58 protein-coding genes (1 of these 58 running past the window's edge) are annotated in these 57,671 nt (G+C 49.5%); 48 read left to right on the plus strand and 10 right to left on the minus strand.

The annotated features are described in order from the left end of the window. Positions 1-149: 149 nt before the first annotated feature. The 7 genes from JET16_RS22530 (at position 150) to JET16_RS22560 (ending at position 7,683) form a co-directional block, all read left to right on the plus strand. Positions 150-422, plus strand: coding sequence for a hypothetical protein (locus JET16_RS22530; RefSeq protein ID WP_199620687.1), 273 nt, complete (start codon positions 150-152; stop codon positions 420-422). A gap of 142 nt (positions 423-564) precedes the next feature. Beyond that, positions 565-4,506, plus strand: coding sequence for a pectate lyase (gene pelA, locus JET16_RS22535; RefSeq protein ID WP_199620690.1), 3,942 nt, complete (start codon positions 565-567; stop codon positions 4,504-4,506). A 64-nt stretch (positions 4,507-4,570) separates the two neighbouring features. Beyond that, positions 4,571-5,575, plus strand: a complete 1,005-nt coding sequence (locus tag JET16_RS22540; RefSeq protein ID WP_199620693.1) for a pectinesterase family protein — start codon at positions 4,571-4,573, stop codon at positions 5,573-5,575. 34 nt (positions 5,576-5,609) lie between these two features. Further along, positions 5,610-6,425: an alpha/beta hydrolase gene (locus JET16_RS22545; protein ID WP_199620695.1), complete on the plus strand. Its 816-nt coding sequence runs from the start codon at positions 5,610-5,612 to the stop codon at positions 6,423-6,425. A gap of 169 nt (positions 6,426-6,594) precedes the next feature. Then, the gene (locus tag JET16_RS22550) at positions 6,595-7,158 is read left to right on the plus strand and encodes a 5' nucleotidase, NT5C type (RefSeq protein ID WP_199620697.1); all 564 of its coding nucleotides are present in this window, start codon (positions 6,595-6,597) and stop codon (positions 7,156-7,158) included. A gap of 13 nt (positions 7,159-7,171) precedes the next feature. Next, positions 7,172-7,408: a hypothetical protein gene (locus tag JET16_RS22555; protein ID WP_199620698.1), complete on the plus strand. Its 237-nt coding sequence runs from the start codon at positions 7,172-7,174 to the stop codon at positions 7,406-7,408. A gap of 17 nt (positions 7,409-7,425) precedes the next feature. Next, complete coding sequence (locus JET16_RS22560; RefSeq protein ID WP_199620700.1) at positions 7,426-7,683, plus strand: AIR synthase-related protein; 258 nt, start codon at positions 7,426-7,428, stop codon at positions 7,681-7,683. A gap of 28 nt (positions 7,684-7,711) precedes the next feature. Here the strand turns inward: JET16_RS22560 and JET16_RS22565 are convergent, their stop codons facing one another. Beyond that, a complete protein-coding gene (locus JET16_RS22565; protein ID WP_199620702.1) occupies positions 7,712-8,314 on the minus strand; it encodes a histidine phosphatase family protein in 603 nt (200 codons plus the stop codon). Positions 8,315-9,057: 743 nt separating this feature from the next. Between JET16_RS22565 and thrS the strand changes: the two genes are divergently transcribed. Both thrS and JET16_RS22575 read left to right on the plus strand, forming a co-directional pair. Further along, positions 9,058-10,974: a threonine--tRNA ligase gene (gene thrS, locus JET16_RS22570; RefSeq protein WP_199620704.1), complete on the plus strand. Its 1,917-nt coding sequence runs from the start codon at positions 9,058-9,060 to the stop codon at positions 10,972-10,974. A gap of 110 nt (positions 10,975-11,084) precedes the next feature. Continuing rightward, positions 11,085-11,846, plus strand: coding sequence for a sulfotransferase domain-containing protein (locus JET16_RS22575; protein ID WP_199620706.1), 762 nt, complete (start codon positions 11,085-11,087; stop codon positions 11,844-11,846). Between the two features lie 54 nt (positions 11,847-11,900). Here the strand turns inward: JET16_RS22575 and JET16_RS22580 are convergent, their stop codons facing one another. From JET16_RS22580 to JET16_RS30940, 5 genes are all read right to left on the minus strand, one after another. Further along, positions 11,901-13,352, minus strand: a complete 1,452-nt coding sequence (locus JET16_RS22580; protein WP_199620709.1) for a glycosyltransferase family 4 protein — start codon at positions 13,350-13,352, stop codon at positions 11,901-11,903. Positions 13,353-13,585: 233 nt separating this feature from the next. Next, positions 13,586-14,953, minus strand: a complete 1,368-nt coding sequence (locus JET16_RS22585) for an MATE family efflux transporter (protein WP_199620712.1) — start codon at positions 14,951-14,953, stop codon at positions 13,586-13,588. Between the two features lie 12 nt (positions 14,954-14,965). Beyond that, positions 14,966-15,220, minus strand: coding sequence for a hypothetical protein (locus JET16_RS22590; protein WP_199620714.1), 255 nt, complete (start codon positions 15,218-15,220; stop codon positions 14,966-14,968). Further along, on the minus strand, positions 15,221-15,835 hold the full coding sequence (locus JET16_RS22595; protein ID WP_199620716.1) for a TetR/AcrR family transcriptional regulator: 615 nt from the start codon (positions 15,833-15,835) through the stop codon (positions 15,221-15,223). It lies immediately after the preceding gene. A 106-nt stretch (positions 15,836-15,941) separates the two neighbouring features. Then, complete coding sequence (locus JET16_RS30940) at positions 15,942-16,739, minus strand: helix-turn-helix domain-containing protein (RefSeq protein ID WP_199620718.1); 798 nt, start codon at positions 16,737-16,739, stop codon at positions 15,942-15,944. A gap of 137 nt (positions 16,740-16,876) precedes the next feature. Between JET16_RS30940 and JET16_RS22605 the strand changes: the two genes are divergently transcribed. From JET16_RS22605 to JET16_RS22630, 6 genes are all read left to right on the plus strand, one after another. Continuing rightward, the gene (locus JET16_RS22605) at positions 16,877-19,126 is read left to right on the plus strand and encodes an FAD-dependent oxidoreductase (RefSeq protein WP_199620719.1); all 2,250 of its coding nucleotides are present in this window, start codon (positions 16,877-16,879) and stop codon (positions 19,124-19,126) included. Between the two features lie 102 nt (positions 19,127-19,228). Continuing rightward, the gene (locus JET16_RS22610; protein WP_199620720.1) at positions 19,229-19,501 is read left to right on the plus strand and encodes a type II toxin-antitoxin system Phd/YefM family antitoxin; all 273 of its coding nucleotides are present in this window, start codon (positions 19,229-19,231) and stop codon (positions 19,499-19,501) included. Next, on the plus strand, positions 19,488-19,790 hold the full coding sequence (locus tag JET16_RS22615) for a type II toxin-antitoxin system RelE/ParE family toxin (RefSeq protein WP_199620721.1): 303 nt from the start codon (positions 19,488-19,490) through the stop codon (positions 19,788-19,790). The genes JET16_RS22610 and JET16_RS22615 overlap by 14 nt, the downstream gene beginning before the upstream one ends. Before the next feature lie 132 nt (positions 19,791-19,922). Continuing rightward, a complete protein-coding gene (locus tag JET16_RS22620) occupies positions 19,923-20,474 on the plus strand; it encodes a sigma-70 family RNA polymerase sigma factor (RefSeq protein ID WP_199620722.1) in 552 nt (183 codons plus the stop codon). Then, entirely contained in the window at positions 20,471-21,262 is a 792-nt protein-coding gene (locus tag JET16_RS22625) for a DUF4367 domain-containing protein (protein ID WP_199620724.1), read from the plus strand. The genes JET16_RS22620 and JET16_RS22625 overlap by 4 nt, the downstream gene beginning before the upstream one ends. Then, positions 21,262-22,065 (plus strand): hypothetical protein, encoded by an 804-nt coding sequence (locus JET16_RS22630; RefSeq protein ID WP_199620726.1) that lies wholly within the window; start codon positions 21,262-21,264, stop codon positions 22,063-22,065. The genes JET16_RS22625 and JET16_RS22630 overlap by 1 nt, the downstream gene beginning before the upstream one ends. Positions 22,066-22,150: 85 nt before the next feature. Here the strand turns inward: JET16_RS22630 and JET16_RS22635 are convergent, their stop codons facing one another. Then, positions 22,151-23,266: a hypothetical protein gene (locus tag JET16_RS22635; RefSeq protein ID WP_199620729.1), complete on the minus strand. Its 1,116-nt coding sequence runs from the start codon at positions 23,264-23,266 to the stop codon at positions 22,151-22,153. Positions 23,267-23,524: 258 nt separating this feature from the next. Here JET16_RS22635 and JET16_RS22640 point away from each other — a divergent pair, with 258 nt between their 5' ends. The 9 genes from JET16_RS22640 (at position 23,525) to JET16_RS22680 (ending at position 36,688) form a co-directional block, all read left to right on the plus strand. Further along, positions 23,525-25,402 carry a rhamnogalacturonan lyase gene (locus JET16_RS22640; protein ID WP_233532096.1) on the plus strand — a complete coding sequence of 626 codons (1,878 nt, stop codon included), beginning with the start codon at positions 23,525-23,527 and terminating at the stop codon, positions 25,400-25,402. A 237-nt stretch (positions 25,403-25,639) separates the two neighbouring features. Further along, on the plus strand, positions 25,640-27,868 hold the full coding sequence (locus tag JET16_RS22645) for a helix-turn-helix domain-containing protein (RefSeq protein WP_199620735.1): 2,229 nt from the start codon (positions 25,640-25,642) through the stop codon (positions 27,866-27,868). A gap of 209 nt (positions 27,869-28,077) precedes the next feature. Further along, positions 28,078-28,968: an ABC transporter permease gene (locus tag JET16_RS22650; RefSeq protein WP_407673181.1), complete on the plus strand. Its 891-nt coding sequence runs from the start codon at positions 28,078-28,080 to the stop codon at positions 28,966-28,968. Between the two features lie 19 nt (positions 28,969-28,987). Beyond that, entirely contained in the window at positions 28,988-29,872 is an 885-nt protein-coding gene (locus tag JET16_RS22655) for a carbohydrate ABC transporter permease (RefSeq protein WP_199620741.1), read from the plus strand. A gap of 62 nt (positions 29,873-29,934) precedes the next feature. Continuing rightward, on the plus strand, positions 29,935-31,512 hold the full coding sequence (locus tag JET16_RS22660; RefSeq protein ID WP_199620743.1) for an extracellular solute-binding protein: 1,578 nt from the start codon (positions 29,935-29,937) through the stop codon (positions 31,510-31,512). A 190-nt stretch (positions 31,513-31,702) separates the two neighbouring features. Beyond that, positions 31,703-32,905, plus strand: a complete 1,203-nt coding sequence (locus JET16_RS22665; protein ID WP_233532100.1) for a hypothetical protein — start codon at positions 31,703-31,705, stop codon at positions 32,903-32,905. Continuing rightward, the gene (locus tag JET16_RS22670) at positions 32,902-33,606 is read left to right on the plus strand and encodes a DUF1961 family protein (RefSeq protein ID WP_199620745.1); all 705 of its coding nucleotides are present in this window, start codon (positions 32,902-32,904) and stop codon (positions 33,604-33,606) included. Before JET16_RS22665 ends, JET16_RS22670 begins: the two co-directional genes overlap by 4 nt. A 6-nt stretch (positions 33,607-33,612) precedes the next feature. Continuing rightward, a complete protein-coding gene (locus JET16_RS22675) occupies positions 33,613-36,225 on the plus strand; it encodes an exo-rhamnogalacturonan lyase family protein (protein ID WP_199620747.1) in 2,613 nt (870 codons plus the stop codon). A 91-nt stretch (positions 36,226-36,316) separates the two neighbouring features. Then, positions 36,317-36,688 (plus strand): sensory rhodopsin transducer, encoded by a 372-nt coding sequence (locus JET16_RS22680; RefSeq protein WP_199620750.1) that lies wholly within the window; start codon positions 36,317-36,319, stop codon positions 36,686-36,688. A gap of 66 nt (positions 36,689-36,754) precedes the next feature. Here the strand turns inward: JET16_RS22680 and JET16_RS22685 are convergent, their stop codons facing one another. Beyond that, a complete protein-coding gene (locus JET16_RS22685; RefSeq protein WP_199620753.1) occupies positions 36,755-37,333 on the minus strand; it encodes an NAD(P)H oxidoreductase in 579 nt (192 codons plus the stop codon). Positions 37,334-37,454: 121 nt separating this feature from the next. Between JET16_RS22685 and JET16_RS22690 the strand changes: the two genes are divergently transcribed. The 11 genes from JET16_RS22690 (at position 37,455) to JET16_RS22740 (ending at position 42,867) form a co-directional block, all read left to right on the plus strand. After that, complete coding sequence (locus tag JET16_RS22690; RefSeq protein WP_199620756.1) at positions 37,455-38,324, plus strand: LysR family transcriptional regulator; 870 nt, start codon at positions 37,455-37,457, stop codon at positions 38,322-38,324. A gap of 14 nt (positions 38,325-38,338) precedes the next feature. Beyond that, positions 38,339-38,737, plus strand: a complete 399-nt coding sequence (locus JET16_RS22695) for a VOC family protein (RefSeq protein WP_199620758.1) — start codon at positions 38,339-38,341, stop codon at positions 38,735-38,737. 36 nt (positions 38,738-38,773) lie between these two features. Beyond that, on the plus strand, positions 38,774-39,136 hold the full coding sequence (locus JET16_RS22700; protein ID WP_199620760.1) for an MmcQ/YjbR family DNA-binding protein: 363 nt from the start codon (positions 38,774-38,776) through the stop codon (positions 39,134-39,136). Beyond that, positions 39,126-39,560: a GNAT family N-acetyltransferase gene (locus JET16_RS22705; RefSeq protein ID WP_199620762.1), complete on the plus strand. Its 435-nt coding sequence runs from the start codon at positions 39,126-39,128 to the stop codon at positions 39,558-39,560. Before JET16_RS22700 ends, JET16_RS22705 begins: the two co-directional genes overlap by 11 nt. 238 nt (positions 39,561-39,798) lie before the next feature. Further along, positions 39,799-40,254 (plus strand): GyrI-like domain-containing protein, encoded by a 456-nt coding sequence (locus JET16_RS22710; protein ID WP_199620765.1) that lies wholly within the window; start codon positions 39,799-39,801, stop codon positions 40,252-40,254. A gap of 19 nt (positions 40,255-40,273) precedes the next feature. Further along, positions 40,274-40,420 (plus strand): hypothetical protein, encoded by a 147-nt coding sequence (locus JET16_RS22715; RefSeq protein ID WP_199620768.1) that lies wholly within the window; start codon positions 40,274-40,276, stop codon positions 40,418-40,420. 35 nt (positions 40,421-40,455) lie between these two features. Further along, positions 40,456-40,749, plus strand: coding sequence for a MazG nucleotide pyrophosphohydrolase domain-containing protein (locus tag JET16_RS22720; protein ID WP_199620771.1), 294 nt, complete (start codon positions 40,456-40,458; stop codon positions 40,747-40,749). Between the two features lie 43 nt (positions 40,750-40,792). Next, positions 40,793-41,137, plus strand: coding sequence for an MmcQ/YjbR family DNA-binding protein (locus JET16_RS22725; protein ID WP_199620774.1), 345 nt, complete (start codon positions 40,793-40,795; stop codon positions 41,135-41,137). 26 nt (positions 41,138-41,163) lie between these two features. Continuing rightward, positions 41,164-41,652, plus strand: coding sequence for a tetratricopeptide repeat protein (locus JET16_RS22730; protein ID WP_407673178.1), 489 nt, complete (start codon positions 41,164-41,166; stop codon positions 41,650-41,652). Positions 41,653-41,674: 22 nt separating this feature from the next. Continuing rightward, positions 41,675-42,175 (plus strand): DUF1572 family protein, encoded by a 501-nt coding sequence (locus JET16_RS22735; protein ID WP_199620777.1) that lies wholly within the window; start codon positions 41,675-41,677, stop codon positions 42,173-42,175. Further along, the gene (locus JET16_RS22740) at positions 42,172-42,867 is read left to right on the plus strand and encodes a GNAT family N-acetyltransferase (RefSeq protein ID WP_199620779.1); all 696 of its coding nucleotides are present in this window, start codon (positions 42,172-42,174) and stop codon (positions 42,865-42,867) included. The genes JET16_RS22735 and JET16_RS22740 overlap by 4 nt, the downstream gene beginning before the upstream one ends. A gap of 250 nt (positions 42,868-43,117) precedes the next feature. Here the strand turns inward: JET16_RS22740 and JET16_RS22745 are convergent, their stop codons facing one another. Both JET16_RS22745 and JET16_RS22750 read right to left on the minus strand, forming a co-directional pair. Then, on the minus strand, positions 43,118-43,636 hold the full coding sequence (locus tag JET16_RS22745; protein ID WP_199620780.1) for an AAA family ATPase: 519 nt from the start codon (positions 43,634-43,636) through the stop codon (positions 43,118-43,120). Between the two features lie 76 nt (positions 43,637-43,712). Further along, positions 43,713-44,759, minus strand: a complete 1,047-nt coding sequence (locus JET16_RS22750; protein ID WP_199620781.1) for an IS1595 family transposase — start codon at positions 44,757-44,759, stop codon at positions 43,713-43,715. A gap of 264 nt (positions 44,760-45,023) precedes the next feature. Here JET16_RS22750 and JET16_RS22755 point away from each other — a divergent pair, with 264 nt between their 5' ends. The 13 genes from JET16_RS22755 to JET16_RS22815 form a co-directional block, all read left to right on the plus strand. Then, complete coding sequence (locus tag JET16_RS22755; RefSeq protein WP_199620783.1) at positions 45,024-45,290, plus strand: hypothetical protein; 267 nt, start codon at positions 45,024-45,026, stop codon at positions 45,288-45,290. A gap of 33 nt (positions 45,291-45,323) precedes the next feature. After that, the gene (locus JET16_RS22760; protein WP_199620785.1) at positions 45,324-45,761 is read left to right on the plus strand and encodes an AAA family ATPase; all 438 of its coding nucleotides are present in this window, start codon (positions 45,324-45,326) and stop codon (positions 45,759-45,761) included. Between the two features lie 66 nt (positions 45,762-45,827). Continuing rightward, complete coding sequence (locus tag JET16_RS22765) at positions 45,828-47,543, plus strand: cache domain-containing sensor histidine kinase (protein WP_199620787.1); 1,716 nt, start codon at positions 45,828-45,830, stop codon at positions 47,541-47,543. Next, positions 47,518-48,915 carry a response regulator transcription factor gene (locus JET16_RS22770; protein ID WP_199620788.1) on the plus strand — a complete coding sequence of 466 codons (1,398 nt, stop codon included), beginning with the start codon at positions 47,518-47,520 and terminating at the stop codon, positions 48,913-48,915. Before JET16_RS22765 ends, JET16_RS22770 begins: the two co-directional genes overlap by 26 nt. A 161-nt stretch (positions 48,916-49,076) precedes the next feature. Next, complete coding sequence (locus JET16_RS22775) at positions 49,077-50,747, plus strand: extracellular solute-binding protein (RefSeq protein ID WP_199620790.1); 1,671 nt, start codon at positions 49,077-49,079, stop codon at positions 50,745-50,747. A 96-nt stretch (positions 50,748-50,843) separates the two neighbouring features. Beyond that, positions 50,844-51,734, plus strand: coding sequence for an ABC transporter permease (locus tag JET16_RS22780; RefSeq protein WP_199620792.1), 891 nt, complete (start codon positions 50,844-50,846; stop codon positions 51,732-51,734). Positions 51,735-51,770: 36 nt separating this feature from the next. Continuing rightward, positions 51,771-52,640 (plus strand): carbohydrate ABC transporter permease, encoded by an 870-nt coding sequence (locus JET16_RS22785; protein WP_199620794.1) that lies wholly within the window; start codon positions 51,771-51,773, stop codon positions 52,638-52,640. After that, positions 52,625-52,825: a hypothetical protein gene (locus tag JET16_RS31180; RefSeq protein WP_199620896.1), complete on the plus strand. Its 201-nt coding sequence runs from the start codon at positions 52,625-52,627 to the stop codon at positions 52,823-52,825. The genes JET16_RS22785 and JET16_RS31180 overlap by 16 nt, the downstream gene beginning before the upstream one ends. A gap of 74 nt (positions 52,826-52,899) precedes the next feature. Beyond that, complete coding sequence (locus JET16_RS22795) at positions 52,900-54,069, plus strand: serine hydrolase domain-containing protein (RefSeq protein WP_199620796.1); 1,170 nt, start codon at positions 52,900-52,902, stop codon at positions 54,067-54,069. Between the two features lie 18 nt (positions 54,070-54,087). Next, the gene (locus JET16_RS22800) at positions 54,088-55,287 is read left to right on the plus strand and encodes a serine hydrolase domain-containing protein (RefSeq protein ID WP_199620798.1); all 1,200 of its coding nucleotides are present in this window, start codon (positions 54,088-54,090) and stop codon (positions 55,285-55,287) included. Further along, a complete protein-coding gene (locus JET16_RS22805; protein ID WP_199620800.1) occupies positions 55,284-56,099 on the plus strand; it encodes an ABC transporter permease in 816 nt (271 codons plus the stop codon). Before JET16_RS22800 ends, JET16_RS22805 begins: the two co-directional genes overlap by 4 nt. Further along, a complete protein-coding gene (locus JET16_RS22810; protein ID WP_199620802.1) occupies positions 56,096-56,878 on the plus strand; it encodes an ABC transporter permease in 783 nt (260 codons plus the stop codon). Before JET16_RS22805 ends, JET16_RS22810 begins: the two co-directional genes overlap by 4 nt. Before the next feature lie 4 nt (positions 56,879-56,882). Further along, positions 56,883-57,671 carry the 5' portion of an ABC transporter ATP-binding protein gene (locus tag JET16_RS22815; protein WP_199620804.1) on the plus strand. The gene runs 189 nt beyond the window's last position, so the window shows 789 of its 978 coding nt (coding positions 1-789); it begins with the start codon at positions 56,883-56,885; its stop codon lies beyond the right edge, outside the window.

The raw sequence follows: 57,671 nt of genomic DNA on the forward strand, positions 1-57,671 counted from the left end.
TGTGATAGATGGTAACAGTCTATCAGCCTAGATAGCTATACGCTCTGATCTAGGATGAGCTAATGAGCTAGCTCTTAACTTAGCAGTTGCACAAAACAGAAATGGCCTGCGTGCGTTAACTAGCTAAGAATCCCACGGCTTTAGCCGTGTTGGAGGCTCAATATAAACTTAGCGGGCAGCTACCGCTCAAAGAACATTTCCGTGTGGAAGCGGTTGTGCTGCGTGAAGTATTCACGAATGCGGGAAGGGCGGCCGGCGTCATCGCGCTGATGGTGACGAGCCTCTTCGTTAAGGGCGACGCTTTGACATGGGTGATCACGACGATTGCGTTGCTGCAGCTAATGATCGGCCGGCTGGCGTCTGAAGATTTCCCAAAGAGGCGTTCGGCCGTTAGAGGGAGGTCAAAATCGGGCTTCGGATAAAGCGATAATCATTAGATTAGGTGTTGTCGCGAAGCTCCCGTATTCATGCCCCGGCATAAAAATTGATTGTTTACGTAATGATAGCGCTTCCATACAATCAGGTTGTCTCACGACGCCACATTACGATGGAAGGGGAAAGGAAATGAAGATTAAGAAGCATGCAAGAAAGTTTCTCGGGCTGGCTTTGGCGGCGGCATTGACTGTAACGCCTTTGCTTTCGGTACTGCCGAACGAGGCTCGTGCCGAGGAGACAAGCTCCGGCGAACCGGCCGTAACCGAAACGTTCGACAGTCAGGCAACAGGAGATGTGCCCGCCGGTTTTTCGGTTTCGGAAGCCGGCGGAACGGTGCGGATCGCGGCGGTTCCGGACGAATCGAACAAGAGCGTCCATTTGAACGACACAAGTGAAACTACGAATGTAATGTTGAGCAAATCGTTCGAACCGCTTGCGGGTCTGGTTACGATGCAGTTGAAGTTTATGCAGCAGACTTACACAAGCGCCACGAAGATCGTTCGGATAAAGGGAGACGGTAAAATAGCCGTAGTCCTTGAAACGAACGGGGGAAGCATCAATTACCGCAATGCCGACAACACGTTCCAGCCGCTTTCGGAGGCCGTGGCGGGCACTTGGTACGACATCAAGATTGAAGCGGACGTTTCGGCTAAAACCGCTGACGTATATATCGGCGGGGAACTGAAGTTGGATGACGCCCCGTTCAATCAACCGGCGGACCGGATCGATTACTTCGAAACGTTCACGCCAAACAGCAAAACCATAGGACATTATGTAGACGACATTATAGTGGCAGGCGACCCTTACGTTGAAGAACCGCCTGCTCAAGAGCCCGGCGACGGCGGCGGCGACCCGACTCAAGAACCGGGGTCTTCCTTCGATAAAATCTATGAAGCCGAGGATGCAACGCTCTCAGCGGCGTTTGTTGACAACAAGCATCCCGGTTATACCGGTACCGGCTTTGTGGACTATAATCCGAACGCCCCGGGCGGTTGGATCGAGTGGACCGCGGATGTCCCCGCCGCAGGCGAGTATACACTGCAGTTCCGTTACGCGCTGGGTGCGATGGAGGACCGGCCGGCGGAAATCAAAGTGAACGGCAATGTGGTCAATCCTTCACTCAGTTTTCCTTCGACCGGCGACTTTATAATCTGGGGGACGACTTCCACGAAAGCGGCATTGAATGCCGGAACCAACGTCATCCGTGCAACCGGTATAGGACCGAGCGGCGGAGCGAATATCGACCATCTTCGCATCCACAATAAACCGGAAACCGACGGGCCTCCGGAGGTTGTTCTTGAAGAGGTCGAAGTGTCAGATATAATCGGCGGCCTGTTGATGAAGAAGCTGAAGACGTTGGGCATCATCGCTTCCGAACAGCCGGCGGACCGGCCGATTCCGCGCATTGAATTTATGTCGCTTTTGAACGACACTCTTGGGTATTTCGACGAGGATACGTTCAAAAACTTGGAGCCGGAAACGAGCGTATGGGAAAAATCGCTTGAAGAATGGGACGCTTACGTGCTTGAAGCCGCAGAACATGCAGGCTATGTCCAGGCCGGCTCAGACGGCTTGATCCGAGCCGAGGATCCGCTTACGCGCGTCGATGCGGCGAAGATGATCGCGAACGCATTGGATTTGGTTCCGAATCCGGATGACAGTAACGCCGCCATCGGCGCTGTCGTCCGTGCAGGATACATGTCGGCGAAAGACGGCAAAAGCTTCGGCGAGGAAGATCTCCTGTCCGCCTCCGAAGCGGCGGCCATCGCGGAGCGGATTGCATCTAAAAATCAAGGCGCAGAGCATGTTCGCGTCGCAGGCGTGCATGTCGTCGCGAGCAACATTGCAGCCGTATCATTGAACGGTAAGCTTGAAGACGTTGAGTATAAAGATCTCGTACTTAGCACACCCGGCGGCACATGGAAATCGCTTACTCCCGCGTTCAAAAATTTGCAGCTGAAAAAAGCCGCAACGGCAGCGAACCGTTTCGGAAACACGGTAATCTTCTTTGAGACGGTGGAGACGTTCGGCGAGGACGCAACGATTGTGAACGACAAGCAGTCCGGCGGATTTGCCGGAGATCTTAATGAAGCCATTGCGAAGGCAAACAATCTAGTCTCGTGGCAAATGGATCATGGTGGATGGACGAAGAGCATGCCATACGACCGGCCATGGGACGGAGTGGAGAAGAAATCTTCCCAGTTCAGTCCTGACGGCATAGAGCTTGGAACAATTGACAACAACGCGACGATCAACGAGCTTCGGTTCATCTCCCAAGTGTACCGCGAAACAGGCGATGAGACGTTCAAGGAAAGTGTGCGCAAAGGCATCGGCTTCCTGTTGGAAATGCAGTACGAGACGGGCGGATGGCCGCAAGTGTATCCGCAGCGCGGAAATCCGGGCGACGGCGTCTACTACTCCAATTACGTCACATTTAACGACAATGCCATGATCAACGTGCTGGACATCATCGACGACATCGTGAACAAGAAATATCCGTTCGACACGGACCTCATCGACGATGCGACGGTTGAGAGCTTGAAGCAGGCAAGGGACAAAGGAATCGAGTACATCCTTAATTCACAAATCGAGGTGAACGGAGTGTTGACCGCGTGGTGCGCGCAGCACGATCCGATCACATACGAGCCGAAAGGCGCGCGAGCTTACGAGCATCCGTCCATATCCGGTTCCGAATCGGTCGGCATCGTCCGCTACCTGATGTCCCGTCCGAACCAGACCGACGAAATCAAGCGTGCCGTTGCAGGCGCGTTGCAATGGTTCGACGATGTGAAGCTGGAAGGCATCCGTTATGTGAGCAGAGACCCGAACGGAGTCTACTTCGTGGAGGATCCGAATTCCGTCACATGGTACCGGTTCTATGAAATCGGTACGAACCGCGGAATCTTCTCGGGCCGTGACGGTATTATCAAGTACAGCATTCAAGAAATCGAACAAGAACGCAGAGACGGTTATTCTTGGGGCGGCAGCTACGCAAAGCGTCTGTTGGAAGTCGCCAAGTCCACCGGCTACTATGAAAACCGCGTATATGCAAGTGTGGTCGATACGAAGTCGATTGACGCAAGCGGAAGAACGCTCATGTCCGGCGATCTCAAGCAGGTGAAAGATTTGAGAGAACAATTGAGCGCGCTGCCGAGCCGCCTCGTCGTCGCGAAAGACGGCTCCGGCGACTATACGGCGGTCCAGGCGGCCGTGGATGCGGTGCAAGCGAACAACACGGAGCGTGTAGAAATATACATTAAAAACGGCGTGTACAAAGAAGTCGTAACCGTGCCGGCCAATAAACCGTTCATTACGATGATCGGAGAAAGCGCGGAAGGAGCGGTCATCACCTACGACAACTATGCGAGCCGCGATCGTCCGACCGGAGGAACATACGGGACGAGCGGAAGCGCCAGCATGTTCGTTAACGGCACTGATTTTACCGCGAAAAACCTGACGATTGAAAATTCGTTCGACGAATCTGCCGGGGGCAGTCAAGCGGTCGCTCTGAACGTACGCGGCGAACGGCACAAGTTCATCAATGTCCGCTTTATCGGTAACCAAGATACGCTGTTGACCAACGGCGGGACGCAGTATTTCTATCAATGCTACATCGAGGGCGATGTGGACTTCATCTTCGGCGGTTCGCGGGCGGTATTCGAGGAATGCGTCATCCACTCGCTGGACCGCGGCTCCTCCACGAATAACGGCTACATAACGGCTGCCAGCACGATGATCACGGAACCGTACGGCTATCTGATTTTAAACAGCAAGCTGACAAGCGATGCGGCGCCCGGCACCGTCTGGTTGGGTCGCCCGTGGCACCCGGGCGGAAATCCGGACGCAATCGCAAGCGTAGTATATATGAACACCGAGATGGGAGCGCACATCAACCCGATCGGTTGGACGGATATGTCCGGGTTCTCGGCAGCGGATGCCCGTTTCTACGAGTATAAAAATTACGGTCCCGGCGCGGTTATCACTGACACCCGCCGTCAACTGACGGATGAGCAGGCTGCAATGTGGACGATTGAGAACGTGCTGAAAGGCTGGAACCCGAAAGCGGAATAGTTACACGCGATCACTCTCGCTTGTAGTGGGAGTGATCGACTTTTTTCAAAAGAGGCGGTTTGCTATGATCGTTGCGGCGGATGGAAGCGGACATTTTACAAGTATTCAAGAAGCTGTCGACCATATTCCGGACGACGGTTCCGGCGATGCGGTCATTTTTATTAAAAACGGTGTCTACAAGGAGAAGCTGCATGTCGAAAAGCGTTCGTTGCGCTTGGTCGGCGAATGTTCAGAACATACAATAATTACCTGCGACGATTATGCCAGAAAGAAGTTTCCGGATGGCAGCGAGTATGAAACGTTCAACTCTTATTCCGTATTTATTGGGGCGGACGATATTACGGTAGAAAACATTACTATGGAGAACAGTGCAGGAAGGGGCGAAGCCGTCGGGCAAGCCGTGGCGGCGTATGTCGACGGGGATCGGGTACATTTTAGAAATTGCAGGTTTTTGGGGCACCAGGATACGTTGTTTACCGGACCTTTGCCGGAAAAGCCTCTGAAGAGGGACAGCTTCGGAGGTCCGAGAGACGGGGCGCCACGGCGGCACGGTCGGCAGTTCTATGAAAATTGTTTCATTCAAGGCGATGTGGACTTTATTTTCGGATCGGCGACCGCGGTTTTTCAGCATTGCGAGATATTTACGAAAAATCGATTAAAAGACGGCGGCTGCACGGGAATCAACGGGTGGATTACGGCGGCTTCGACTCCGGAAAATGTTCGTTTCGGATATGTGTTTATCGATTGCAAGCTCACAAGCGACGCGCCGCCGCAAAGCGTGTATCTGGGCAGACCGTGGAGAAATCATGCGAAGACGGCTTTCATCGGCTGCTGGATGGACGGACATATCCAGCCGGAAGGATGGGATAATTGGAGCAAGCCCGAAAGCGAGCGAACGGTAAATTATTGCGAATTCAACAGCAGGGGACCGGGAGCCGTAACGGATCAACGGGTAAAGTGGGCAAAAACGTTGACGATGGAGGAAGCGGAGGCTTTCACATTGAATAATATACTATCCGGCAGCGACGGATGGAATCCGGCGGACCGGGCCGAAAGAACAATTGATTGAAAAAATCGTTACATTCGGGAAGGATGGACTGTACATGAAATTATGGGAAAGCGATGTTCCCGGTTACCGTTCGGAATATCCGGGCGAGCCTCCGACAATTACCCCTTATTTGCTTGAGCAGAGCGAACCCCATAGCGCCGTGATCGTATTGCCGGGCGGAGGCTACGGCGGCAGGGCGCAGCATGAGGGCGAACCGGTCGCGCGTTGGCTCAATCGAATCGGCTGCTCCGCCTTTGTGGCGAACTACCGGGTTGCCCCGTACAAGCATCCGTACCCTTTAACGGATGCCCAACGCGCCATCAGGCTTGTCCGATATCACGCGAAAGAATGGAACATCGATCCGGATAAGATCGGCATACTCGGATTTTCCGCTGGAGGACATCTGGCATCTACCGCAAGCACTCATTTCGATTACGGAAATGCAGCCGCGGCAGATCCGATCGATAGAATGAGTTCGCGGCCCGACGCTGCGATTCTATGTTATCCGGTCATTTCGTTCGGCGAGCACCGTCATCACGGATCGATGGTAAACCTGATCGGAGAAAATCCGCCGGACGAGCTGAGGAACGGCTTGTCTAACGAGCTGCAGATCACGCCGGGAACGCCGCCGACCTTCTTGTGGCATACGGCCGACGATGGGGCGGTGCCGGTGGAAAACAGCCTTATGTATGCGAGTTCGTTAAGAAGAAACGGCGTTCCGTTCGAGCTGCATATATTCCCTAAGGGCAGGCACGGACTGGGATTGGCCGAGGGAGACCCGCACGTATCCCAGTGGACGGAGCTTTGCGAGATGTGGCTGAAAGATATCGAATTTATTGGAAGCCTCAGCGTTCCCTCGAGATCGAAATAGGCTGACTCCTTAAGGAGTGCGAGAGTATTACCGCTCGAATCGGTATGAAAGAATGGCGCCGATTTGAGCGTTTTTTTTCGTAATTTTCTATATGCTTAAGAGTAAAACAATGTTACGATTTAAGAAGGTCTGTGCAATTATTATTGTATACATAATAGGGGTGTTATCATTGCATATAGGTATCGATTTGGACAACACCGTGCTTGATGCCACAACCGCATATTTGCACTATTACAATAAAGCGTCGGGATTATCGATGACACATGACGATGTGAATGAATTTCACCTGTACCGTTTGTACGGATGGGATGAAGAACAGCATAGAGATGTTTACAACCGGTACGGTCACGATATTCACTGGAACTCGGAGCCATATCCGATGGCAGTCGACGTAATCCGGCAGCTGTTTCAACAACATCAAATATCGATTATTACCGCCAGACCCGTGATGTTTCGGGATGTTTCGATCGAATGGTTGAAGCGCCACGACGTTCCTTATCATAATATTGTTTTGACCGAAAATAAGCTTGAAGAATGTATCCGGTCAAAAGCAGACGTGTTGATCGACGACGGTCCGCATTACGCTAAGCAATTCGCAGAGCAACGAAAACCGATTATTTTGATTGGACAACCGTATAATACGGATGTAAACAATGAGTATGTGTTCCGAGTTACAGATTGGGTACAAGTCGCAAAGCACATTGATTTAATGACGTTTAACAAAACTTTATAATCAGGGGGCATTTATGAACGAAGAAAAAATAACATATGCACAAGCGGGCATTAACATTGACGATACCGATGCGGTCAAGAAGGAAATGGCAAAAAGCCTAGAGTTGAACGAAAGCCGGGTTCTGAATTCTCTCGGCGCATTCGCCGCTTTGTACGACATTAAGTTCACGGAGTATGAACATCCGGTATTAGTAATGAAAACAGAGGAACCCGTTCGAAGCAAAAGTTGGCATTCCAGTATAATCGAGTAAAATCGATTTGTTACGACATGATCAATCATTTGATCAATGACATTAACCTGTTCAAGCTGATTTACAAGATTGGGAATGTGGACGAGGCGGATATGCTGAGAACGTTCAACATGGGGGTCGGAATGATTCTCGTGATCGAAGGCGGTATACTTGAGAATGTTCAATCACATTTACAGCAGTTTGACTTGCGCGGCTACGAGATCGGTACGATCGTAAGCGGAGAGAAGAAGGTTGTTTTTCGAAATCGGTTGAATTGGGAGGAACTGCCTGCCTAGCAGCAGTTCCTCTAATGACGTTTGAAGTTTACTCATGTATGTGCTCGACCGATGCAAAGCAATCTAATGCATAGCTTTTCCCGTCGTGCGATACCCGTGTTATTGAGCATTCCGAAACCAAGCTGCTTTGTTCCGCTACAAAAGAAGGGTGCCACTTATTCAGCACTTCTTCAGAAAATACATTCACCAAATAATCGGTTATTAATCCCCCGTGCGTAACAATTACATTGTTAGTTTTCGGATGTTTCCCTGCTATTTCTAATATAAATGATGACAGGCGGTCACCTGCCTGCCGCGCGGAATCACCCACGTGAGGCAAGTAGTCACGCTCGCGTGTGCAGCGCTCCCACATCGCAACAAACTCATCGAAGGTTTGCTCCGGCAATTCTCCCCAATTGGCGCGTTCGCGCAAACGGGTATCCTCTGTGAAACGTATTTTTGCCTCTGACGCTATGTACGACGCTGTTTCTTTTGCCCGTCTTAGCGGACTTGAGAATACGGCGTGTATCGGAATACCGCGAAAATAGTGCGCCGTTGCTTGAGCTTGTAATATACCTTTCGGCGATATCGGGACGTCACCGATCCCCTTCTCCTTTATCGCATGCCTCACCAGATAGAAGGTCGTATTCATATAGATGTCCCCCAATGGAAATAAAGATGATAAACATTGTATCGCCATAATACCGCAAAATGCAGCAAAAATAATACGGTAGTACATAATTGGGAAATTACCCTTGATTTATTACGGAACCGTCGCTATAATTTACAAAAATAACAAACCTTCGGCGATGACCAAAGACACGATTTCCTTCAAGGACTGCACAGAGAGAGGAGCCTCGGCTGCAAGCTCTTCCTGATACCGGTCGGAAATTACCCCTTTGCAGCTGTGACATTGAACCCGTAGGCATACAAGCCGCGTCAGTAGGTGCTGCCGGTTCATCCCCGTTAACGGATGCTAATAAGGACTTGCATCATTTTGCAGGTTGAATTAGGGTGGAACCACGAGCAGAACGCACTCGTCCCTTGGGATGAGGTGCGTTTTTTGTTTTATAACACAAATAATGATACAGGCGATAACCAAAGACATGATTTCCCGCCAGGACTGCACAGAGAGAAGAGCGGTCGCTGCAAGCTCTTCCTGACACCGGCCGGAAATTACCCCTTTGCAGCCGTAAAATTGAACCCGGCGGCTTACAAGCCGCGGCAGTAAGTGGAACCGGTTCATCCCCGTTACCGGATGCTAATAAGGACTTGCATCGCGATCATGCAAGTTGAATTAGGGTGGAACCGCGAGCACAGCGAATGAAACGCACTCGTCCCTTGGGATGAGATGCGTTTTTTTCTTTATCTCTTAATGAAATGGAGCGATGTACGATGGCAGCGATTAAAGTTACACTTCCCGACGGGGCGGAAAGACAGTTCGACAGAGGTACTACGATTGAGCAGATTGCCGAATCAATCAGCCTCAAACTGAAGAAGCAAGCGATAGCAGGCAAAATGAACGGCAAACCCGTCGACCTCGGAACACCGATTGAACAAGACAGCAATATAGAAATTGTTACGCTCGATAGCCAAGACGGCCTTGAGATATACCGGCACAGTACGGCGCATCTCATGGCTCAAGCCATTCAGCGAATATTCGGGCGAAAAGCCGTCAAACTCGGAATCGGGCCCGTAACGGAAGATGGTTTCTACTATGACATAGATATCGGGAAGCCGCTCTCCATTGACGATCTTGCCGCAATCGAGAAAGAGATGGAGAACATCGCGCAAGAGAATTTACCGATACGGCGCCGCGCCGTCAGCCGTGAAGAGGCGGTGCGCATATTCCATGAACTTGAAGATCCGCTCAAGCTCGAACTCATCCGGGATCTCCCCGATGACGCCGTAATCTCGATCTACGAGCAGGGCGAATTTGTAGATCTTTGCAGAGGACCGCATTTGCCGTCCACGGCCCATATCAAATCTTTCAAGCTGTTGAACGTTGCCGGAGCTTACTGGCGCGGCGATTCCAACAATAAGATGCTTCAGCGCATATACGGAACGGCTTTTCCAAAGAAAACCCAACTGGATGAGCAACTGCATTTGCTCGAAGAAGCGAAAAAACGCGACCACCGCAAGCTCGGCAAAGAGCTCGGTTTATTCATGTTCTCCGATGAAGCGCCGGGCATGCCTTTTTATTTGCCGAAGGGCATGATCATTCGCACGGAGCTCGAAAATTTCTCGCGGCAATTGCAGCAGCAGCGCGGTTACGACGAGGTGCGCACTCCGCTCATGCTGAAGAACAGGCTGTGGGAGCAATCCGGCCACTGGGATCACTATAAAGAAAACATGTACTTCACGGACGCGGATGACACGAAATATGCGCTAAAACCGATGAACTGTCCGGGACACATGCTCATCTACAGGAACAGTCTTCATTCCTATAGGGATCTGCCTTTGCGTATTGCGGAATTCGGCCAGGTGCACAGGCACGAATATTCCGGTGCGTTGAGCGGAATGATGCGGGTTCGGACATTTTGCCAAGATGATGCGCACATCTTCGTCCGGCCTGATCAGATCGAAGACGAAATCGGCACGGTTATTGAGTTGATTGATCTGATATATAAAGTGTTCGGCTTTGAATACACAATGGAATTGTCGACGCGGCCTGACGATTCGATGGGTTCCGAAGAGCTGTGGAATCAGGCGGAGACTTCATTGCGAAACGTGCTGTCATCCCGCGATGCCGATTATCGTCTCAATGAGGGAGACGGCGCCTTCTACGGACCGAAGATCGATTTCCATATCCGTGACGCTCTTAATCGGAGCTGGCAGTGTGCAACGGTGCAGCTCGATTTCCAAATGCCCGAGAAGTTCGATTTATCGTATATAGGAGAGGATAACCTGAAGCACCGGCCGGTTGTGATTCACCGCGCGGTTTACGGTTCGATTGACCGCTTCATTGGGATCTTGACGGAGCATTACGGCGGGGCTTTCCCGCTGTGGCTTGCCCCTGTACAGGCAAAGGTGTTGCCCGTATCCGAGAACTATCTTGAATATGCGCTTAAAGTGAGTGCTTATTTGCGAAGTGCAGGAATTCGAGCGGAGGTTGATGCAAGCAATGAGAAGCTGGGTTATAAAATCCGTGAAGCTCAACTGGAAAAGGTCCCCTATATGCTGATTGTCGGCGAAAATGAGCGACAATCGGCGACGGTATCCGTTCGAAAACGGGGCGAGGGCGATTTAGGTTCGATAAGTCTCGAAAGCATTGCGCAGCAAACCATTGAGGAAATTAATTCAAAAAAATAGTCCGAAGTCTCAATCTATCAAATTATTGGAAAATAGATAGACATGCAGTCAAACAAGCGATATGCAACATATAAATATATTCATAGATTAAGAGAGGAGATGAGCGTGAGATGACGAGTGTTTTGCCGAAAGTGTTGGCAATCGGGATCCCTTGCAGCGGTATAAATCTTCTCAGTCAAATCGTAGTTGGAAATCCCTTATTGACTGAAGGGTTATGGGTCAATCAATGGTATGAAGATTCTGAAGACATGTACAAAGATTTGAAAGAAACGAAACCGGGCGAGGTTAGATTCGGCCATCTCTACTATACGTCACAATTAAAAATATATTTGAACGAGAATGACTTTCGCAGATTCTTCATCTACAGAGACCCGAGAGATTCGATCGTCTCGTATCTCTTTCATGTAACCGCCTTGGAAAAGACACATGCGCATCATAAATATTTCGTCAATGCGTTGAAGGACGACGAAGATAGGCTTATGAAATTGATTACGGGATTTGCCGAAAGCAAGGACATCGCAGCGCAATACGGACTGGAAGAGTTGGGCTACGGCAATGTCACTCACCATTTCTTGCCGTACTTGAGGTGGCTTGAGGATCCGGGCACCTGTGCCGTGCGGTACGAAGACTTGGTGAACGGCGGCGAAACCCGAAGAAAGCAGATCATTAGAATGATTGATTATTTATGGGATCGTATTGGCGGCGCCGGATTGGATAAAGAAATCCTGGCTTCAGCGATGGAGAAAAATTTGTATCCCGGTATGTCCGGTCAATGGAAACAGTATTTTAACGAGGAGCACAAGTATGTATTCAAAGAACTGGCCGGCGATTTGCTGATCTACCTCGGTTATGAGGACGATACGGATTGGTAATATTTTAAAATAATAAGGAGAATTTCCTTAAATATGGAAATTCTCCTTATTATTTCATTGCGGCTTGGCTAACACTTTGATAAACGCCGTATCCGGAATGGAGTAGGAATCGGGAAGGCAACGGATGACGGTTCTCCATTCTTTGGTGTAGAAGACGGAATCCGTTTCAAACTTTAGTATGCCGGACGCCGCATTCGACGCTGCCCGTTTGTCCCGGATTAAGCCGTATTTTCCGTCCAGCTCCGGTTGCTCCATAGGTATACGACCCCGGATGTCCGCCGATGTAATGACCCGTTCGTAAACGTCCAGCGTACGCTCGCATAGCAGCTTGGAGGACCACTGCTTTGCTCCAAAGATCTTAGCGTTATTCCCCAATTGACGGCGAAGCTCCGAGTCGCTAAACAACAGGTTTAAATGATGAGCCAATTGCGTCGCGCTTGATTTTTCAAAGATCAATCCGGTTTTTCCATGCTCTATCATTTCCGGAATTCCTCCGCCATTCGACGCCACAACGGCTTTGCCTGCGATTTGCGCTTCCATTACGGCATGCGGAAAATTGTCTTCAATCGAAGCGAGAACCATGACATCCGCTTTGTGCAAAAGCGCAGGCACGTCCGACCGGTTTCCCATAAAATCGATGCAATCCGCCACCCCTTTTTCAACGCAATACTTTTCAAGCTCGCTTCGCAATACTCCGTCTCCGATAATCCAGCATGTGAAATCGTTCCGGTGTTGTTTCAGAATGCCGATTGCGTCTATTAGCGTTCTATGGCCTTTTTCGGCGGAAAGTCGCGCCGGGCAGGCGATAACGAGCTGCCCCGGCGCTTTGTGGACGGGCGGATCGGGGTCTTCTTTCATCCGTTCTAAGAAAGCGGCCGCATCCATGCCGTACGGTATGACTGCCTCCATCTTTTGATGCGGAACTCCAAAGCTAAGACTTAACTCTCGCCGCAGCCAATCGGACGTTGCAATGACTTTGTCCGCCGACACCGTCCCGTAGTATTCTTCAGCGCACACATATTTCCAGCTTAAACTATCTTTGCTTGTAATATCTCCGGCAAAAAGATGCACGTTCGCCACAAGCCCCTGCAGTGTGTATACGAGAGGTATGTGTGCCGGCTTGACTCTTCGCAATGCGCGGGTTGCAACGATGTCCTGCGTATGAATTATGTCATATTGCTTTAAGTCGAATAAAGCGGCGCACAATTCAAAGGTATACCTCTCAATTTCCCGCCAGCGGATCCACGGTTCCACATGCGGCAAGTTCTTCAAATAATAGCCGTTCATCTCATTGAATAGACCGTCTTTTATTTTTGATTTTTTCACTGATTTTCCATTTAACTGAGTGTCGCGGCTTTGCAAATAAATTTGCTGCATATCGGGATGATGAGCCAGAATATCTACTTGGTGGCCGACCCGTTCGAGCTCATTTTTCAACAAATACATGTATGTGCTGACGCCTCCGACATGCGGCATATACCAATAAGTCGCAAATAAAATTCTCAAACATATCACCCGTTCTATGAACTTAATGATAGATCAATATATTCTATGTGCCGCAAGCCTTTTTGCTATGAAACAAATAACTCAATTTAGAAGAGGTTTGGCTGAAAACTGATAGAATAATACTCGAGTGAAAAAACAACGGGGGACTTTTCTATGAATAATTCGTCTTTGCTTCACCGTATATGGAAATACAGGAAGGAAGTTCCTGACGTCCGAGGTATTTGTCGGGCAGATCAGGAAGTTGTAGCCGGTTGTTTCATCCATTTGCCGGATAAATAATATACGGAAAATACTGCGGTTGAAACGGTAAAAGCGATGGGAAAGCTCCACCATAACGCTGCCAACCCATTTTGATTTGCTAAATAGTATGCAAGCGGTATTTGAATCCCCCATAAAGTAATGATCGTTATGAGCATAGGTGCGATCACGGCTCCTGTGGCCCTTACTACGCCAGCAATAACAAACGTAACACCAAAAAGTACATACGACCATAACGTAACAATGATAATATGTTTGGCTATATCAAACGATCGCCCTGCTCCCGGAAGGAACAGCGATAGAAGTTCATCCCGGAAAACGATGCACAAGAAAACGATGACTCCCGTAAGCAGAATGTGGAACCCTATGCCTGCCGCTGCAGCGCGGTGAACCCTTTCCCATTTCCTTGCACCGACGCTTTGCGCAACCATCGATGTTAATGCTCCGCCAATGGCAATGCCGGGTATTTGGATGTATGCGATGATTTGATTCACCGCGCCAAAAGCCGCTGCTGCTTCCGACCCGAATGAGTTGACTAGATGAATCAGGGCAAGAACGCTGGCCGTGGAAAAAATCATCTGCAGTCCCATTGGAATCCCTTTTACCGATAAATACTTAACGATATCCCAATCCATTGTAAGAACATGCAAATCGTGTTTCGTTATTCGCAAAAAATATTTTTTGGTATACAGATAAAGGATGAACAGTAACAGACTTAGAAATTGTGCGATTGCTGCAGCCAACGAGGAACCTGATATCCCCAGTTCGGGAATCGGTCCGAGCCCCAATATAAATACGGGGTTAAGCGCAACATCTAACCCGACGGACAGAATGAGGAAATAAAACGGTGTTTTAGAGTCGCCTGCCCCTCTCAACACAGCCATTGCATAATTGAATAAAAAAGAAAACGGGATACCGATAAAAAGTATGCGTGTATAAGCGACCGCCATATTTTTTATGTCGGACGGGGTATTCATCAAAGTCAAAATCTGCGATGTAAACACTGCTCCAATAATCGCTAAAAAGAGGGATATAACAAGAAAGAATACAGCGCTTGTGCCAACTACTTTTTTCGCCTCTCCAATGTTTTGAGAGCCAACGTTTGTTCCGATCATGATTACGGTTGCCATCGCAAGACCGAATATGGAACTGATTAAGAAAAACATAAGAATATTAGCGGTTGATGTGGCGGCTAACGCTTGCTGGCCCAAAAACTGTCCTACCCAGATGGAATTCACGAGTCCGTTGAGCGACTGGAGGGCATTCCCCAACAAAATCGGCACGGAGAAGAGAAACAGTGTCTTGCCGATTGGCCCGGTCAATAATTGAGATTTATTGTCCACTACATTCGTCTCCTACGGTTGTTTGTTCCGTCGATACTCCGTAAACCCGCTCACCCTTTGATCAATTGCTTGCTGACTCATTCCAAAAATTTCAGTCAAAAGTCGGGTACATTCGGGAATTGAAAAGATTTGGTTATCACGTGTTGAAACTGGGGAAGAAACCTCTTGGAGTAAAGAAAGAAATACCGTTTCCCTAAGTTGGTCAAATTGCTGCTCCGTCATGACCTCGCTTAATTTGCGATCTTTATTTTCCGAATAATGCGTCACTTACATCGACTCCTTTGGATTCATAATGCCCCGAAAAAAAACATTGGTTAGGTGACGGTTGAATTCGTCTAACGGCATCTTCTTTACTTCAACCATTTCTTTATACAAATGAGGTTCAAACAAATTAATAAATGCGGTGGACATAAATTCGACGGGCATGTCGGGATCAAACATCCCGGTTTGTTTCCCTTCCTCCAACATTTTATTAATTCCACTAAATATTTTGGATAAAATATCGTTTACTTCCGCTTCCCGAGCTTTAAATATGGATGTCATATCAGGATTGCCGTTCAACAGAAATTGGAAAAATGTTCCCGACACTTCGCGTTTCAATAGCAATTCCAGCTTCTCTTTCGGATTGCCACGATGAGCCGCAGCTGCTTCAACAGAGCTTAAAAATGAGTGCATTTTCGGTTCAACCAAGGTAAACACCAAGTCTTCTTTCTTAGGGAAATGAAGATACAGCGTACCTTTGGCGATTCCTACTCCGGCCGCGATGTCATCCATATTCATATCGTGATAGCCCTTCTCAAGAAGAACGGCTTCGGCAAATTCGAGAATGAGCCGCTCCCGTTCCAGCCGTTGTTTTTCCTTTAACGACATTTTTGTGTTCATTGCAAATGAGCCCCCAAAATGAATTATAACATTAAAAAATGACTTTAAAGTCATTATATGATACGCGGTATTATAATTCAATCATTATTCTATTTCCATTCGCTAATTACACGCGATGAGTCCTTCGATATTGGGAAGGGCTCATTTTTATTGTCTCGGAAAACACTCTGCTCAAATAAAATCCGCTCTCGTAGCCGCAACGTACGGCAATTTGGTCGATCGTCAAATCCGTTTCCGCGAGCAATGACTTCGCCTTCTGCAAGCGGATGGATTTCAAGTATTGCGATGGAGTCGTCCGGAAGGCGGCTTGAAAACGTCTCGTGAACTGCACCGGACTCAAATAAAACGATTTGGCGATTTGTTTGAAATTTATCGATTCGAACGCATTCGTCTCAATGAGCCGGATCGCTTCGGACATGAGCGCATCGTCGGTTGACAGCTCGGCGGCCGGGCGGTGTTCCTTGTTTTCGATGCAGAATAATTGCCATATGTCGGTCAATAGATGGCTTTTCCATTGGAATGCGGTCGCATCGTGACGATGGCTGTACTGGCGGAGGTATGCGTAATTTGCGTTCAACCGCTTCGTATCGTTTAGACTGACTTTGAACGCGGGCATAACCGGATCGGATGACCCGGTATCTTCCCATGAAAACAAAATGAAATGAAAAGAAACCGGCGTAACGGTCTCCCTCCCAAATTCCGTTCCCGGAGGACAAAATACAAGATCCCCGAAGGATGCCGTTCCCGCATTCCGGTTAATTTCGTAGCGAAAACTGCCGTCTTCCACCGCAAATACGGCCCAAGTCGGGTAAATGTCTTTGCGCAGTAAAAAATACGGTTTCTTATTCCAATAAGTGTGGCTGGAGACAGCCGGTTTCCACGTTATCATATTGTCCCAATCCACATGCTCCGACCGCCTTTAAATTGTGAAATTTTGTGCATAGTATATGATAAAATAATGCATTTTAAAAGTAAATCCCGATTATTATGATGAAAATATAGATATGAAGTATTCATTTTCGATAAACGAGGTGGTCCATTGTGAAAACCGAACAAGTGCAAACAGATATAACGGTCGTCGGCGGAGGATTGGCCGGAGTATGCGCAGCGGTCGCCGCGGCAAGGCTTGGACGAACTGTTGCGCTCGTACAAAATAGGCCCGTCTTGGGCGGAAATGCAAGCAGTGAAGTCCGGGTGTGGGTTTGCGGCGCTACTGGGCACGGTACGAACCGTTATGCGAGGGAAACGGGGATTATGGGCGAAATGTTTGTTGAGAATCAGTACCGCAATCCCGACGGGAACCCGTATCTTTGGGATTTGGTCGTATTGGAAACGGTGCGCGCCGAGCCGAATATTCAATTATTCTTAAATACGGACGTGCATGAAGTGGAAGCGGAAGGCGAGGAGAGCAACAGGGAGATTCGCTCCGTTACAGGATGGATGATGGGGTCGGAGCGCCGGATTCGATTCGAGAGCAAGATGTATTTGGATTGTACCGGTGACGGATTGGTCGGATTTCTGGCAGGCGCCAAATACCGGATCGGCCGGGAAGCGCGTCACGAATACAATGAAGAATGGGCTCCGGAAGTTGCCGACGACATTACGCTGGGGAGCACGATTTTATTCTATACCAAAGACGCCGGTCATCCGGTGAAGTTCGTTCCGCCGGGCTTTGCCAAAGATATTACGGAAACATCGATTCCGATCCGCCGGGTCATCCGCAGCGGCGACAGCGGATGCCATTATTGGTGGATCGAATGGGGCGGCGAATTGGATACGGTTCACGACAACGAACGCATTCGCGACGAGTTGTGGTCCGTCATCTACGGCATCTGGGATTATATTAAAAACTCGGGCAAGTTCGACGCGGATACGATGACATTGGAGTGGGTCGGCTCCATTCCCGGTAAACGCGAATACCGCCGTTTCTTAGGCGACTATGTGTTGAACCAGAACGACATTATTGCCCAGAGGGAGTTTGAAGACCGGATTGCGTTCGGGGGATGGTCGATCGATCTGCATCCGCCGAAAGGAATGTATGCCGAAGAGAGCGGCTCCAAGCATATGCATGCTGACGGGATCTATCATATACCGTTCCGATCTTTGTATTCTGCAAACGTATCCAACCTGATGTTCGCCGGTCGGGACATCAGCGCAACCCACGTCGCTTTCGGGACGACCCGGGTCATGGCCACATGCGCCGTCATCGGTGAAGCGGCGGGCAGCGGCGCCGCTTTGAGCGTGGAGAAAGGCATCACCCCGAGACAGCTGCACAGTGACCACATGAAACAATTGCAGCAGGTGATGCTGCGTCAGGACGCTTCCATTATCGGCCTTCATAACGAGGACGCGAACGATTTGGCGCGGACGGCTTCCGTATCCGCTTCAAGCGTTTACAAGACATTACGAGTAGAGAATGGGAAAGAAACATACCGGCTTACCCAGGACGTCGGTATTCTCGTGCCGGTGGAACCGCGTCTGGACGTGATCGAGCTTCTGATCGATGCTGCGGAACCGACCGTTCTAGAAGCGGAGCTGTGGGATACGGGACGCAAGGAAAATTATGTTCCCGCCAACAAGAGAACCGAAGCGCGCGTCGAAGTTCCGGCCGGAACCAAACAATGGGTTCGGTTCGAAGTGCCTTGGACGCCTGATGAGCCGGCAAATGCGTTCATCATCATAAAAGCGAACGAAAACATTCATCTTTATTTATCCGATATTCCTGTGTTCGGCGTTCTCTCGTTCGAAAAGCGCGCGAAGCCGAATGCGGCGAAAACTCTCGAGGATCATGACGACTTGCAGCCGGTTGTGCTCTGGAGCATGAAAAGCTTGGTCCGCGAACCGTTCTGCTTCCGAATGTACCCGGAGACGACCGCTTATAGCGAAGAAAAATTGATCGACGGATACGTTCGACCGTACGGCACTCCGCATCTGTGGATGTCCGAGCCGATGAAGGCGGGAACGGAAGAGTGGGTGCAATTGGAGTGGGACCGCAGCCGGGCTGTCCGGCAGGTTCATATTACCTTTAACGACGATGTAAACGAGGATTTGATCAACCTGCATCATCACCGGACACCGTTCGATATTATTCCGGAATTGGTGAAAGACTACCGGGTGGAAGCGAAGGTTAACGGGGAATGGGTCGTACTTGTGAGCGTTAAAGACAACCGGAAGCGAAAAAGACTGCACCGTCTTGACGAACCTGTGCAGTCTGACCGAATCCGGCTGGTGGTGGAATCGACGAACGGAAGCCCGTTCGCGCAAGCGGTCGAGATGAGGGTATACGTGTAAGTGATGTGTCATGTGAATATATACTCGTAATTTGCTGTTTATTTTGTGCATAATTATGCTAAAATGTAGTCAGATGTAATATGATTCAAGGAGTGAGTAAGTATGCCTGCAATCCGTCCCATTTCCGACTTAAGAAATAACGCGAATGAAATTTCCGAATTTTGCCATAGAGAGAGGGAGCCTGTATTCATTACCAAGAATGGTACCGGTGACATGGTCGTTATGAGCATCGAGCAGTATGAACGCCAGCAAGCTTTAATCGAATTATACGGCAAATTGTCCGAAGCCGAAGCGGAGATTGCAAACGGAGCCTCCGGAGAGAACTTCATGGAAGTGGCAAGTAAGCTAAGGTCCAACATTCGTGGAAAAATATAAAGTTCTGATCTTCCCTGCGGCGCAGAGGGATTTACAGGAAATTATCGATTATATTAATGATCAAACTTCCTTTGAGGATATTCGGCTGTATGATGGGATAGTAGATCAAGTAGTGTCGCTTGCAGAATTGCCTTACCGGTATCCGCTAATGAAAAATCCCATTCTTCGAGCAAAAGGTTACCGCGTTCTTGTGGTGCAATCTTATCTTGTGTTTTATGTGGTAGTTGGCGATTCGGTGCAGATCAGACGTATTCTGCATGGTAAGCGGCAATATGAGTTGTTATTATAATGTTTCGCGGCCTGTGCCGCGTCAGACTGTCGACAAAGTCGGCAGTCTTTCTTTTTTTGGGAAAAAATTCTTTTTCAAATGATGTAGCGGAATCGGAAGCAACGCCGTCTATAAGTGTACGGAGGTGGTTACATGGCGAGGCCGGCCGGCCAAGACGAAAAATCATGCTTCCCCAAGGAACCCTCCTCAGCGCTTGAAAAGATGATGACGGATTACGGTTCGGCGGTGTTGCGCACAGCGTATTTTTACCTGGGAGATCAGCATCTTGCCGAAGACGTAAGCCAAGAAGTATTCATTCGAGCCTATAAAAACTGGTCGACCTTCCGAGGGGACAGCAGTGTGAAAACATGGCTGACAAGAATAACCATCAATTTGTGCAAAGACAAGTTGGGCTTAAAGATGGGGTTGGAGCAACCGACAGACCCGTTGCTTCTGAAGAAGACAGAGAGTTACAGCGTCGAAGATGAGGCCATGGACCGTTTAAGCCGGACTGCAATCCTCAAGCATGTCGTCAAGCTTCCTTCCCAATACCATGAGGTCATCTATCTGTATTACTATCTCGATCTGACGACACGCGAGATTGCCGAGGCAACCGGATCTTCCGAAGGAACGGTTCGAGGCAGACTTCATCGAGCAAGAGAATTACTGGGGGAATACCTGGAGAGGGAGGGATTGGCATTATGAGCATCTCGGATCGGGACATTCGTGAACAACTCAAGATTGAAGCCGACGAGCTGCTGTTTGGAAATGTTCAATTCGATTCCCGGCTGAAAGATAAGGTGCTACAGAGTTCACTAAAGGGATATGAGCGACCTTCGATTAAAGACAAGTTCAATTACAGCTGGAGGAGACGGCTTTCGGGCTTTGCGGTCGCCGCCGCCGTTGCGGGTTTTCTGTTTGTCGTCGCCCCGTCGATTTCCGAGTCGCCGGCACCGCCACCTACGACGCTGCAGGATCCGGGTGAAGGGATTCAGGGGAACGTCGATCTGCCGCCTGCAACCGGTGTGCAGCCGTCGGATACGCCGTTTAAGGCATCAGACGGTCCTCCAAGCACCGTCAAAGACATAACATGGCAGCTTCAATCGGTTGAAGAGGCGAACGAGCAGTTCGGCAGTGCATTGTTCATTCCGTCGTTTATACCGGACGGCTACAAACTTCAAAGTATTAATGCTTCCGGACCTCAGGCGGACGAGGTAATGAGCGTCACATTCAGTTATGTCTCTGGCGAAGGTTCGTTCGAACTGACCGCAAGCGAACTAGCGGAGCCGTATATTGCGGAAGACGTTAAGACGGTCGACATCAACGGCTTCACCGGCTATATGAAATCCGGCGAAACCGATCAATCCACTGAACTGCACTGGAACGCGAGCGGCGTCCGGTATACATTGACGGGAAAGCTGTCCGAAGATGAAGCTTTATCAGTCGCCAGATCGATGGCCATGAATAATGAATCCATAGGAGGCAAAAAATAATGACAAATAATAAGTTTTCCGTAAAAGTAAGCTTGACTAAGGTGTTAATTATCGGCGGTTGTTTGGCCGTGTTTTCGGCAGGCGCCGCGCTTGCCGCACCGCAGAACGTAACCGTATCCGCAGCTGAAAACCAACAAACCGTTACCGAAGCCGATTTGCTTCAAAAGCAAAAGGAAATTGACGAATTCGTATTCGAGCAAGGCAAAGACGAAATCGCGAAACAAGGCTTCACGGTGACCAATACGGGACCTATGGACGGTTATGTCGAGATTGGAATCACTCCTTATACCGAAGCCCATGCGGAGTACTTGTATGAGAAGTTCGGCCGCGATATCGTGAAGGTCGTTGAAGGAGTGCAGGCCACAACGTTGATGGCGACGACTGAAGCTCCCGCGCCTGCGGCCGATCAAGCGGCTGAGGATGCGCTTCTGCAAAAGCAAAACGAGATCAATGATTTTGTCTTCGGGCAGGGCAAAGACGAGATCGCGCAGCAAGGATTTACTGTAACCTATACCAGACCGAACAACGGTTATGTGGAAATCGGTATTACTCCATACAATGAGAGCCATGCGGAATATCTCTATGAGAAATTCGGCCGTGACATCGTGAAAGTAGTGGAGGGGGAGCAAGCGGTAACGTTCAGCACGCAGGCGGTTGATCAAGCGCAAGCTGAAGCCAGCGCGAATGCGCCCGCAGCCTCAGGTGCGTCCGTCTCGTTGCCTGTCGTATTCTCGGTAGTGGGAGCGGTAGTATTGGCAGGCCTCATCATCGCAATCCGCAAGCTGCGGTTATCGGGAAAATAAGGGAAGTAAAGGGATCTATTCGCATAAGTTTGAGGAGCGTTCGGAAACAACTACTAACACCACTGGTGAAACCCGGTGGTGTTAGTCATTTCATATCCATATGACCGATTTTCCAAGGATCCGCAGGAGATGTTCTTGCCATTTTAAAAATAAACTCCGCCCGTTCCTCTTGACCGTCCCGAACCACGCTGACATCAACGGGTATATCCAACGTCAACAAATCGGCATCGTCTTCCTGCTGGTGAAAATCGGCTCTCTTGCGGATACCTGTTATCGAATCTCTCTCCTGCAGAAAATAAAGAAGCTGCTCATGATTCGCATGCGTGAAGCTCATCTTTAATATTTCGGATTCCTTAAGGTTCATAGCCGCGAAGAAAGTATCCGCAATTTGATACGGCGAAGCGCGGTTGAAATAGTCGTCCAATTCGCCGGCGGCTTTATGCACCATCAATTGATGCTCCAGATCAACCTTTCTCGAGCCATGAGTGGCGCTCCCCAGGAAGAAGATGCAAAAATGACCGGAAAACCCGTTCCCCGGAATGCCGTCGCCTCCGTGCGGCATACCGTTCATCGAGGCAGCCAGCAGATGATCTTCCGTCTTCACCAAAATCGCCTTTCGATTCCAGCTCCACCGCCCGTTGTAAATTTGCTTCATGACGGCGCTGTCTTCTCTTGTCAGCGGCTGCACATCTGCGTGGTTCCTTCCCGCTCTCCGTTGTACATTGAATGATAAGCCCGTTTCCATGTCGATCACTTTAAACTTCTTTTTCCTCGGGATAATGCTTCTGGCGCGTTCCCATGAAGTAAGCTTTCCGTAATGCAGCGATCGCAAGCTGTCCGCATACTCCTTCAGTTTTGTTTTTGCAGCCTTGTCGACTTCGATTATTTCGTGAGTTTGTTCATGAATCAAGCTGCCGTTGCGGTCGACAACATAGGTGGAAGCCGCTCCGCCGTTTCCCGATAAAATTAAATATGTATCCGAAACGGGTATTTCTTCCGCCTGTTTTCGCTTCCGGTGCCGGGCAATCCCCGCAAAAGTTTTATTGTTTATGAACGTGAGCCGAGTCTCCATTTCCGAATCCGGAGAGCTCTTGATAATCAATACGGCTTTATTAGTTTCATCGGAGGCGTGAACATCTGGTGCGGGAAACAATGAAATTAACAAAATAAAGACGGTCACACACTTTATCCTCTTGAACATATCAATCCCCCCAAACAAGTCTCACAGCATTAATTTGCGCATTACATCGAAACAAATTCATATGCCGAAAGCTGCAACAATATTTGCCATTACAGGTTGTCCGCAAGAAACTGCAACTTTGCCAAATAAGTACTATGACTGTACAAAAAAGTACTATTGTAGGTGAAAACCGCAGTACTTACAATGATGGAAACGATTGGGGAGGCAGTGATAATGGTGAAAAAAGCATGGAGGACGGCGGGGGTGTTCCTGTTATGTATGGCATTGCTTGGGTACATGACACCGCCGCAAGCGGCCGCGGGAGCTGAACAGACGCGCCAGATGGAGTATTTGAAGCGAGGCGTCGTCGCGGTGAAGACGGCGGACGGAGTATTCGTCAGCTGGCGGTTCTTGGGTACGGACCCGAAAGATACCGCGTTTAATGTGTATCGCAACGGTGTGAAGTTGAATGAAGCGCCGATGACCGGCGGAACCAACCTGCTGGATGAGGCGGGCGCAAATGACTCTACATATACTGTGTGTCCAGTGCTGAACGGCAAGGAGAAGAAACAGTGCGAAGACGCTCAAGTATGGGATATGAACTACTTGGACGTTCCGCTCGTCAAGCCGGCGGACGGCACGAATCCGGACGGCACCGTTTATACATACAGCGCAAACGATGCTAGCGTCGGGGATTTGGACGGCGACGGCGAGTATGAGATCGTCTTAAAGTGGGACCCGTCCAATTCGAAAGATAATGCTCACAACGGCATCACCGGAGAAGTTTTTGTGGACGCGTATGAACTGGACGGCACGCAGCTTTGGAGAATCGGTCTCGGCCGCAACATACGCGCAGGCGCTCATTATACGCAATTCATGGTATATGATCTGGACGGCGACGGCAAAGCGGAAGTGGCGATGAAGACCGCCGACGGCACTACCGACGCTTCCGGCAACGTGATCGGGGATCCGGACGCCGATTACCGTAATCCTTGGGGGCGTATATTGGATGGACCGGAGTACTTGACGATCTTCGACGGCCAAACAGGAACGGAATTGGTTACGACCGAATACGATCCTCCAAGAGGACCGCTGTCCGAGATGAAGCAGGTTTGGGGCGACGACTACGGCAACCGTGTCGACCGTTTCCTGGCGACGATCGCCTATTTGGACGGAAAGCGGCCCAGCCTGGTCATGGCGCGAGGGTACTACACGAGGACAGTGCTTGTGGCGTATAATTGGCGTGACGGGGAGCTCACGAAGCTGTGGAAGTTTGACAGCGCTGAGCCCGGATTGGAAGGTTACAGCGGTCAAGGAAACCACAATTTGAGCGTGGCGGATGTGGATGAAGACGGCAAGGATGAAATCATTTACGGAGCCATGGCGCTGGATCATAACGGCAAGGGGCTGTACACGACCGGTTTAGGCCACGGCGACGCGATGCATCTTGGCGATTTGGACCCCGCAAGACCAGGATTGGAAGTGTTTCAAGTTCATGAACCGAGAAGCTCGTTATACGGCGCGGAATTCCGCGATGCAGACACCGGTGAGGCGATTTGGGGCGTGTTCACAGGAAGAGATACCGGAAGAGGCATGTCCGCAGATATCGACCCTCGTTATTTGGGCGAGGAAGTGTGGGCTTCGGCCGGGGTCGGTCTGTACACCAGCAACGGCACGAAATTGAGCGATACGACCCCGTCATCCATTAACTTCGGTATTTGGTGGGACGGCGACCTGCTGCGCGAGCTGCTGGATCATAACTGGTCGGGATCAAGCGGAATCGGCAAGATCGATAAGTGGGATTATGAGAATCAGACCACTGTCAACTTGTTGACCGCAACAGGGACGCTTTCCAACAACTGGACGAAGGGAAATCCAAGTTTGCAAGCGGATCTTCTCGGCGATTGGAGAGAAGAGGCGATATGGAGAACGGAGGACAGCTCCGCGCTTCGGATTTATACGACGACTGCACCGACAGATTACCGAATCTATACACTAATGCACGATCCGGTGTACCGTCTGGGAATCGCATGGCAAAATGTAGCCTATAACCAGCCCCCGCATCCAAGCTTTTATCTCGGCGAAGGGATGGAGACCCCGCCGAAGCCGGATCTGTATGTGATCGCTCCCGCCGAAGCGGAAGATGAGCTTGAATAGCTGTTAAAGTGACACCTTAACAGAACGTGAATTGAGATCGCCCTTTCATTACTAGTTAAGCAAACAATTGGGCGGTCTCTTTTTGCATGAATACAAATATCACTGATTTTTTGCGAAAAAGAGCGGTTTTTTAAACCATTTATAGAATGGCAGGCATTATACTATTTTGTAGGGAGGTATTTGAATACGAAAAAATGAAAGCGCTTTTCTGAATTATGTGTGGGGAGTTGATGGCTCTTGCCGAAGAAAGAAGGGAACTTTTATCGTAAAAGCTTAATATGGTTCCTGGTCACCGCAAGCATTCCGGGTCTGATAATCGGGGGCTGCGTCTATTGGTTTGCCGTCGGTTACATCGAACGGGATATAAGCGTTCTCCACCAGCGGCAAATTGCGGAACGGGCGCAAAACATCGACGATCAATTGAGCTATCTGGAAATGAGTTTATCCCATTGGGCATTTACCCCTCGTTTTGGCTCCAACCTGCAGGATTTGAAGTTTATTTACCATTTCAAAGAGACTTGGGACATTTCGAAAACGCTGCTCGTTCTGCAAGGTTCCCACCCGCTCATTCAAAAAGTAGAGCTGTACGTCGGCGGGACAAGTCCGGTTTTGTTTAAACCCGAATACTACAGCATAACCGATCCTGCTCTTATTTCCGGTTACAACCGGATGATCGGGGAGGAGAAACACGTGTACTGGACAAACCGGCTGCCCGCGCCGGAAACAAGCTCGTCCGCCGTTGGCGACCCTATCGTGCTTGTGCATAAGATACCCGGAGACAACAGCGCGCCGTTCGGCGTCATTTCGGTGACTCTCAAGCGGGACAAAGTCATCAACCTGCTGAAGACGATGACCCCTTACAATGAAGGCGTCACCCTGCTTCTCGACGAGGCAGGACATATCGTCGCTTCGGACAATGCCCGCGGTCAAGGAATAAACGCCGCCTTAACGAGTGAAGTGAGCGGCCGAAAAAACTCTTCGGGAACGTTCTTATTCGATTATAACGGGGTTACATACTCCGTGTCTTACGGCAAGATGAAACGCATCGCATCCGACTGGACGTATATATCCGCCGCTCCAATGACGGCTATAACAGGACCCGTTGTGGTCGCTTCAAATATGATCATTGCTGTGAGCGCGTCCGGACTGCTGCTTGCGATCAGTTTGTCGTGGTTCGCATCCCGCAGGGTATACTCTCCCGTCGAGCGGCTCATCGACGATCTGGCTAAAGAGAGACATTCTTTAAGGCAACGGATGGAGGAGCAGCGTCCTCACGCCAGAGCCGGGTTTTTGCTGCAGCTCATTCAAGGGCACTTGAACGCTTACTCGGAAGAAGACTTGAGGAAGAGGATGGAACTGTACGGGTGGGAAGTAGATAACCACCGGTTCCGTATACTGCACATTCAGCTTACTGGACATGAGGCGTTAAATGAACGATTTACACACGGAGACGAAAGTTTGGTTACTTTCGCAGCTGCGAACATCATCGAGGAATTGGCCGCCCAGCAATTGGAGCAATACAGCGTCGTTAATTTTCACGATTTGTCGGTGGCTTTGCTCGTAATGTCGCCTGACTCCGGAATCGAGAACGGAACGGTATCCGATTTGCTGCAAGTACTGGGGGAAGAAATAACGAAAACCGTCAACCGCATCATCAAGATGCAGGTCACGATTACGATCAGCCGGCAAATCGGGAGCATTCAGAGCATTCCGGATTCATTCATGGAAGTCGAACGGGCTGCCGGCTACAGGAAATTCATCAATCAAAACCAAGTGCTTCATATGGATAAGCTGCCGGCGGACTTCGGCGCAGACCGGATTTGCTATCCGTTCGCGTTGGAACGGGACATCATTCAAGCGATGCGAACAGGTAATAAGGAAGAGGCCGAGAGGTCCGTCGCGCAATTTTTACAGGAGCTCTCCACCTATGGCGGCACCGAAATCCATGTGCAGCAAAACATGCTTCAACTGTTGGGCAGCATTCAGCATGCGATATTGCAATCCGGATTGAATACGTACCATTTATTTAAGGGTGACAACATGTTCGGCCAGCTGTCGCAAATCCGCGAACCGGACAAGATGCTGCAGTGGATGAAAGATAAGGTGATCGCACCGTTCATTGAGGAGAGGGAAGCGCGTGCGAATACGCAATTGAAGCGGATTGCGGAACAAATCATCGAATACCTCAATGAGAACTACATGCGCGACATTTCGCTCGATCAATGCGCGGACTTGACAGGAACCAATCCGTATACGCTGAGCAAGCTGTTCAAACAGACGACAGGCATCAACTTTATCGATTATGTTACGGAGCTGCGCATTAACAAGGCGAAAGAGCTGCTTCGGGAAACGGATCTGAAAATCAATGACATTGCGTTTGAGGTCGGCTACCAGCAGCGTTATTTCAATAGAATCTTTAAGAAGCAGGTCGGCGTTACCCCCGGCCAATTCCGGGCATCTTCATAGAGAAATGCAAAAAACGCCTATCGGGCAAAAAAAGTGCCCTATCATGAAAAAACCTTGATTTATCAAGGTTTTTTCACTGCAAAAAAGTAGAATTGAAAGTGTTTGCAAACCCGGAGATACTTCGAATAAACGATGGAAACGGAAAGGGAGAGCAGATGCAAATTACGAGACAAAGAGCGCGGACGGGAATAGCGAAGCAGCGGGTCTGGATGGGCAAATTAAAGAAAGACAAATGGATGTACGCGCTGCTGATGCCGGGATTGATTTACTTCATCGTATTCAAATATTTGCCCATGTGGGGCGTGTTGATTTCATTTCAAAACTACCAACCGTTTGTCGGTTTCTGGAACAGCGAGTGGGTCGGCTTCGAACACTTTCGCAATTTCTTTACAAATCCGGATTTCTTCAGGCTGCTGCGCAACACGTTCATTTTGGCCGTATACGATTTGGTGTTTTTCTTTCCTGCGCCGATTATCGTCGCACTATTGCTGAACGAAGTACGTATCGCCGTGTTCAAGCGATTGGTCCAGACGTTCGTGTACGTGCCGCACTTTATTTCCATGGTTATCGTTGCAAGTATGACATACGTGTTCTTAACGACGGGCGGCGTGTTGAACGAGCTGATCACGTTGGCCACCGGGCAAAGATTCAACTTCTTGTCCGATCCCGCGTGGTTCCGTCCGTTGATCATTCTCCAAATTATGTGGAAGGAAACCGGGTGGGGCACCATCATCTTCTTGGCGGCGCTCGCTTCGGTCGACGTGGAGCAGTATGAAGCGGCCATTGTGGACGGAGCAACCAGGTTTCAAAGACTGATTCATATTACGCTTCCGGCGATCAGCAGCACCATCGTCATATTGCTCATTTTGCGGCTCGGCAATTTTCTTGATAACGGTTTCGAGCAAATATTCCTCATGACGAACTCGTTGAACCGTTCGGTGGCTGACGTGTTTGACACGTATGTGTATTTCGTCGGGATTACGCAAGGAGCGTTCAGCTACAGCACGGCGATCGGCCTGTTCAAATCGGTCGTGGGCATCGTGTTGATTTACGGAAGCAACTGGCTTGCCAAGCGGTTCGGACAAGAAGGGCTATTGTAAGAGGAAGGGAGGGGAAAATGTGCGCAAAAACCACGATACGTTGGGAGAAAAATTATTCGACGTCTTCAATTTCGCTTTTTTGGCCGCCTTCGCGCTCTTAACGGTGCTTCCGTTTATTTATATTATCGCAGGGTCGTTCGCAACGGAGGTGGAGCTGACGGAACGCAAGTTTTTCCTGTTTCCGACCGATCCGTCGCTTGCCGCGTATCAATACATTTTTTCATCGGATACGATTTTTCGGAGCATCGGCAACTCCGTATTCATTACAGTCGCCGGAACATTGACGAATTTGGCTTTTACGCTGTCGATGGCGTATGCGTTATCCCGGAAAGATTTAATGGGCCGCAATATCGTGATGAACCTCGTCATCTTCTCCATGCTCTTCAGCGGCGGGATGATTCCGTCCTATCTGTTAGTGAAAGAGCTTGGGATGCTGGACAGCTATGCCGCGGTCATTTTGCCGGGGGCGATCAGCGCTTTCAGTCTGATCATCATTAAAAACTTCTTCCAGCAGCTGCCGGCCGGCCTGGAAGAATCGGCACGAATAGACGGCTGTTCCGACATGGGCGTGCTATGGCGAATCGTCATACCGCTTTCCAAGCCGGTCATCGCCACGTTCGGATTGTTTTATGCGGTCGGCCACTGGAACAACTTCTTCTCCGCATTGTTGTTCCTGAACGATCACACGAAGTGGCCGCTGCAGGTGATGTTAAGGGAAATCGTCATGCTGTCGCAGCTGGCCGTCGGGGATATGAACAATATGGATCCGAACTTCGTTAAGCCGCCCGATCAGTCCGTGAAGATGGCGGTGATCGTGGTCGGTACGGTTCCGATTCTTATGGTGTACCCGTTTTTACAGAAGCATTTCGCCAAGGGCGTGCTGCTGGGCTCGATCAAAGGGTAGATCATCACCATGCGTGATATCTATATACAAACTGCCATGAAGTAAAAAGGGAGGATAAACGAATGAACGGTAAACGATTGAAGTCAAGGAAAGCCGTCGCGTTGCTGTGTATGGCAATCCTGTTATTGCTCGCGGCATGCTCCGGCGGAGCCGGCGGCAGCGGGCAGGAGGCGGCGCCTCCGAAAGAGGAAACAGCGGATACGGGCGGTACGGAGGGTGATAAAGAAGAGCAGCCGGCCAATCCGGAACCGTTGAAGCTTAGCATTATGGTGCAGGCGTTCGGGACGGAGCTTCCGGAGAACGACAGCATTATCCTGAAGCAGGTGGAAGAGTACACGAACACCGACATTGAGATGCAGTTCGTACCGAACAGCTCTTATGGGGATAAAGTGAACATCACGCTCGCGTCGGGACAGCTTCCGTCGATCATGGTTGTCGACCGCGGTTCGGCAAGCTTCATTAATGCGGCGAGAGCCGGTGCATTCTGGGAGCTCGGGCCTTACTTGAAAGATTATCCGAACTTGAGCCAGGCCAACCCGATCATATTGCACAACTCGTCCGTCGACGGGAAAACATACGGCATCTACCGCGGCAGGACGTTGGGCCGGATGGGCATGATCATCAACAAGGTTTGGATGGATAACCTCGGCCTTCAGCCGCCGAAGACGATCGACGAGTTTTACAACCTGTTGAAAGCGTTCAAGGAGGACGATCCGGACCGGGACGGCAAGGACGATACGTACGGAATCGTCATTACGAAGTATGCCGGCCCATGGGACATTATGCAGGTATGGTTCGGCGCGCCGAACAAGTGGGGCGAAGGACCGGACGGCAAGCTTGTGCCGACTCACCTGACGCCGGAATATAGGGAAGCGCTGAAGTTTTTCCGCAAATTGTATGCGGAAGGGCTCGTCAATGAAGACTTTGCGGTGATGGACCCCGCGGTGTGGATGGACCCGATGGTGAACGAGCAAGCCGGCGTTGTCGTCGACGTGGCGGATATGGGCCGCCGGATCGACGGAAAGATGCAGGACAAGGCGAAGCGGGATGAGCCGTATATGAGCGTGTTCCAAGCGCCGGTGGGACCGAAGGGACACCGCGACATGCCGACCTCCGGTTACTCGGGCGTTCTAGCCGTCTCCAAGTCAGCGGTCAAAACCGAAGAAGAATTGAAGCGTGTGCTGGAGTTCCTGGATAAGCTCAACGATGAGGAGATGCAGATGCTGCTCGGATACGGCGTTGAAGGCCGCCACTACAATATGGTCGACGGCTACATCAAACCGATCGAATCGGAAGATCCGGCGCTGAAGAAAGAAAGAGAGAGCTTGAACCAGATGCTTATGTTCATCGGGCCGACGACTCCGACGCTTGAGCCGACTCCGATCAACAAGATGGTGGCGGACGTTCAGAAGGCGAATGAGGAAATCGTCGTCGGCAACCCTGCGGAGCCGTTGGTGTCGGAAGTATACGCGCAGAAAGGTCAGCAGCTGGATAACATCATTGCCGACGCCCGCATTCAGTACATTGTCGGACAGATCGACGATCAAGGTCTCCAGGCAGCAATAGATTTGTGGCGGAAAACAGGAGGAGACGAGTACGTGGAAGAAATAAATAAGCTGTACGAAGCGACAAAACAATAACGGTTTTACGGATGGACAGTGCCGCGCGATTCGAGCTTCGCGTGCGGCACTGTCCTCTCATGCTTGGAAGCGCTTCGGTAACATTCGGTTCAATCGGGAGGGGAAGCGGAAGTTGAAGTTGAAGTTGACAAAGAAAGAGCCTGTACTCCTAAAGAAGATCGATATTTCGCGTGCGGGATTACGAAACAAGATGCTGTTGGGGGATATCGACGGAGACGGACGGATGGAAATCGTAATGGTGCAGCCGGACGGGGGGATCGACGACCGGTACGTCCCGCATCAAGTGCAATGTTTGACGGCTTTCGATTTGGACGGAAATATGCTTTGGCAGCAAGGTACGCCCGATCCGAACGCGGGGAAGCCCGGCTCCGATTATCCTGCGCAAATATACGACATTGACGGAGACGGCTTCAACGAAGTGCTCTGCGTAATGAATAAGAAGTTTCTCATTCTGGACGGCCGGACGGGACAGGTGAAGAGGGCGTTCGATTTGCCCGGGCCAGAAGCGCACGACTGCATCATTATCGCCAATTTGTCCGGAGGACCGCATGCTCAAGACATCATTTTGAAGGACAGATATAAGAATTTATGGGCGTTGGATCGCGATTTTCGCTTATTATGGACTTTCGAAGGCAATCCCGGACACTTCCCTTGGGCATTCGATTACGACGGCGACGGACGCGACGAGGTGATGGCCGGTTACGATATGCTCGATCACGACGGGACAAAGCTGTGGTCATGCGAGGATCTTGACGATCATGCGGACTGCATTTGGGTCGGCGATGTCGACGGCGATGCGTCCAACGGTGATGAGATCGTAATCGGAGGAAGCGTAACGGTCATGTACGACCGGTACGGCAAGGAGCTGTGGCGTTACGACGGATCGATCGAATCCCAGCATGTCGCTTTGGGGAAATTTAGGGACGACTTGCCGGGCTTGCAAATCGCCGGGTTGGACCGGATCGTTCGGGGGGATACCGGCGGCTCAGAGAGCGGCAAAGACGGGATGTTCCTGCTTGATTGCAGCGGAAAGGAAGTATGGAAAGAAGATAGAAAGACGAAAGGATGGCTGACGATCATCGAGACGCTGAGCCGTTGGGATGACGGTACGCTGGACTACATATTAGCCTACCGCAGAGGCGGAGGAGTGAACCCGGCGCTATACGACGGCTATATGAATGAGGTTGTGACGTTCCCGGTTGACGGTTACGTCGCGCATGCCGATCTGACGGGGAGCGGACGCGAGCAAGTTATTATTTATAGCGATTCGGAGGCGTATATTTTTGGGAGCACTGGCGGCGGACTATCGGCTGCGGCTCCGGGGACGCCGCTGCCGCAACCGAAGCGGCTGTACAGCTCCACTCTTTATCCGGGAGGACAGTATACGAGATGAAGACGGGCATGACTGTGCAATTGGGTGATTTGCTCTACGAGAATAAATTAAGAGATACATCGGATACGCAAGGATTTGTTTTGGAAGGCGACGGCGCCGTCACGTTTCCGATGGGGAGAATGAGGCTGGAAAGCACGAGGCATCCCGACGAAGGACAGGCGGCAAATATCGTCTATTGGTGCCCGGAGTCGTTCCCGGACAATGTCGCCCTCAATTGGAGCTTTTGGCCTGTCCGGCAGCCCGGGCTGTGCATCCTGTTTTTCTGCGCGGCCGGGCGGCATGGAGAAGATTTGTTCTCGCCTGCGCTTAGTGGAAGAGACGGAATATATGATCAGTACCATCACGGAGATATCAACGCGTACCACGTGTCGTATTTTCGAAAGACGTATGCAACGGAACGCAGGTTTCAAACGTGCAACTTAAGGAAGAGCTACGGTTTCCATATGGTGGCGCAAGGCGCGGATCCGATTCCGCCGGTCGTCGATTGCGATCCGCCGTACCGGATGCAGGTCATCAAATACGGTCCTCATATTTCCTTTTCTATTGACGGCTTGCCGATCTTTCATTTCATTGACGACGGAGACACGTACGGACCGGTGCTGACCGGCGGGAAAATCGGGTTCCGCCAAATGGCGCCCTTGATTGCCGAATATTCGGATTTGCAGGTGCATGCGGTGAAAGAGTTGAATTTCGGGAGTTGATTGACCATGGATACGAAACATATAAGATTATCTTGGCTTGGCGTACATCCGGCGCTGCCGGCGGGCGTGACGTGGGGAGTTCCTTGGAAAGAGGGGGAGCTTTCGAGGGACACTCCGTTCACATTGACCGGAGCGAGCGGCAAGCCGGTGCCTGTCCAGAGCCGGCCGACGGCATATTGGCCGGACGGAAGCGTGAAATGGACGGCGCATTCCGCCGCGATTACGGACGGAACGGAAGAAGAGTATACACTGCAACAAGGCGGCGATAAAGCGGAAGGTTCGCCGCTTTCCATCACGGAGGCCGAGGAATATATCGACATAAACACGGGCAGTTTGGTCTGCCGTTTGAACCGGACGGGCGCTTCTCTCATTCGGGACATTGTTCGGGAAGGCAAGCGGGTATGCTCGGATGGAAAATTGACCGGCATTCTCGAACAATACCACACCGTCACCGGAGTGAAAACCGTCAAGCAGCTGGCGTTTGAAAGCCTGATCGCGAAGGCCGAGGTGGAACAAGCCGGCCCGATTCGCGCGGTTGTTAAGCTGACCGGCCGTCACCGGATAGCAGGGGAATCGCGGAAATGGCTGCCGTTTACGCTGCGTTTATACTTTTTCGCGAATTTGGATTCAATAAGGCTGGTACATACTTTTCTTTACGACGGCAACCCGCATCAAGATTATATTAAAGGATTAGGCATTCGTTTCTCCGTTCCGGTGAGCGGTCCGTTGTACAACCGGCACGTGCGCTTCGCCGGCGATACGGGATGGTTCAGCGAGTCGCCGAAGGGGCTGATGACATTCCGTTTGCCTGACAGGCAGCGGGAACTGTACGTGCGGCAAACCGCCGGGCAGTTCATCGCATTGGACGGGGAGCAGGACGCGGGACTCGCCGCATTACTTGAGGATTCTCCGGTATGGAACGGCTTTAAACTCGTGCAAAATTCTTCGGATTCGTACACGATTGTGAAACGGACGAAAGAAGGGTGCGGTTGGATCCGTTCGGCCGTCGGACGAAGATCCGGCGGGCTCGTGTATATCGGTGGGGAAGATGGCGGTTTGGCGGTAGGCGTGAGGCATTTTTGGCAGAAGTTGCCTTCCGCTTTGGAGGTTGACGATTTGTCCAAAGACCATGCGTCGCTTACGGTTTGGTTCTGGTCACCGGATAGTCCGGCCATGGATCTGCGGCATTATGATACGGAAACGCACGTGAAATCTTGCTATGAAGGCGCGGACGAGCTGCGAAGCACTCCTTATGGAGTCGGGAACACGAACGAAATGACGTTGTGGTGCTGCGGCCGGACGCCGGATTTCGAAACGTTGGACCACATGGTCCGGGAGAAGAATTCGCCACCGCTGTTAGTTTGCGAGCCGGAGCAGTATTATCGGACGAAAGCGCTCGGCGTTTGGAGCTTGCCGGACCGAAGCACACCGTTGAAAGCTCAGCTCGAGGATACGTTGGACGCGCTTGTGCGGTTTTACTTGGAGGAGATCGAGCAGCGCGGCTGGTACGGCTTCTGGGATTACGGGGACGTCATGCACAGCTACGATCCGGTGCGCCATACGTGGAGGTACGACATCGGCGGCTGCGCTTGGCAAAATACGGAGCTGGCTCCGAATATTTGGCTTTGGTACATGTTCCTTCGCACCGGAAGGGAAGATGTATTCCGTCTGGCGGAAGCGATGGCAAGACACACAAGTGAGGTCGATGTGTATCATATCGGGGAGTACGCGGGGCTTGGGTCAAGGCACAATGTGCTGCATTGGGGCTGCGGCTGCAAGGAAGCGCGGATCGGTATGGCCGGGCTGCATAAGTTTTATTACTACTTGACGGCGGACGAGCGCATTGGGGATATTATGGATGAAGTGAAGGACGCGGACTATACGACGCTTCATCTGGATCCGATGCGAGCCTATTATCCGAAAGACGAATTTCCTACCCATACGCGCAGCGGTCCGGATTGGGCGGCATTTTGTTCGAATTGGCTCGTGCAATGGGAGCGGCATGAAGATACGGCTTACAGAGACAAGATGCTCAAAGGCATACAATGCCTGAAGGACATGCCGTACCGGCTGCTTACGGGGCCTGTGTTTGGGTACGACCCGAAATCCGGCGATTTGATGCATATGGGCCACGAAAATTACGGCCATCATCTGATCATCTGCATGGGCGGAGCGCAGGTTTGGACGGAGATGTCGATGCTGTTAAAGGATCCGGAGTGGGATGGGATGTTGGCGGAGTTCGGAGAATTTTACAATCTTCCGAATGAAGAGAAATCCCGCAGAACGTCCGGCGCGATTCAAGGAAAGGAGTGGAACATCCCTATGCTTTCTACGGCGATGATGGCGTTCTCGGCCGCTCATACGAATAACGGGCAGCTGGCAAAAGAAGCATGGGATTATTTGCTTGGGGGAAATATGGGTTGGAATATCCGGATGCCGTTGGAGTCCGAGCCGGTTCCCCGCGATGAGTACGTCAGACACATTCGCGAAATTCCTTGGATATCTACCAACACCGCGTCGCAATGGTCTATCAATGTCATTGTTTGTTTGGAACTGATCGGTAAATATTTATCGGAAGAAGGAGAACGGAGCAATGCCGCAGCTGGGTCGATACGATGATGATGGCGGGTTACTACCTGCTTCGGAGGCGTTGGCGTTCTTCGCATCGTTGTTAAAACGGGGAGATTGGTAAAAAGGAGCGGTGATCGTTATGACAGCGGGAAAAGGGGAAAAGGTTTGGTTGATTCCGGACGGGTATATTCCTCCGACAAGCACCGGTGATTTGGAGAGCCATGAGTCGGTGTGCGTGCTCAATTGTTCGGCGGAGGAGGCGAATCTGAGTTTCACGATATATTTTGAGGACAGGGATCCATTGGAAGATATTCGCGTGTCGGTGCCCGGTAAACGAACGAAGCATGTTCGCACCGGTTCGTTGAAGAAAGACGGCGTCGGAATTCCTCCCGGCGTTCCGTATGCGATCGAAGTGCAGAGCGATATCCCGATTATTGTGCAGTATAGCCGGTTGGATTCGACGCAAGCGGCGAACGCGCTCATGTCGACGATGGCTTATCCGTTGAAATAGAAGAAGCTTGAGTAAAATAATGGACCACTTATGCCGACTATCCGGCTATAGGTGGTCCAATTGTTCTCAATGCTTCGCATAATTTAAGCCCAGGTTATATGCCCGTGTCATCCAACGGTCGATATGACCCGGCTCTGTACCTACGACCGTTTCATATAAAAGTTCAACCTTGGAATTCGGAATTCCGCAATAATCAGCCAAACCGACATTGAAGTAATGATTGATCATGTTGTCGTATTGTCTCTTCGTAAACCTCTCGATCGGTGCTCCCGCCAAACTAAGCCACAATACATGCTGATGATGAAGCTTGTTTGGTCCATAGGCAAACCCATAGTTCCATACGCGGTCTATATACCCCTTCAGCATGGCCGGCATACTCCACCACCAAAGCGGAAAAATAAAAGCCAACGCATCGTGCTTCTTCATCCGCTCGATTTCTTTCTCCACCTCGGGAGAATATTGTTGTTCGGATGCGGACCAATCAGGCTCATCCGCTTCCCATAGCACCGGGTTAAAGCCGCTGCGATGCAGATCCAATACTTCCGTCTCATGTCCGGCATCGTGAAGTCCCTGTACAAACCGGTCTGCAACCGCAAAGGTCAAGGAATTTGTTCTTGGATGCGAAACCACGGTCAAGACGTTCATTTCAAACTACCCTCTTTCCCTTGATGTTCAAGTATCTACAGTATAGAATGTTTATTAAATTCAGTAAAATAGATATATCTGAACTAAATGTTCAATAATACTGATAGGAGGTGAGACCCGCTTGGAACTTCGTCATCTTATTACATTCAAAACCATTGTCGATGCAGGAGGGTTTAAGAAAGCTGCGGAAGAGTTAGGGTATGCCCAATCTTCCATTACAGCGCATATAAAGGAGCTTGAAACGGAACTCGGATATCCACTCTTTGACCGGATGGGCAAGAGTATAACGCTCACTGAAGCAGGAAGGCGTTTTCTACCCTATGCAGTGGACATCATCAACCTTTATTCAAAATCAAAAGAGGTTTTGGATGACAACGATGAGCCTTCAGGCCCACTGACCATAGGTGCTACGGAATCGGTCATGATATACTGGCTGCCCAATGTGATTATGGATTTCATGAATCAATATCCAAAAGTCGAGTTGACACTTAAACCATTGGACTATCCCCATATATCGGAACAATTGAAGAAGGGTGATATCGATATTGCGATGCTGGTTGAGTTGTCCTCTTGGAGCCCAAAAGAATTAACAATTTACAGTCTGAAAAATGAGCAACTCTCCTTAGTGCAAACTGCAAAAACTTCAAACATTTCCGAAACCATGCTGTACACGGAAAAATCATGCAGTTATCGTTCCGTTTTTGAAGAATATTTAAAGATGGAGGGAAGGACGTCAGTCACAAAGGTAGAATTACCAAGTATTGAAGCGATTAAGAAATGTGTTTTATGCGGACTCGGAAAATCGTTTCTGCCCTGTTTCACGATAAAAGATGAAGTGGAAAGAGGAGAACTGGTGGAACTGCCTTCGAATGCTGAAAACTATCCCATATCCATTTTTGTATCTGTTCACAAAAATAAATGGCGCTCAACAACTGTAGACGCATTTCTAAACTTAATCATGGGTTCAAAAAACCAATATTGTAGTCAATAAAAGGGAGGTAAATTATGGGAAAGACGTACAAACCAAGCGGTTATAATTCATTATCGCCTTATTTTGTAGTGGATGGTGCTCAAAAACTAGTCGACCTGTTAACGGAAATATTTAATGCGAAGGAATTGCGGCGTTATGATGCGCCTGATGGAACAATTATGCATGTAGAAATCCAAATTGATGATACCGTTGTTATGATTGGGGACTCCTCGGAGCAATTCCCGCCAAATCATTTATTGGTCCATGTTTATGTTTCCGACGTAGATGAAATATTTGATAAAGCGGTGAGACTGGGGTGCATTCCTGTTGAAACTCCAAGGGAAAGAGAAGGTGACCCTGATAAGAGAGGAATGTTCAAAGATTTTTCAGGAAACATATGGGCCGTTGCGACTCAATCAAGTAAGCAGCTATAGGGTGAAGCGTGAAACCTATATACTGGAGGTGATTCGATGGAGCCGCAATTCTTTGAATCTTTCCGCAAGATGGCTTTATCTCTGCCGGGTGTGGCCGAAAGCGTGTCTTACGGTACACCTTCCTTTAAGTTAAAAGATAAATTATTAGCCCGATTTCATGAAGACGAAGCTTCGTTGGTATTAAAGATGGACTTTGAAACACGGGATTTTTTATTGCGGGTTAATCCCGAGACTTACTACATAACGGATCATTACAAAAACTATCCCTATGTCCTGGTAAGAATGCGCAATGCTGATTTGAAGGAGCTTAATGGACATCTGCAAAGAATATGGAAATCGCACGCTACAAAGAAACTGCTGCAAACATTTGAGGAAAGGCAAGGTAACGATGGAGATTAACTATAGGGAAGCGGCTTCTCATGACGAGGATGAAGTTTTTGAATTAGCCTCAAGACTTGCGACAAGTTTCAAAATAAATAAGAATGATTTCGCCAAAATTTTCTCCAACTTATTGAATGACGTGAATGCAGACCTAATAATAGCAGAGACGGAAGCAAAAGTTATAGGCTACGCACTGGCATTCCATCACTCAACTTTTTACACTAACGGCACAGTAAGCTGGGTGGAGGAAATATTCGTTTCGGAGGGGTTCAGGGGAAGGGATATTGGGAAGAAGTTGATGCAAATTATAGAATTGAAGGCTCTTAATCGCGGTTCAAAGCTGGTTGCTCTGGCCACTAGAAGAGCCGGCGAATTTTATAAAGCGATAGGCTATGACGAATCCGCCGCATATTATAAGAAGACATTGGCAAGAGACATATAGTATAAGTAGATTAAGAGAAAATGTTTGTTCGTATAAAGGGGCAAGGATCTTATGAATCAGGCTGCCGGGATCGGGACATTTCTCCAACATGGAAACTCCGGAAATGTTTAACGAAGCGGTGATGCGATTTTTGCAGTCTCAAAAAGAACAGTCTTACAACAACGACCCGGCCTAAGATAGAGCTATCAAGGCCGGGTCGCGTCGTTATAAAAAATCTAAAGGAAAGAAGATGAGTACAATGAAAGTCGTTCAGCTTGATGAGAAAAAGTTAGTTGGATTGCGAGTCGTTTGCCCTGGCGATGAATTTGTGAATGAAATTCCAAAGACTTCGGTCAAATTATATCAACGGCTCGGCGAGATTAACCGCAAAAAGTCGACAAATATGATCGGAGCCTTCGTTGTAGGGGATTGTTCGGAGGAAAATGACGGTTATTGGGTATGTGTGGAGGTAGAGGATTTCGTTAACGTACCTCAGGGGATGGTTACTTTGTCGGTACCTGCTCAGACGTATGCGGTAATAAATCACAAGGGTCCGAACCACCAAATTAGAAACAGCTACGAAATTCTGCACAGATGGATGACGGAGCAAGGATTCGAAAGAAATCTCGAAGCTTGGCATCTTGAGATTATGCAAGAGTGGGGCAGCGGGGATGCAAGCGATATAGAGATAGATTTGTACGACACGATAAAGTAGATGAGAAGGAGGCTGTGGAATGCCGGTTGCATTTTTCTATACGGACAAGTCGACAAAAATACATAAAACTGATTGCGAAAAGCTTCTTGAACAATGGCCGGTGCTCGCTAATGTCAGCAAAGATTACTGCACTATCAATGTTATTGAGACTGCGGTCCAATTGTAGAAATCAGCACAGATACCAAGACGGAGTGATCATCATTGACGGAACAATTAACTCTAAAAGAATTACAAGAATACATAAAGAAAACGGACCACGCACCCGACTTCAAGCAGCACTATTTTTACAAGCTCGTTGAAGAGGTGGGGGAACTATCGGAAGTGGTCCGAAAAAACAAAAGACTTGCCGAAACGGGAAATATAAAGGGAACCATCGAGGAAGAGCTGTATGATGTATTGTATTACGTCGCTGCGTTGGCTAATGTTCACGAAATTGATTTGGAAGAGTGTTTCAGACTGAAGGAAGAGATAAATAAAGTAAAGTGGAACAAATGAAGCTGCCGGCAGTGAATCCAAAACAAGTTCGGAGGCGGACGATATGAATAGCGGGTTTCTCGACAAAGTAAGGGAGATTTGCGGTTCTTTTTACGGAGCGGAAGAAAAGCCGGACGAGTTGGGGCATATTACTTTTAAAGTCAAAGACAAATCATTTGTTAGAATCGGTGAAATGGACGGCGTCTATATACTGTCGATAAAAACAAGCCCTCTGACACAAGAAATATTAATAAATCAGGAAAACAGCAAATTTGTTAAGACCGCATATATCGGACAGCATGGTTGGGTATCCATAAGATCGAATGATATTGTAAATTGGGAAGAGTTGTCAGAATTAATTAAAGAAGCGTACTATCGGACGGCTCCTAAGAAATACCTGCAGTGTTAGGCTGCAGACAATAACTGCTTAAAGGAATGAATGCGTTGGACAGATTACAAACCGCGATTGAGTTAAGAGAATCCGGAAAGTTGGAAGAGGCAAGAACTTTGTTGCAAGATTTATACACGCAAGAGCCTGATAACCCATCGGTGTTGTATCAGTGCGCTTGGGTCCATGATGCTATGGGATTGGAAAGGGAAGCGGTGCCTTTTTACGTGAAGTCGTTGGAGCTCGGTTTAACGGGAGAGGAAAGACAAGGCGCATTGTTAGGGTTGGGAAGCACATACCGGACATTAGGGATGTATGAACAATCCAAGCGAATTTTTGAAGAAGCGATAAAAGAATATCCGCATCGCCGGGAATTTCTAGTGTTTTATGCAATGGTTTTATACAATCTGAATGCATACGACAAGGCAATGGAAATCTTGTTAAAGCAATTATCGGAAACAAGCGCGGATGAAGGCATACAATCGTATAAGAGGGCAATACATTTTTATTCCGATAGACTGGATGAATTGTGGTAAATCAAAGAAAGAGGTGGTTCCATTGAAAATCGAACAAATCATAATCCAAAGCATGATCGGTAAATTTGAGGAAATGAGAACAAGAATGTTGAAGGCCGTTAACCAATTGAACGAGGAGCAATTGAATTGGCGACCGAATGATGAAAGTAACAGCATCGCGAACATTGCGGTACATATACAAGGGAATTATAAGCAGAGAATCATCCATGGGATATTGGGACATCCGGACGAACGCGATCGAGAAGCAGAATTTGACAGCAGCGTATATTTGAAGCCGGATGAAATTGTAACAATAATCAACGAGATTTTCGATGGCGTTGCGGATTCGTTACAAAAGCTGGCGCCGGAGGACTTACTGAAACCAAGTTATATAAGAAGCAGACAAGTAACGGTGTATGAATTATATAATCAGTGTTCGACTCATTATTCCGAGCATCTCGGTCAAATCCTGTATTTGGCAAAAATGTTTTTAAACGATGCATACGAGACAACCTCGGTACCGAGACGGAAGGAGGCAAGATGACAGTAAGTTTCAATGACAATGAGTTAATGCGAGTGCAGGCCTCAACTTTATATGTGCTGAATAATGAAAATAAGATTGTACGGATTAATGAACCGGCGCAAGCAAGTGCTCCAATTTTTTTTGTTGGAAAAACGAGAGACAGTAACTTAATTCTTGTGAGACATGATTTGCCTCAATCCATAGTAGAAGAATTAACTGCCGCAACAATTGGAAGCTTTAATATCACTGATCTTTGTAGAATAGTTGAGAAGTATAAGAGAGTAAAAGATGTTTGGCTTGGACCTGCATACTACTTCAATAAGAATATCAAACAAGACACCGATCAAAACATTGTTGTAATCAATGAAACGAATAGTCATCTGTTGAGCGAATACTTTGATCATTTAACAAAGACATTATTATATAGAACTCCAATTGCAAGTTACGTGGCGGATGGACATGCCGTATCCGTTTGTTGCAGTGCAAGAAAATCAAATGCAGCAGCAGAAGCAAGTTTACTGACAGTCCCCCGATACCGAGGGATGGGCCTGGCGCAAAAGGTAGTGACGAAATGGAGTAACGAAGTATACAGGCTAGGTTTGATACCTCTGTACAGTACTTCTTGGGACAATTTGAGTTCGCAGAAAGTAGCGCAAAAACTCGGATTGATCCAATACGGAATGGATTTTAACATCACTGTGGAAACGGAATGATAAATATCACGGATAATGGAACAATTAATCTCATGTATTTCACATAAAAAAACGCGGGTTCGGTGGGAATCCATGCATGCATTAGCTTTTAAATTAATGGCTATATTAAATTCTAATGTTGATTTATGACCAAAAGAATACCGCCTTGTGAAAAGGCGGTTAATTGCTATCGTTCGCCGTTAGCGCAGTGGATGGTGCTATTCGTATCCGGGTGCACTGATGTATTGGGCTGTCCTTGAGCGCCCGTAAGTTACTGTCGTTGGCGTTCATTTGCTTCGATTTGACGGAGGATTTCGTCAACGACGTGCGCGATCGGTGCGGTGGCGTCGATTATAATCCCGTTTTTAGGAACGCCTTCTTTCGTTTGATGCAAGCGCGCACTAATTTCCCGTTCCTCTGGTCTGCCACCCCAGTCAGTTGGGTCCAGCGCCACTCGCTCATCAATCCGCCGGAGAGAGGTTTCCAGGTCGACCTCAAGGACAAACACGCCGTCGAAGAGGTCGATGAATTTGGGGTAATTCCGCGAACCACCGCAGAAAAATGTTACCGCCTCATCCTGATTGTCGACCAAAGCTTTTACTTTATCAACATGCCAAATGTGGTGTTCGGGTTTAAAGCCATCCGTCGGGGTACCAGTTTCCGGATCGCCTTGATAAGCCAATTCACGGTCACCATGAATAGCATGGTAGCCGCGCCGCTGCAATTCGTTGCAGACCGTAGTTTTGCCGGCGCCGGAAACGCCTCCAATCAGATAATTCCTAATGCCCATGGCAGACCCTCCATTCAACTGGATAAGCACAATATATTAGATGTTTCTATCTGTCACTAAACTGCCCGTTTTTAGTTTAACAAAAATAAGTAGCAAGCCGAAGCTTTTCATTCGTATCAGTAACCGCAAACAGGCACGATTTGACCAACATATTTTTCTTATTCGAAGCCGTATTCTCATATTCCTTGCTGTCTATATAACGGAACCAAGCCAAATAGTGTTGCAAATACTTGGTCGCAACACCATTGAAGCGGTCCATCCATTTCTTCAAGCGACTGTGGTAGCTGTTGACGTTTTGAATGTGGTATACGCCTTTCACACGTTGTTTTCCGTCGGATTTGAAGCGGTAATGAGCTAAGCCCTTCGCGTTCGCATAGGAACTGAATGCTCGCCAGGCATCCGTACAAAGCACGTTAGAGTCCGATAGATGACCGCCAATCGCTTCATCCAGCTTCGTTGTCTGAATACGACCACCCCCCAGAACACCAGAGTAAGTCATTTTCTGGCGGTCACGGGCAACGAGGACACATACTTGGTCCTTGCTGATGCCACGATATATGGCTTTTCCGCCTCGTTTACGTGGCTTGCGCTCGATAATCTTTCGCTTTCCTTTTTCAGAGTACAGAAAGTAGGTCTCGTCCATTTCAACGATACCTTGGAATGCTTCGGTTGGCATCTGTTTCAGGGCAGCAAGAATCTTATGCCGCCAATAAAACAAGGTGACATGTGTAACTTCACCAAGCAGTTCCTCGGCACATTTCCTCAGCGAATACCCCTCAATCATGAATTCAATGAAACGAACCCAAAGATGAGGTCTACGAGTGCGCTGAAGAGGGGTGTTAGTTAGGTCATTGAAGGTTTGGCGGCAGGACTTGCAGCGGTAGCGTTGACGTTTGACCTCTCCAGCACGCGTTTTTACGACGTACTTTCCAAAGCGTACAACAGCATGGGTTTGGCAATGCGGACACACAAGTCCATCTTTGTGCTTCTGCTCTTGGATTTCGTCAATTGCTCGAACAGAAGACGACACACATTTTGTTCGGGATTGCAAAAAGAAGATAAGCTCTTGCTTACCGCTATCATCTAGTGTATCAGCAAGCTTTTTTAGCTCCTTTAAACCCATGGGCAAATCATCTCCGAATCGAATTGTTACCTTAATTATAGAACATTCGTTCGTAATTATCAAATATCAACATTAAGGTTTAACATAGCCAAATTAATAAAAGCCGCAGGCAAGTAAACAAGCTGTCCATCGGTTAACCGGTGGACAGCTTGTTTACTTAGGCCATCAATTCATCATGCGTGTCACGGAGCGTTTACATTATTGCTAAATGGAAAAAATTGATAAGGTCTTATTTATTTCATAAAAAAGGATGATACATATACAATGCTTTGGAATATAAAAACCAAGCACACGAGAGAAGACGGCGGAACGGTGGCACTGGAGCTTGAATCGGCCGATCAAACCTTCGATGTAAATGTTCGTTGGGACGGGTGTATGGAAATTCACGTTTACACCGTAACCGAAGAAGACCGGCAACTGAAGGACACCTTTCATACGTGTGACATCGGCGGGTTTATTGAATCGTTGAAATCGTTAAACGCGGTATGCGCGGATTACTTCAATGAAGGCAGCTACTGGGAGCGTCAATGAGGCTCGGAAAATCAATGAAAGCCGGTTGTTAATATGTCGGAAGCGGTCATCTTAATTGGTATTCAGGGCGCAGGCAAGTCGACTTTTTATAAAGAACATTTCTTTAAAACACATCTTCGCATCAATTTGGACATGTTGAAAACAAGACGGAAAGAGCAAATTATTTTGCATGCGGCGATTCAAGCCAGCCAGCCGTTCGTAGTGGATAACACGAACCCGACGGCCGAAGCGAGAAGAGGATATATCGAACTGTCAAAAAAAGCGGGCTTCACGGTCATCGGATATTATTTTGACGTCTCTTTGGAAGAAGCATTAAACAGAAATCAGTTAAGGCGGGGAAAGGAACGCATACCGGAAGCCGCAGTCCGCCGCACGCACAAATCATTGCAGAAACCGACGAGGGAAGAGGGATTTGACGAATTATATTCTGTAAAAATAGAAGCGGCTGAATATACCATCGAATCTATATAGACAAATTGCAGGAGATGACGTAACGTTTGTTGCAAACGCACACAACTGAGAGCGGGTGCAATCGGCTTGAAACAAACCCTGCGAGGTCGTCTATACGTTATACTTACCGCCAGTTCAATAATACCCATTTTGTTGATCGGCGGAATGTCCGTCTACTCTATTGCCTCTATTCTTGCAAATAAAATCGATAAAGGCATTCAGAGCAACCTTAGCATTGTTCAGCACAATTTGGAGAAAACATTGGAAAACTTGGACTATACGTCGCAACAGTTTACCGCAAGCGGTTTGATCGGGCAAACGATGGGTGAAATTCTCAAATCTTCGGATTCCTTCGAGATGTTGGCACTGAGAAATGTTATGCAGGAGAACATTACATTGTTGAACTTTACGAATCCGATCGTAGGTTTGACTCTGTATTACGACACCGAAACGATGGAAGTGCTTCACTCGAACCAGATTACGAAGGAACTTCGTTTCGAAGAGCTGCCGGCGCTGCTGGTTACGAGAGGGACTTCGTACTACGGACCGCATCAATCCTTGTATCGTTACAGCGATAATCTAGTATTCTCCCAAACCCGCTACTTCGATATAACCGGCGAGTTCAAGTCGCGAGGCATCGGAGTATACGTGGAGACGAATTTCAGTCACTTTCAGAGCATTCTGGAGCCTCATCAATACGGGATGGACGCATTCCACCTGCTGGTGGACCGGGATGGAAAAGTACTTTACTCGGAGAATGAGACGCTGTACTCAGCCGGGGCGGAGTTCAAGCCGCTTTCTTCAAACAATTACAAAGAGTTTAGGCTGCAGAGCGAGCACGGTTTCCAAACGGTGCTGTACGTGGACCGGAACGACTACCAGCGGGAAATCAGAAAGTGGATGTTCCAGTTCTTGCTCGCGGCGCTGGTATCTTTGTCGGCCAGCGTACTGTTGGCGATCGCCGTCAGGAAAACCGTGTATAAACCTTTGTTGAACATTAAGAAGGGTATTTCGTTAGTCGCCGGCAGTCAATTGGATACGGAGATGAAGAAGAGCGGATTGTTGGAGTTCGACTACATAATCGATCACTTTAACGGAATGCGTCATACGATCATAAAGCTCATTGAGAAAGCGGAGCAGGAGGAAAAGATCAAACGCATCATCGAAGTGGAAAAACTGATGGCGCAGATCAACCCTCATTTCCTGTACAACACGCTAAACACGATTCAGTGGTTGGCACGGATGAAAGGGGATTCCGAAATTGACAGATTCGTGTCTTTGTTCACGAACGTGTTGAACTATAACTTGGCCAAAGACGGGATGATCGTCACGATCCGCGACGAGATCGGCGCTTTGGAGGATTACGTGGAGCTGCAAAAAGTGCGCTATGATTACTTGTTCGACGTCCGTATCGATGCGCAAGAGGAAGTGTTGGATGAGCGGGTCCCCCGGTTTCTGCTCCAGCCACTTGTTGAGAACGCGCTGTATCACGGGTTGAAGGACAAAGACGAAGGCGGCCTGATCCAAGTGATTGTAAGAAGAGCGGATCAGGCACTGTCCATCCGAATCGTCGATAATGGAGCGGGCATGGACGACGAAGAAGTGCGGCAACTGCTGCAGGGCACGCAGCACAAATCGGGCTTGGGCATCGGATTAAATTACGTAGATAAAACGGTTAAGTCTTATTTCGGACCGGATGCCCGTCTGATCATATCAAGCGAAAGAGGCATCGGTACGGAAATATCGCTTATGTTGCCGACAGGGGGAGGGAGCGGGAATGATTCAAGCGTTGATCGTGGATGATGAGAAGCTGGTTCGTAAAGGGTTAATAACGATGATGCCGTGGCGGAAGTTCGGCATCTCCATCGCGGGAGAGGCGATGCACGGCAGGCGTGCGCTGGATATTATGGCAAAGCAGCATATCGACATCTTGTTTACCGACCTGATGATGCCCGAGATGAGCGGACTGGATCTGATGAAACGGGTCAAAGCGGAGTATCCGGATACGGCCATTGTAGTGCTCACGTGCCATCAGGACTTTCAGTTTATTCAAGAATCTCTCCGGATCGGAGCCATTGACTATATCTTAAAGACGCAGTTGGAAAACGAAGTGATGGAGGAAGTACTGGGCAGAATCGTTGACAGGTTTCAGGAGCTTCGGCTACGGTCGAAGGCGAAGGAAGGTGCGGTCGGTGACGGTTTCCTGTTTGTACCGGAGCGTCCCGGAGCAAAGATTAAAGTCTTGGAAGAAACGTTCGGTGATGAAGTACTCCAAGCGATCAATCGCGGGGCTTGGTATATGAATAAGCATCGCGCGGAGGACGAGAACGCGGTGTCGCAATGGCTTGGGACCTCGGAAAGCATGGGATGGCTCGCCATTCATGTGCATGGTGGCGGCAGCGGCAGTTTCCCGGAGTTAAAGGAAGCGCTGCTTCATTATTTGGACAATGAGTTGTTTTACGAATATCGTCCCGGTCAGCGCTATTATTCCATCAGATTATCCGATTCAGGCACACTTGAAACGGTCGCCTCGCCCGAACCTTACACCGCGGCCTGGTCTTCTCTCGAATGGGCTGTGAACGAATCGTTGTATAATTCGTTATTGACACAGTTGAAAGAAGCCGAACTTAGCGGACCTCAGCTGCGAAAAATGTTTTGCACGGCCATCATGGAGTGGAATCTTTCGATCGTGCCTGTGGATCTAGCAGCATCTTGGATGCAGGGACTGGAAAGCTTCGCTTTTTGGGAGCAATGGAAGAATTGGTTGGAAGAAGTAAGGCGATGTGTATGGAATGCCTACCGAAGAAGTCAATTTCCGGACGAGATCGTAGCTGCGATCATTCGGGCGATCGAATATATGCGGCATCAAACCGACTTCAACTTCACGCAAGAGCAGATTGCCGGCGTGTCAAATATGAGCAGAGCGTACTTCAGCCAATGCTTTAAGCAAATAACGGGTAAAGGATTTTTCGAGTACGTGCGCGATTTGCGGATCACGTTGGCGAAGCGGCTTTTAGCCACGACGAATAAACCGATTTATGCGGTCGCCGAGCAGACCGGATTTCGGGATGAACGATATTTCAGCAAAATGTTTTTCGCCGAAGTCGGCGTCCTGCCCTCGGAGTATCGCAACCGCACGCAACAAGCGGAGGGCTCTTTCCCCGGCACCGTATGATTTATGTTCGCGGGATGTAGAATTTTGTTTGCATATACTGACGTATGCCGTTGCGTTGGATACAAGAAAAGCAGGTACCGTTAACAATCGTCTATCCCCCTTCGCATCGAAGGGGGATTAAAATGTAAACGTAATCATTAGAGCGACAAGGGGGAATGGCAGTGAAGAAGGCTCTTATTACGGCGATGGCTTTGTTCATGGTATTTATTTCGGCATGCGGCACCTCAGGCAGCGATGCGGGAAACTCGGAGGAACCGAAGGAAGCTCCGTCTTCTGAAGCGGGACAAGAGTCCGAGGCTCCGGCAAATATCGATCCGTATGGCCCTGTGGCGGAGAAAGTGACGATCACGATCGGGAAAGCGGTGGCGGCCGATCCGAAGCTTCCCGAAGGAAGTACGGTTGAGGATAACGAGTATACCCGCTTTATCGAAGATAAGCTGAACGTAGACTTCAAACATGCTTGGCAGGCGACGGGAGATGCATACGCGCAGAAAGTAAGTCTCTCGGTTACAAGCGGCGATATTCCCGACGTCATGGTCGTGAGCAAGTCCGAGCTTACACAGCTCGTTCGTTCGGATCTGGTGGAGGATTTGACGCAAGCCTACGAAACGTACGCTTCCGACAATTTAAAGGGCGCCTACGAATCGACGAACGGTTACGCGCTGCGGTCGGCCACTTACGATGGAAAGCTGATGGCGATGCCGAACGTGAGCCCGGGGGCCGATGGGGTAAACCTCCTGTGGGTTCGGCAGGATTGGCTCGATGCGCTCGGACTGCAGCCGCCTAAGTCGCTTGACGACGTATTGGCCATCGCGAAAGCGTTCAAGGAGCAAGATCCGGACAAAAACGGGAAGGCGGATACGTTCGGGTTACTGGGCAGCCAAAATATTGTAAACCTTGGGAACAGCACTTTCGGATTCGATACGGTATTCAGTTTATTTGATTCTTATCCGGAGCTTTGGTACGAGAAGGACGGCGAAATCGTCTACGGTTCCGTGCAGCCTGAAACGAAGGAAGCCCTTGCGAAGCTCAGCGAGATGTACAAGAGCGGCTTGATCGACCAAGAATTCGGCGTCAAGAATACGGATATGGCGGTAGAGCATGTCGTCAGCGGGAAATCGGGCATCTTCTTCGGACCTTGGTGGCTGCCGTTCTGGCCGCTTAACGACGCTGTCAGCCAGGATCCGAAAGCCGAATGGAAGGCTTATTTAGCGCCGTTGAACGACGAAGGCGTAATGAATACGCACGTAATGGCTCCGACCGTACAATATTTGGTCGTAAAGAAAGGGTTCAAATCTCCGGAAGCGGTCGTTAAGACGTTGAACTACCAATTCGATATGGATCAAACGCAGGGAGAACAATTTTACCAAGGCATGGACGTGCCGTTTGGTTGGACGAATATGCCGTTCACGCTGCTCCTTAGCCGGTTCGACGACAAGGAATCCAAAACGCTGAAAGTTCAAAGCGTCATCGATGGGAAAGCCGATGTTTCCACGTTGGAGGGCGAAGCGAAGCAGATATACGAATCCTATATCAAGGATAAGGAAAACCCGAAGAAAGATTTGGGCGCGTGGTCTCAGGCAAATGCCTTTATGACCGGAGTCAAACCGTTAACGGAAGACAATATTTACAGACAATACGGCGCTTTCTATGACCAAACCGAGACGATGACGAAGCGCTGGGCAAACCTTCAGAAGCTGGAGGACGAAGCGTTCTTGCAAATCATACTCGGTACCCGCTCTATCGATTACTTCGACGAGTTCGTTGCCAAGTGGAAAGAACAAGGCGGAGATAAGATCACGGAAGAGGTTCGAGAAGCCGCGAAGGAATAATCCATCTTACGCGCATAGAGAAGGGGACCCAAACGGGCAAGGGCGGGTCCCCTTCTCCTTCTTCCAAGCGATTGCGTAAAGAAAGGTGAGTGTTCCATGAAGTATAAGGGAATCGCGGTGCACTATCATCTCATGCTTCTGCCCGGGATGCTTCTCTTGCTGGTGTTTCAAATCGTGCCCATGCTCGGTATCGTTATTGCGTTTCAGGACTTCATTCCCGCTAGAGGCGTATTGGGATCCGAATGGGTCGGGTTGGAGAACTTCGAATATATGCTGGAGCTTGACGACAGCAAGCAAATATTCCGAAATACCGTGTTTATTGCAAGTATGAAGATTGTTTGCAATATCTTCTTTCCCGTCAGTTTCGCTCTTCTTTTGCATGAGCTCGTCTTCGTTCGTGTAAAGCGCTGGATTCAAACGATCGTCTATTTGCCGCATTTTTTATCTTGGGTCATCTTGGCCGGCATACTGACCGATATGCTTTCCGGGAACGGGCTTATTAATCAAGTGGTGATGTTGTTCCGGGAAGAACCGATTCTTTTCTTAGGAAGCAATGCTTGGTTTCCATTCGTCGTCGTCATAAGCGACGTCTGGAAAGATTTCGGCTTCAATACGATCGTTTTCTTGGCGGCTTTAACCGCGATCAACCCTTCTTTGTACGAGGCTGCGGAAATTGACGGGGCAAGCAGATTCAGAAAGCTGTTCCATATTACTTTGCCGGGAATCGCTCCGGTGGTCGTGCTGGTGGCGACCTTAAGCATCGGTCAAATATTAAACGCGGGATTCGAGCAAATCTTTAACTTATATAATCCGATTGTTTACGAGTCCGGCGATATTATCGACACCTGGGTTTACCGCGTCGGCTTGCTGGACGCGCAGTACGGCCTTGCGACCGCCGTCGGCACTTTAAAGTCGCTGGTAGGCTTTATTCTTATCGTAATCTCATACGGCTTGGCTTCGAAATATGCGAACTATCGGATCTTTTAGACAAACGTCCGCAAGATTGGACTGGAGGGAAGGTTTGTGGCAAGAAGAAAACTGACTCTAACGGACATTATAATCCTTTGCATCCTGCTCGCGGTGTCCTTTACTTGCTTTTTGCCGGTGGTGCACGTAATCGCCGTCTCATTCAGCGATAAAGCTGCCGCCGCCGCCGGTCTCGTTACGCTCTTTCCCGTCGGGTTCACTGCGTTCCCTTATAAGTATCTCTTGGACGACCAACAGTTTTTTCGCTCCTTACTCGTTTCCGTCGAAAGGGTGCTGCTTGGCGGCGGGATTAATTTGCTTTTGACCATACTCATGGCATACGCATTATCGAAGGAGAAGAAGGAATTCCCCGGCCGCAACGTGTACATGTGGATAATCGTATTCACGATGCTATTTAACGGCGGCTTGATCCCATGGTTTATGGTCGTTAAGACCGTCGGCTTGCTGGATACGATCTGGGCGCTTGTACTTCCCGGCGCCGTGCCGGTCTTTAACGTTATTTTATTAATGAACTTCTTCAGAGGAATACCGAAGGAAATTAAGGAGGCTGCCGTCGTAGACGGCGCAGGTCCTTGGAGAACGATGATCCAAATGTTCGTTCCGCTTGCCTTGCCTGCGATCGCCACGGTGACGCTATTCAGCGTTGTCGGCCATTGGAACGCGTTTTTCGACGGATTGATTCTGATTAACAAGCAGGAGAATGTTCCGCTGCAGACTTACATTCAACAGCTTGTTGTCCGTCCCGCTGATTTCAGTTCCATGCGGGCGGAAGATATCGCAAACCTGTCGCAGCGCACGTTTAACGCGGCTAAGATTGTCGTCACGATGCTTCCGATCCTGCTCATTTACCCGTTTCTCCAGCGTTACTTCGTGCAAGGCATTACGCTTGGATCGGTAAAGGAGTAGAGTGGGCTCCTTCGGTCGCGAAATACAACGGAAAGTATTATATGTACTTTACGGCAGAACAGCAGATCGGCGTCGTCACGCGACTGCGTGAAAATGAATGTCCGCTAATTGTCTTTTCCCGCATTTATTGCGGGAATTTTTTTTATAAAACAAAATTGATATATACAGATAGACAGATCCACTAGTAAAATAAGGAAATCGGCGGAAACAGACATATAACTAGAGTTATAAAAATGTAGAGTCGGGAGTGATCAAGAGCATGGCAAGCGCAAGCACGACGGCAATCCACGAAGGAAGAACGGACACCGCGCCGGAACGAGTCGGACTCGATTCGCAGCGGTTGGAGGTTCTGGACCGGCATTTCATCGGGCTGATCGACGCCGGGAAGCTGCAAGGAGCAAGCTATTTGTTAGCCAGGGACGGAAAAATCGCGGCTCATCGCTCAATGGGCAAGCTGACATTCAAAGACGACGGCAAAGACCTGCTGCCGGACTCCGTCCGCAAAGTGTATTCGATTACGAAGGTTGTGACGGCCGTAGCGATAGGGCAGCTAGTTGAACAGGGTAAGCTGTTTTGGCAGCAGCCGGTTGCAGACGTCATCAAGGAGTTCGATACGGATTTGCACCGGAAAATCACTATTTGGCATCTGCTGACGCACACGTCGGGGCTGGCGGGCGATCCCGGCCAAAATATGGAACCGTATTCAATCCCTTGGTACGAATGGCACGCTTGGGAGAAAAAACAGAAAGCTGACAAGTGGGAAGCTGGCGATTGGGTGAAGCTGATGCTCGCGGGTCCTTTGCGGGCGAAACCCGGCGAAGAGTGGATTTACTGCACGTCCGGTTTCGGAGTTCTTGGGGAAATCATTGCAAGAGTGTCGGGCCAATCGTTCGAGGATTACTTAAACGACCGCATATTCAAGCCGCTTGGCATGAACCATTCATTCTTCACGGTTCCTGAAGAATTGAGAAAGGAAACTTGTTACACGGGGGAATGGGAAGAAAAGGAAATATTCGAGCCGCCGCTCGACCGTACCGGAATGCCGCCCAGAGGAGGCAACGGGCTTTACTCCACTCTGGAAGATTTGTGGAAGTTCGGTCAAGCGATGCTCGACGGCGGATCGTTTGGCGGCAGCCAGATACTCGGCCGCAGAACGATACAGATGATAGTATCCAATCAGCTGCGCAATGTCCGTTGTTACTCATGGGGACAAAACAATAATAATGTCAAGCATGGGATCGGTTGGTCGCTTAATAGCGATGATATTTGTTCGCCGGGAACATATTCCCATGAAGGGTTCGGTCACAGCGGATTGTACATAGATCCGAAAGAGCGGCTCGTATTCGTTTACTTCGTTCCGAACCGGGCCGGTTGGGTTGCGGAGGCGGTCATTAATCCGCGGGCTATCGCATGGTCTTCGATTATTTAAGGGGAGGTATGATCGGATATGGAAACGCGCTTGAATGCGGCGGAAGCAGAAATAAAGCCCGAAGAAGCGGGGTATAGCGCCGAGGCGCTGAACCGGTTGGACAATATGCTGGAATCGCTCGTCTTGGAGCGGCAGCTGCAGGGCGCTTCATATATGCTGTCCAGAGACGGCCGTATATTCGCCAGCCGGTCGGTTGGTTCGCTCCGGCATACCGAAGGGAGCGGTCCGCTTCTGCCGAGCTCTATACGCAGAATCGCTTCGATTACGAAGCTTTTTACGGTGGTTTGCATCTTGCGCTTGATGGAAGAGGGCAAGCTGTTTTTACGGCAGCCGGTGAAAGATTGGATAGAAGAGTTTAACCATCCCATGTATGAGAAAATAACCGTCTACCATCTGTTGACTCATACATCCGGTTTGCGTCCCGATCCCGGATATTTCACCGAGCCGTATCCGGCAAGTTGGTGGGACTACCGGTTCGCGTTCGAGGACAGCGATGAAGAGAAGGAGAAAGATAAGGAACGTACGCCTGAAGAGATCGGGGAGCGTACAAGGTCGCAATGGATCAAAGGGATGCTCATCGGCCTTCCGGTTTGTCAACCGGGAGAATCGTGGAATTATAGCAGTACGGGATATTCGCTGCTCGGAGAGATCATCCGCCGCGCATCCGGGGTGCATTACGACGAATACGTCAGGCAGACCATCATCGAACCGCTCGGGATGACCCGGACATTCTTCGATGTGCCGGACGAGTATCATAGCGAGGTTTGCACCGTTAACGATTGGGACCTAGAGCGGCTGCAGTCGAAGGAAGACAGAACGTATTTGCCGCCGCGGGCCGGAGGCGGCCTCTATTCTACGTTGGCCGACTTGAACCGTTTCGGACTTATGCTGATGAACCGGGGAACGTTGGACGGAAATCGGATCCTCAGCCGAAAGTCGGTCGAATTGTTGACCCGCGACCAGTTTCCTGAAGGCATTCCGGCCTTTCATTGGGGCGGCATGCTCAAGGACCTGCATACCGGGCTCGGCGCCGCGCTTGGCGGGGTGTCCGATCCGTTCGCGGACACGGCGTTCGGCCACGAAGGAGCGGGCAGAAGCTCGCTGCTGATCGATCCGGCGGAACGGCTCGTTTCCGTGTTCTTTGTTCCGACCGACGTCGACTGGGTGCCGCTTTCGATGATAGGCGTCAAGAATGTGATCTGGTCGGGAATAAAATGAGAAGAACGCTTCAAATAATCCGGGCGGTAGGTCTGGCCACATATAAAGAGTGGGCAGCCTACCGCTCGCATATGGCGGTCTCCATCATCATCGGGCCGGTCTATTTTCTGGTGCAGTATTTTATTTGGCATGCCGTCTTCGCTTCGCGCGGGACGGAGACGCTGAACGGATTTACGCTCGAACAGATGCTGGCCTATTACGGCATCATGTCGGTCATTACTTACCTGACGTTCGATTTCGCCGACTGGAATTTGCAAATGCTCATACGCACGGGCAAATATGTTACGTTTGTCTTGAGGCCGATTTCCCACCGGTTTTTCGCTTTGTCGCAAAAGCTGGGACACCGTTCGCTCGGATTTTGGCTCGAGTTTGTTCCCGTGTTTCTTATTTATATGTTCGTGTTCGGTATCGATCTCATCCCGGCGTCGCTCGGTTGGGCGGTGTTGTCAATCGCGCTCGGGTTTCTGATGACATTTTTGGTCAATTATTGCATTGGCTTGACGGCTTTCTGGCTGACGAACGCGGAAGGAATCCGGCGCATGTTTTTGCTCGTCAGGGACGTGACGGCGGGCATTTTCGTTCCGCTCACCTTTTTCCCGGAAGCGTTGCAGAAGGTGCTGTTTTACTTGCCGTTTCAGTTCATGCAATACGTGCCTGTACGTGTATTCATCGGTGAGTACGAACTGGCAGGCTATTCGATGTCCGTTCCGCAAATCGTCGGCTTGCAGGCGTTGGCGGTACTCGTCATGTGGCTCGTATCCGAAGTGCTGGCGCGGCTTGGCATACGCAAATTTACGGGGGTGGGCGTATGAGGGGCACGCTCGCTTGTTACGCTGCTGTCATGAAGACGAGATTCGCCGAACGGATGGCATACCGGACCGACTTCTTCATCAGCCTGATCATGATGCTTGCCGGCGATATGATGCTGCCGCTCATTACTCTGCTTATATACAAGTCCGGCGCGTCGTTCCCGGGTTGGGAGCTGCATGAAGTGATCATGATACAAGCCGTCTTTACGCTGGCGAAAGGAATCGCGTTTCCGTTTTTCTTCGGGATCGTATGGAATACGCTTCATCACGTGCGCGAGGGCACGTACGACATCTTGCTGATTAAACCGCGAGGCGCCTTGTTTATGACCATGATCAGCGGCTTCGACATCGACGATTTCGGAAGGCTTGTGAGCGGAGGCGTTCTATTTGGAGTCGCGATATCGAACATGCCTGCTCCCGGCTGGATGCAGTGGCTGCAATTCGCGCTGTTGTTCGTCTTCTCGCTGACAGTGTTGTTCGCATTTTCTCTGTATCTGTCCGGTCTTCTGTTTAAGTGGGTCGGGAGCAGCCGCGTGTACGATATTTTCGATTCGATGACAATGTTCGGTTTTTATCCGGGAACGATATTTTCCCGCAAGTTTCAAAATATGTTTCTGTACGTGATTCCGATCGCGATGATCGGTTTTTTGCCGGCTTCGGCTTTGCTTGGCCGCCTGCCGGACGCTTCGATGGCCGCTTCCTTCATATGTATTGCATTTTTGGCGGCGGGTCTCGCTTTCTGGCACTATATGCTTCGAAATTACACAAGCGCGGGCGGGTGAACCCATGATCGATGTGCAAAATCTTATCAAGACATATACGACTTATGAACGAGGGCATTCATTTAAAGAAGCTGTACTGAGCCTGTTCAAGCGGAAAACAATCGAGGTTCAGGCGGTAAAAGGTTTGACGTTCCATGTGGAAGTGGGAGAAATTGTCGGCTTTCTCGGGCCGAACGGGGCGGGCAAATCGACGACGTTGAAAATGTTGACTGGCGTCCTGCACCCGACTTCGGGCGATGTCCGAATCATGAATTTCACGCCTTGGAAGCAGCGGAAAAAATACGTCGGCAACATTGGAGCGGTATTCGGGCAAAAGTCGCAGCTGCTGTGGGACATACCGCCGATCGACGCATTTTACATGAATAAAGCGATATACGGAATCGAAGATCGGACATTCCAAGAGACGCTGGACCAACTGACGGAGCTGCTCGATGTCGGTCGCATAATAAGGAAACCGACGCGGCAGCTGTCGCTCGGCGAACGGATGAAGTGCGAATTCATTATGGCTATGCTGCATCGCCCGTCCGTCGTTTTTTTGGACGAGCCTACGATCGGACTCGATGTCATTGCGAAGGAGAAAATCCGGGAGTTCATCAAGGAGATGAACAAGCAGGGCGTCACTTTCATCCTTACCACCCACGATCTGGAGGATGTGGACCAATTGGCCCGTCGCGTCATCGTCATCAATCACGGGGAGATTGTGTTTGACGATTCCATCTCGGCTCTGCGAAACTTTCTCGGCGCGAAGAAGACGGTGAAGCTGGCGACGGAGCAGCCGGCCGATTGGGAAGCG

Source organism: Paenibacillus alkalitolerans, assembly GCF_016482785.1.
Lineage (GTDB): Bacteria > Bacillota > Bacilli > Paenibacillales > YIM-B00363 > Paenibacillus_AE > Paenibacillus_AE alkalitolerans.

What these genes read in the sequence shown, in the direction of transcription:
- JET16_RS22565 (WP_199620702.1), bottom strand. Translation starts at nt 8,314, where the DNA reads ATGAATACGACCTTCTATCTGGTGAGGCATGCGATAAAGGAGAAGGGG.
- JET16_RS22770 (WP_199620788.1), top strand. Translation starts at nt 47,518, where the DNA reads ATGATTCAAGCGTTGATCGTGGATGATGAGAAGCTGGTTCGTAAAGGG.
- JET16_RS22760 (WP_199620785.1), top strand. Translation starts at nt 45,324, where the DNA reads ATGTCGGAAGCGGTCATCTTAATTGGTATTCAGGGCGCAGGCAAGTCG.
- JET16_RS22745 (WP_199620780.1), bottom strand. Translation starts at nt 43,636, where the DNA reads ATGGGCATTAGGAATTATCTGATTGGAGGCGTTTCCGGCGCCGGCAAA.
- JET16_RS22780 (WP_199620792.1), top strand. Translation starts at nt 50,844, where the DNA reads ATGAAGTATAAGGGAATCGCGGTGCACTATCATCTCATGCTTCTGCCC.
- JET16_RS22540 (WP_199620693.1), top strand. Translation starts at nt 4,571, where the DNA reads ATGATCGTTGCGGCGGATGGAAGCGGACATTTTACAAGTATTCAAGAA.
- JET16_RS22625 (WP_199620724.1), top strand. Translation starts at nt 20,471, where the DNA reads ATGAGCATCTCGGATCGGGACATTCGTGAACAACTCAAGATTGAAGCC.
- JET16_RS22630 (WP_199620726.1), top strand. Translation starts at nt 21,262, where the DNA reads ATGACAAATAATAAGTTTTCCGTAAAAGTAAGCTTGACTAAGGTGTTA.
- JET16_RS22665 (WP_233532100.1), top strand. Translation starts at nt 31,703, where the DNA reads ATGCTGTTGGGGGATATCGACGGAGACGGACGGATGGAAATCGTAATG.
- JET16_RS22740 (WP_199620779.1), top strand. Translation starts at nt 42,172, where the DNA reads ATGACAGTAAGTTTCAATGACAATGAGTTAATGCGAGTGCAGGCCTCA.
- JET16_RS22620 (WP_199620722.1), top strand. Translation starts at nt 19,923, where the DNA reads ATGGCGAGGCCGGCCGGCCAAGACGAAAAATCATGCTTCCCCAAGGAA.
- JET16_RS22545 (WP_199620695.1), top strand. Translation starts at nt 5,610, where the DNA reads ATGAAATTATGGGAAAGCGATGTTCCCGGTTACCGTTCGGAATATCCG.
- JET16_RS22660 (WP_199620743.1), top strand. Translation starts at nt 29,935, where the DNA reads ATGAACGGTAAACGATTGAAGTCAAGGAAAGCCGTCGCGTTGCTGTGT.
- JET16_RS22680 (WP_199620750.1), top strand. Translation starts at nt 36,317, where the DNA reads ATGACAGCGGGAAAAGGGGAAAAGGTTTGGTTGATTCCGGACGGGTAT.
- JET16_RS22755 (WP_199620783.1), top strand. Translation starts at nt 45,024, where the DNA reads ATGCTTTGGAATATAAAAACCAAGCACACGAGAGAAGACGGCGGAACG.
- JET16_RS22560 (WP_199620700.1), top strand. Translation starts at nt 7,426, where the DNA reads ATGATCAATCATTTGATCAATGACATTAACCTGTTCAAGCTGATTTAC.
- JET16_RS22800 (WP_199620798.1), top strand. Translation starts at nt 54,088, where the DNA reads ATGGAAACGCGCTTGAATGCGGCGGAAGCAGAAATAAAGCCCGAAGAA.
- JET16_RS22695 (WP_199620758.1), top strand. Translation starts at nt 38,339, where the DNA reads ATGGGAAAGACGTACAAACCAAGCGGTTATAATTCATTATCGCCTTAT.
- JET16_RS22810 (WP_199620802.1), top strand. Translation starts at nt 56,096, where the DNA reads ATGAGGGGCACGCTCGCTTGTTACGCTGCTGTCATGAAGACGAGATTC.
- pelA (WP_199620690.1), top strand. Translation starts at nt 565, where the DNA reads ATGAAGATTAAGAAGCATGCAAGAAAGTTTCTCGGGCTGGCTTTGGCG.
- JET16_RS22610 (WP_199620720.1), top strand. Translation starts at nt 19,229, where the DNA reads ATGCCTGCAATCCGTCCCATTTCCGACTTAAGAAATAACGCGAATGAA.
- JET16_RS22700 (WP_199620760.1), top strand. Translation starts at nt 38,774, where the DNA reads ATGGAGCCGCAATTCTTTGAATCTTTCCGCAAGATGGCTTTATCTCTG.
- JET16_RS22635 (WP_199620729.1), bottom strand. Translation starts at nt 23,266, where the DNA reads ATGTTCAAGAGGATAAAGTGTGTGACCGTCTTTATTTTGTTAATTTCA.
- JET16_RS22650 (WP_407673181.1), top strand. Translation starts at nt 28,078, where the DNA reads ATGGGCAAATTAAAGAAAGACAAATGGATGTACGCGCTGCTGATGCCG.
- JET16_RS22675 (WP_199620747.1), top strand. Translation starts at nt 33,613, where the DNA reads ATGGATACGAAACATATAAGATTATCTTGGCTTGGCGTACATCCGGCG.
- JET16_RS22805 (WP_199620800.1), top strand. Translation starts at nt 55,284, where the DNA reads ATGAGAAGAACGCTTCAAATAATCCGGGCGGTAGGTCTGGCCACATAT.
- JET16_RS22595 (WP_199620716.1), bottom strand. Translation starts at nt 15,835, where the DNA reads ATGAACACAAAAATGTCGTTAAAGGAAAAACAACGGCTGGAACGGGAG.
- JET16_RS22725 (WP_199620774.1), top strand. Translation starts at nt 40,793, where the DNA reads ATGAATAGCGGGTTTCTCGACAAAGTAAGGGAGATTTGCGGTTCTTTT.
- JET16_RS22715 (WP_199620768.1), top strand. Translation starts at nt 40,274, where the DNA reads ATGCCGGTTGCATTTTTCTATACGGACAAGTCGACAAAAATACATAAA.
- JET16_RS22750 (WP_199620781.1), bottom strand. Translation starts at nt 44,759, where the DNA reads ATGGGTTTAAAGGAGCTAAAAAAGCTTGCTGATACACTAGATGATAGC.
- JET16_RS22705 (WP_199620762.1), top strand. Translation starts at nt 39,126, where the DNA reads ATGGAGATTAACTATAGGGAAGCGGCTTCTCATGACGAGGATGAAGTT.
- JET16_RS22795 (WP_199620796.1), top strand. Translation starts at nt 52,900, where the DNA reads ATGGCAAGCGCAAGCACGACGGCAATCCACGAAGGAAGAACGGACACC.
- thrS (WP_199620704.1), top strand. Translation starts at nt 9,058, where the DNA reads ATGGCAGCGATTAAAGTTACACTTCCCGACGGGGCGGAAAGACAGTTC.
- JET16_RS22670 (WP_199620745.1), top strand. Translation starts at nt 32,902, where the DNA reads ATGAAGACGGGCATGACTGTGCAATTGGGTGATTTGCTCTACGAGAAT.
- JET16_RS22575 (WP_199620706.1), top strand. Translation starts at nt 11,085, where the DNA reads ATGACGAGTGTTTTGCCGAAAGTGTTGGCAATCGGGATCCCTTGCAGC.
- JET16_RS22730 (WP_407673178.1), top strand. Translation starts at nt 41,164, where the DNA reads ATGAATGCGTTGGACAGATTACAAACCGCGATTGAGTTAAGAGAATCC.
- JET16_RS22640 (WP_233532096.1), top strand. Translation starts at nt 23,525, where the DNA reads ATGGCATTGCTTGGGTACATGACACCGCCGCAAGCGGCCGCGGGAGCT.
- JET16_RS22555 (WP_199620698.1), top strand. Translation starts at nt 7,172, where the DNA reads ATGAACGAAGAAAAAATAACATATGCACAAGCGGGCATTAACATTGAC.
- JET16_RS22685 (WP_199620753.1), bottom strand. Translation starts at nt 37,333, where the DNA reads ATGAACGTCTTGACCGTGGTTTCGCATCCAAGAACAAATTCCTTGACC.
- JET16_RS22710 (WP_199620765.1), top strand. Translation starts at nt 39,799, where the DNA reads ATGAAAGTCGTTCAGCTTGATGAGAAAAAGTTAGTTGGATTGCGAGTC.